Consider the following 57179-nt stretch of genomic DNA (forward strand, 5'->3'; position numbering starts at 1 on the left):
ATGAACAACTACCCGTATCTCATTAAAGCTAAGGCAAAAGCAAACGAAGCGAAAAGTCTCTTCTGCTGGTTCTCTGCTAAATCCGATTCTCGCGCCGAGCGCAAAATCCTGGACATCCTGGAAGACGCTGAAATTAACGTTGGCCGCGGCGCCAGCCATCAGCTGCCGATCCGCACCAACTGGCTCATCGTTGATGACTTACCGGAAGAAGGTGTACTGGATGACACCTGGTGCGATCGCTACGAGCTTGGTGGTGAAGACGGGCTGACATGGCAAAAAATCGTTGCGCCGGCGGCTGCTGAACCACAGCCCCCCAGTAAAACAGAAAACGATATCTCTCCTGCAAATAGCGATGAAGAAGACTATTCGAACAATGAAGAAGCACTCTTCAACCTGGCGGAAATGTCATTCCGCACGCAGCTGCTTGCCCAGTATATGGCCGACGAACGTCACGTGTATCACATTAGCATTCCTCATCGTAACCGCCTTTCAGCGATGGAAATGGATACGGATAATCACGGTGTGCAGAATCTGCTGCTGACGGCAGAAAATATTCCGGAACTTAAAAAATATGATATGCCTGGCCTGTGGAAATTTACCAGTGCATTTAAGAGCGTATTTCCTGTGGGGAAACGCCATGAGCTCGGCAAGCAAATTCAGTTCGCCAAATTGTGGCTTGAAACGTCGCACATTGACCGCGGGATCCTTACAAAGGAATGGGCTGCTGGAAACTATATCACCTCAATAAACAAAACCGATACCGGCGCCAATGCTGGTGGCGGTAACAAAACTGACCGCAATCCGGATTATCAGCATTCGCTGGATACTCTGGATATAGAGATCGCCCTTGCGACGATGCCTATGGATTTTGATATCTATAATTTTCCGGCATCAGTCCACCGCCGCGCGAAGGAAATAGTACAGAAGAAAGAAAGTCCATTTAAAGAATGGTCTGCAGCATTACGGAGCACACCAGGCATCCTTGATTATTCCCGTGCAGCGATTTTTGCACTGATCAGGGAAGCATCCAGTGGAATAACTCCTTTTCCAGATCGGTTGCGTGGCTACATCAACGCGAATCTGACTGAACATAAGCATGATACCCCAAGCGCTGAAATGCTTGCCAAGGCGGGACATATTCCATCTGCTGCAGTCACTCTGGATGCAATAAACCAAGCAATCGCCGGAGAGGATAGCAGCGCAAAACTGGAAACACTCTCCTCTGACTTTAAAGCAGTTGGCACCGAACTCGTAAAAGAAGCTCAAAAGCAGCGTCCGAACGCTAATCAGGTTCTGGCCGCCGAGCGCGGCGAATATGTCGAAGGGATTAGCGACCCTACTGATCCGAAGTGGGTAACCGAAGACCTTCCCAAATCAAGGCAACCTGAGGTTTCAAAAATTGGGGACGGAGAATTTTCCATTGACGGTCTTGTTGACGTTACTGGCAAGGTTAACCAAAAAGAAAAAACAGATGAAGTTGTTCATCAAACGGATGCTGTAGATATTGAATCCGGTCCTCATAATAAGGAGGAAGATCAGCCTATTGATTATGTTCACGTTATGGTTGATCTGGAAACCATGGGTAAAAAACATAACGCCCCTATCGTCGCTATTGGTGCGGTTGTTTTTGACCCGGCAACCGGCTCTATTGGAGAAAGTTTCTATAAAGTCGTATGCCTTGAATCCTCTGTGAATTGGGGCGCCGTAATCGATCCATCTACTGTTATCTGGTGGCTTAAGCAGTCCTCCGAAGCACGCTCTGCGATCGTAAATGATGATGCTATCCCGTTGCTGGATGCATTACTCCAGTTCAGAGAATTTGTCTCTGATAATGTTGCTGGCGGGAGCAAAAAGGCACAGGTATGGGGTAACGGTGCGTCATTCGATAACTCCATTCTGCGTTCTTCTTACGATTGCATTGCTGAAGATTATCCGTGGGAATACTGGAACGATCGGGACGTACGAACAATGGTAGAGCTCGGCCAGGCCATTGGCTTCGACCCCAAAACAACGATCCCGTTTGAAGGTGATCGTCACAATGCCCTCGCTGATGCTATTCATCAGGCCCGCTATGTATCAGCAATCTGGCAGCGAATAATTTCCGGCAATCAGGTGCTGCAAAAATTGATGCAAAACTGATTTTTTATTTTCAGATACTGGCCCAGCAATGGGCCATAATGAGGTAAAACATATGCTCCAGATGTTAACCCTTGAAGAGTGGGCAAACGAGAAATACAGAAGCAATCCTCCAAGTGTTTCCACTCTCAGGAATTATGCTAAACAGAATATGTTTTCTCCCCCAGCCAAAAAAGAAGGTCGATTCTGGCGCGTCAGGGAGGATGCTGAGTTGGTCGGTACATTGACCACTCCTGTAGTAAAGAAAAGCGACCCTGTTCTTTTGCAGAGGATTTTGAACGATGGCTGCCAGACCACGTAAAAATAATATATCTATTCCAAATTTATACCCGCTCTACAGTAGAAAGGTTAATAAAGTATACTGGCGTTATAAGCACCCGATAACTGGTAAGTTTCATAGTCTAGGTACAGATGAAGCAGAGGCCACGGCAATAGCTATTGAAGCAAATAAAAGACTGGCGGAACAACAAACCCGCCAGATAATGGCAATCACTGACAGAATATCCACCAACTCAGGAAAATCAATATCAACTAACACCTGGCTTGAACGTTACTGGAAGATTCAGCAGGAAAGATTAAAGTCCGGAGATATTAAAGAAAACACTATCAAACAAAAAGCAAAACCAGTATCTCTGCTTAAGGAACGTGTAGGAATGAAATTAATATCCGCTGTCAATGTTCGAGATGTTGCGCAAATTCTTGATGAATATTTAGCGGAGGGACAACCCAGAATGGCTCAGGTCATTCGCTCTGTCCTAATAGATGTTTTTAAAGAAGCTCAGCATGCGGGAGAAGTACCTCCTGGTTATAACCCTGCACTAGCAACTAAACAACCTCGTAGAAAGATCACTCGCCAACGCCTCACTCTGGAGGAATGGCAAAAGATTTTTGATATAGCCGATGAAAATCACAAATACATGGGGAACGCCATGCTTTTAGCCATAGTAACAGGACAGCGACTAGGTGATATATCCCGTATGAAATTCTCGGACATCTGGGACGATCATCTACACGTTGAGCAAGAGAAAACCGGAAGCAAAATCGCTATACCATTAGCTCTGCGTTGCAACGCAATCAACTGGAGCCTCCGAGATGTAATCAGTCGTTGCCGGGATTATGCAGTAAGCCCTTATTTGGTTCATTTCTTTAGAACCACCTCACAGGCTGAGCGAGGAGCGCAGGTGAAACCCAGAACACTGACCATGAATTTCAGCAAGGCAAGAGACAGTGCAGATATTGACTGGGGACAAGGTACACCGGCAACTTTCCATGAACAAAGATCGCTTTCCGAGCGGTTATATAAAGCCCAGGGTATAAACACGAAAGATTTACTTGGACATAAAACTCAACAACAAACGGATAGATACCATGATGATCGAGGTAAGGGGTGGACAACGGTGGCCTTATGAGGTTTTTCGGGAGGGGTTTTGATAACTTATTTTGATAAAATTTTGATAACCGTTCGAAAGCTAATAATAAAAACGGGAACCACCAGGTTCCCGTTCTGACATAATCTGAGGGCCAGATTACATGTTCGCGATAATCGCGTCGCCAAACTCTGAACATTTCAGCAGCTTAGCGCCTTCCATCAGACGTTCGAAGTCATAGGTCACGGTCTTGGCGGCGATAGCGCCTTCCATGCCTTTGACGATCAGGTCTGCGGCTTCGAACCACTGCATGTGGCGCAGCATCATCTCTGCGGACAGGATGATGGAGCCCGGGTTCACTTTGTCCTGGCCGGCATACTTCGGCGCAGTACCGTGAGTCGCTTCGAACAGCGCGCACTCGTCACCGATGTTGGCGCCCGGGGCGATACCGATACCGCCAACCTGCGCCGCCAGGGCGTCAGAGATATAGTCGCCGTTCAGGTTCATACAGGCGATAACGTCGTATTCCGCCGGACGCAGCAGGATCTGCTGCAGGAACGCATCGGCGATCACGTCTTTCACCACGATCTCTTTGCCGGTGTTCGGGTTCTTGATTTTCACCCACGGACCGCCGTCGATCAGCTCGCCGCCGAACTCTTCGCGAGCCAGCTGGTAGCCCCAGTCTTTGAACGCGCCTTCGGTGAACTTCATGATGTTGCCTTTGTGCACCAGAGTGACGGAATCACGATCGTTGGTGATCGCGTATTCAATCGCGGCGCGCACCAGGCGTTTGGTGCCTTCTTCAGAGCACGGCTTGATGCCGATGCCGCAATGTTCCGGGAAGCGAATTTTCTTCACGCCCATCTCATCGCGCAGGAATTTGATCACTTTGTCTGCTTCCGCAGAGTCGGCTTTCCACTCGATACCCGCATAGATATCTTCTGAGTTTTCACGGAAGATAACCATGTCGGTCAGTTCCGGGTGTTTAACCGGGCTCGGGGTGCCCTGGTAGTAACGTACCGGACGCAGGCAGACGTAAAGATCCAGCTCCTGGCGCAGCGCCACGTTCAGAGAACGAATGCCGCCGCCGACTGGGGTGGTCAGAGGACCTTTGATAGCAACGCGGTAGTCACGAATCAGATCGAGGGTTTCAGCTGGCAGCCAGACGTCCTGGCCATAGACGTGGGTTGATTTCTCACCGGTGTAAACTTCCATCCAGGAAATTTTACGCTCGCCCTTATAGGCTTTCTCAACGGCGGCATCAACCACTTTCAGCATCGCTGGGGTAACGTCAACGCCGATACCGTCACCTTCAATGAACGGGATAATCGGATTGTGAGGGACGTTCAGTTTGCCGTTTTGCAGGGTGATTTTTTGACCTTCCGCCGGAACTACTACTTTGCTTTCCATTAACCTCTCCTTCGAGCGCTTCTGGTTCTGCTCTTCCCTCTTCACGCGAGCCTGGTGTTGGCTGAGTCGGCCAGCTTCGGCGTACCGGGTCTTCCCGCTAACCGGAGCTATCGCGTCCGTGTCGCCTTCCTGCCTGTAGTGCGAATCGGTTTGAGCAATTTTTTGTTAATAATTTGTAATGAGCATGTCAATACTACCTGAATGTTTGCGTCCATGAAAGGCATTCGTAATTAGGCTATAATGCGGCAATTGATAAAGCCTGAAAATACCATGCAGAAAACTTCATTTAGAAAACATCGCGTTGAGCGATTCAGCACACAACAAGTCACCAGACAACGTAAAGAACGCCAGCCAAAAACTGTGATCTTGTTCAATAAACCCTATGATGTGTTGCCGCAATTTACCGATGAAGCCGGGCGCAGCACGCTAAAAGATTTTATTCCGGTGGCGGGCGTCTACGCCGCAGGTCGGCTCGATCGCGACAGCGAAGGCCTGCTGGTGCTGACCAACGACGGCGCGCTGCAGGCGAAGCTGACCCAGCCGGGTAAGCGCACCGGCAAGATCTACTATGTTCAGGTGGAAGGCGAACCCACGCCCGAGGCGCTGACCGCCTTGCGCGACGGCGTCACCCTTAACGACGGCCCCACCCTGCCTGCCGGCGTAGAACTTGTCGAGGAACCCGTCTGGCTGTGGCCGCGCAACCCGCCGATTCGTGAGCGCAAATCGATTCCCACCCGCTGGTTGAAAATCACGCTCTACGAGGGACGCAACCGCCAGGTGCGCCGGATGACCGCCCACGTCGGCTTCCCCACCCTGCGGCTGATCCGCTACGCCATGGGCGGCTATACCCTCGACGGACTGGCCAACGGCGACTGGCGCAAAGCCGAATAACTGAAAAGGAAAAGCGATGTTTAAACCTCATGTCACCGTTGCCTGCGTGGTTCACGCCCAGGATAAATTTCTCATCGTCGAAGAAACCATTAACGGCAAAGCGCTGTGGAACCAGCCGGCGGGCCATCTCGAGGCCAATGAAACGCTGCTGCAGGCCGCCGAACGTGAACTGTGGGAAGAGACCGGCATTCGCGCCACGCCGCAGCACTTCATCCGCATGCATCAGTGGCTGGCTCCCGATAACACGCCGTTTCTGCGCTTCCTGTTCGCCATCGAACTTAGCGATCTGTGCGCCACTGAACCACACGACAGCGATATCGATCGCTGCCTGTGGCTCAGTGCTGAGGAAATTCTTAACGCGCCGAACCTGCGCTCGCCGCTGGTTGCCGAAAGCATTCGCTGCTACCTGCAGGACCCGCGGCAGCCGCTGTCGCTGATTGGCGCATTTAACTGGCCGTTCACAGGGGGTGAATGAACGGTGAGCGCGTGCTAGAATACGCCGCCTCGAAGTTCAATGTAGCGAGTATTTCCATGTCAGAAAGCCAGAAAAAAGTGATCGTCGGCATGTCCGGCGGCGTCGACTCCTCGGTCTCCGCGTACCTGCTGCTGCAGCAAGGGTATAAGGTGGAAGGCCTGTTCATGAAGAACTGGGAGGAAGACGACGGCGAGGAATACTGCACCGCCGCCGCCGACCTTGCCGATGCGCAAGCGGTCTGCGATAAGCTGGGCATTGAACTGCACACCGTTAACTTTGCCGCCGAATATTGGGATAACGTCTTTGAGCTCTTCCTGGAAGAGTACAAAGCCGGCCGCACGCCGAACCCGGATATTCTGTGCAATAAAGAGATCAAATTTAAAGCCTTCCTCGAGTTTGCTGCCGAAGACCTCGGCGCCGACTACATCGCCACCGGGCACTATGTGCGCCGCGCCGATGTCGACGGTAAAAGCCAGCTGCTGCGCGGCCTCGACGGCAACAAAGATCAGAGCTACTTCCTCTACACCCTTAGCCACGAGCAGATTGCCCAGAGCCTGTTCCCGGTGGGTGAGCTGGAAAAACCGCAGGTGCGTAAGATCGCCGAAGAGCTGGATCTGATCACCGCGAAGAAAAAAGATTCCACCGGCATCTGCTTTATCGGCGAGCGTAAATTCCGCGATTTCCTTGGCCGCTATCTGCCGGCGCAGCCGGGCAAAATCCTCACCGTCGACGGCGAGGAGATCGGTACTCATCAGGGGCTGATGTACCACACCCTGGGCCAGCGTAAAGGGCTGGGTATCGGCGGCACCAAAGAGGGTAGCGAAGATCCATGGTACGTGGTCGATAAAGACGTTGAGAATAATATTCTTATCGTCGCCCAGGGCCATGACCACCCGCGCCTGATGTCCGTCGGTCTGATTGCCCAACAGCTGCACTGGGTAAACCGTGAACCGCTGCAGGGCACCCTGCGCTGCACGGTGAAAACCCGCTATCGCCAGACCGATATCCCCTGCACCGTTACCGCGCTGGATGAAGACCGTATCGAAGTCCGCTTCGATGAGCCGGTCGCGGCGGTGACCCCGGGCCAGTCCGCAGTGTTCTATTTAGGGGAAGTGTGCCTCGGCGGCGGAATTATTGAACAACGACTGCCTCTGCAGTCCTGAACGCGCGTTATTTCCGCCGGGACGAACCGCCCTGGCGGCTGACAAGGAGTATGTGTGGCGAAGAATTACTATGACATCACCCTGGCGCTGGCTGGCGTTTGCCAGGCGGCGCGACTGGTTCAGCAACTGGCGCATCAGGGACATTGCGACAGCGATGCCCTGCATGTGTCGCTGAACAGCATCATCGACCTCGATCCTGAGTCGACGCTGGCGGTGTTCGGTGGCAGTGAAGCCAATCTTCGCCTCGGTCTTGAAACGCTGCTAGGGGTGCTCAATACCAGCAGCCGTCAGGGCCTCAATGCTGAACTGACGCGCTATACCCTGAGCCTGATGGTGCTGGAGCGCAAGCTCGCCGCCAGTAAAGGGGCGATGGACACGCTCGGCAACCGCATCGCCGGCCTGCACCGTCAGCTGGAACACTTTGACCTGCAGTCCGAAACGCTGCTCAGCGCCATGGCGGGCATCTATGTCGATGTGATAAGCCCGCTGGGGCCGCGTATTCAGGTGACCGGCTCCCCTGCCGTGCTGCAAAGCCCGCAGGTGCAGGCGAAAGTTCGCTCAGCGCTGCTGGCGGGTATTCGCGCCGCGGTGCTCTGGCATCAGGTGGGCGGCGGACGTCTGCAGCTTATGTTTTCCCGTAATCGTCTGGTTAACCAGGCAAAGCAAATTCTTGCTCATTTAACCCCGGAGTTGTGATCTATGGAATTATCCTCACTGACCGCCGTTTCCCCTGTAGACGGCCGCTACGGCGATAAAGTCAGCGCGCTGCGCGGTATCTTCAGCGAATTCGGTTTGCTGAAATTCCGCGTTCAGGTGGAAGTACGTTGGCTGCAAAAACTGGCCGCCCACGCAGCGATCAAGGAAGTTCCTGCTTTTGCTGCCGACGCAAACGGTTTCCTTGATAAAATCGTCGCCGATTTCAGCGTTGAAGACGCGGAGCGCATCAAAACCATCGAGCGCACCACTAACCACGACGTGAAAGCGGTAGAGTATTTCCTGAAAGAAAAAGTCGCTGACATCGCCGAGCTGCACGCGGTATCAGAGTTTATTCACTTCGCCTGTACGTCTGAAGACATTAATAACCTCTCCCACGCGCTGATGCTGAAAACCGCCCGCGACGAAGTGGTTCTGCCTTACTGGCGCAAGCTGATTGACGCGGTAAAAGATCTGGCGACCCAGTACCGCGATGTGCCGCTGCTCTCCCGTACCCACGGCCAGCCGGCAACGCCGTCCACCATGGGTAAAGAGATGGCGAACGTCGCCTACCGTATGGAGCGGCAGTATCGTCAGCTGAACCAGGTGGAAATCCTCGGTAAAATCAACGGCGCGGTGGGTAACTACAACGCCCACATCGCCGCCTACCCGGAAGTCGACTGGCATCAGTTCAGCGAAGAGTTCGTTACCTCGCTGGGTATTCAGTGGAACCCGTACACCACGCAGATCGAGCCGCATGACTATATCGCTGAGCTGTTTGACTGCATCGCGCGCTTCAACACCATTCTGATCGACTTCGATCGCGACGTGTGGGGCTACATCGCGCTCAACCACTTCAAACAGAAGACCATCGCCGGGGAAATCGGCTCCTCCACCATGCCGCACAAGGTGAACCCGATTGACTTCGAAAACTCCGAAGGCAATCTCGGCCTGGCCAATGCGGTCATGCAGCACCTGGCCAGCAAACTGCCGGTTTCCCGCTGGCAGCGCGACCTGACCGACTCCACCGTTCTGCGTAACCTCGGCGTGGGCATCGGCTATGCGCTGATCGCCTATCAGTCCACCCTCAAAGGGATCAGCAAGCTGGAGCTGAACCAGGATCGCCTGCTGGACGAACTGGATCACAACTGGGAAGTACTGGCTGAGCCGATCCAGACCGTGATGCGTCGTTACGGTATCGAAAAACCGTACGAGAAGCTGAAAGAGCTGACCCGCGGCAAACGCGTGGACGCGGAAGGGATGAAGCAGTTTATTGACAGCCTCGCCCTGCCGGAAGAGGAAAAAGTGCGTCTCAAAGCGATGACCCCGGCCAACTATATCGGTCGGGCAACCACCATGGTTGACGAGCTGAAGTAATCGCCCTGCCCCTCTTTCCGCCGGAAAGAGGGGCGTTTTATCGCCGGAAAGGGATCAGATCCAAACGTCGTTCACCGCCGTCCGCTCGCCGCCCTCGTGGCCGGTATTCAACACCCCGCGCGGCTCAATCAGCATCAGCTTCGCTTCCGTCTCCGCCGAGGTCTTATGTTCCACCCCGCGCGGCACGACGATCATCTCCCCGGCCTTCACCAGCACATGCCCGTCGCGGAAGTCCACGCGCAATACCCCCTCCACCACCATCAATGTCTCATCGGTTTCCAGGTGGCTGTGCCAGATAAAGTCGCCGGCGATGCGCACGACCTTGAACTGATAGTCGTTCATTTCAGCCACCACTTTGGGCTGCCATTGTTCGCTGAACAGGGAAAATTTCTGAGCAAGATTAACGAGTTGATACATGGGCTGTCTCCTTGTGATAAAGGCAGTCAGCATAGTTCGCCTCGCCGCGGTCACGCTTGAACGATTGTGCAACCTGAACCGCGCTAGCCGCGGATCGCCCGCAGCCAGCGGCCCGGAGAGAGACCAAAGCGGCTGATAAACTGGCGCGTCATGTGGCTCTGATCGGCAAAGCCCGCGTCGGCGGCAATATCCACCAGACGTTCCCCGGCGCGCATCCGCTGGCGGCAAAAATCGAGCCGGCGCATCATGACGTAGCGCCACGGGCTGGTGCCGTACAGCGTTCTGAAATCCCGGCTCAGGCTCCAGCGGTCCCGGCCGCTGACCTGCGACAGGGTGTCGAGGGTCATATCCTGCATAAAACAGGCATGGATATACTCCCGGGCCCTCTCCGCCGCCTGATAATCAAACGCCTGGCGACGGGAACGTTGGCCGCCGACAACGGCCAGGGTCTGCGCCAGGTCGTACAGGGCGTCCTCTTCCTCCAGCGGCTCAAAGGTGTCCGTGACCGCTTTTAATAACGGCAGCGCGGCGCACCGCAGGCGCGGATCCGCCGACAGGCCGCCGGGAATAAACGGTAGTGGCCTGCCGCCGAGTATCTTCTGGATCAGCGCCGGTTCGATATAAACCATACGGTAGTGAAACCCCGCCTCGGTGCCCGCCTCGCCATCGTGTATTTCGTCCGGATGAAGCACCATCGTTCCGCCGGGCAGGCTGTGCTGGAGTCCGCCGCGATAGTGAAAGCTCTGCACGCCGGCGATCGTCTGGCCGATGGCGTAGGTATCATGCCGGTGCGGTTCGTAGCCGTGGCCGCCGAAGAAGGCTTCGATGCGTTCCGTCCGGCTGGGCGATTGCGCCAGCCTGACCCAGTCCGCGCTCTGCTGCTGAGACATAATGGATAACCTGCGACGTTCTTGAGGGGTTATTCCAGTACTATTACACAAAAAATTAACATCACCAACCCGCTCGCCGTTCGCATCCTGCCGCTGGGCGTTTACTGAAATTACGCATAGAATGAAGGAGTTCCATGCAGTATGCGCAAAGGGCGCCGCCGAATGCTGGCCAGCCCGGGGGCACCAGGGGCCCTTTTTATAAAAAGCTTTATTTAACAGCCGTTTATATTTTGCGTATATAATGAGCGTCAGACTACTATCGAAAATGCTAGGGAGAACAGCCATGCGCGTACTCGTGGTTGAGGATAATGCCCTGCTGCGTCACCACCTCAAAGTTCAGCTGCAGGAGCTGGGCCATCAGGTCGATGCGGCGGAAGATGCCAGGGAAGCGGACTACTATCTGGGCGAACATCTCCCGGATATCGCCATCGTCGATCTCGGCCTGCCGGATGAAGACGGTTTATCACTGATCCGCCGCTGGCGCAGCCACGACGTGTCGCTGCCGGTGCTGGTGCTGACCGCCCGCGAAGGATGGCAGGATAAAGTGGAAGTGCTGAGCGCCGGGGCGGATGATTACGTCACCAAGCCTTTCCATATTGAAGAGGTTGCCGCCCGCATGCAGGCGCTGCTGCGCCGTAACAGCGGTCTGGCCTCGCAGGTGATCTCCCTGCCGCCGTTCCAGGTCGACCTCTCCCGGCGCGAGCTGTCGGTGAATGACCAGCCGATCAAGCTGACCGCCTTTGAATACACCATTATGGAAACCCTGATCCGTAACCGCGGCAAAGTGGTCAGCAAAGATTCGCTGATGCTCCAGCTTTACCCGGATGCCGAACTGCGAGAAAGCCACACCATCGACGTGCTGATGGGTCGGCTGCGCAAGAAAATTCAGGCTGAATACCCACAGGACGTCATCACCACGGTGCGCGGCCAGGGCTATCTGTTCGAATTGCGCTGATGAAGGGACTGTTGCGGCATATCTTCCCGCTGTCATTACGGGTTCGCTTCCTGCTGGCGACCGCCGGGGTGGTGCTGGTGCTCTCCCTGGCCTACGGCATGGTGGCCCTGGTGGGCTATAGCGTTAGCTTCGATAAAACCACCTTTCGCCTGCTGCGCGGCGAGAGCAATCTCTTTTATATGCTGGCGAGATGGGAAAACGGCGCTATTGACGTCGACATCCCGGAAAACCTGAATATGGAAAGCCCGACGGTGACCCTTATCTACGATGAGCAGGGCAAACTGCTGTGGGCGCAGCGTGATGTTCCATGGCTGGCGAAACGCATTCAACCGGAATGGCTGAAACGCAATGGCTTCCATGAGATTGAAGCCGATGTCGACAGCAGCAGTATGCTGTTGCGCAATAACCATGAGATTCAGGAACAGCTGGACGCTATCCGCGAACAGGGCGACGACTCTGAGATGACCCACTCGGTGGCGATCAACCTCTACCCGGCCACCAGCAAAATGCCTCAGCTCAGCATTGTGGTGGTCGACACCATTCCGGTGGAGCTCAAGCGCAGCTATATGGTGTGGAGCTGGTTTGTCTATGTGCTGGCCGCCAACCTGCTGCTGGTGATCCCCCTGCTGTGGGTCGCCGCCTGGTGGAGCCTGCGGCCCATTGAGTCGCTGGCCAAAGAGGTGCGCGAACTGGAGGAACATCACCGCGAAAAGCTCAATCCCAACACCACTCGCGAGCTGACCCGGCTGGTCAGCAACCTCAACCGCCTGGTTCGCAGCGAGCGCGAACGCTATGACAAATACCGCACTACCCTCACCGATCTCACTCACAGTCTGAAAACGCCGCTGGCGGTGATGCAGAGTACACTGCGCTCGCTGCGCGGCGAGAAGATCAGCGTCGACGAGGCGGAGCCGGTGATGCTGGAGCAGATAAGCCGCATCTCGCAGCAGATTGGTTATTACCTGCATCGCGCCAGCATGCGCAGCGGCGGCACCCTCTTGAGCCGGGAATTACACCCGATCGCCCCCCTGCTTGACAGCCTGACTTCCGCTCTCAACAAGGTCTATCAGCGCAAAGGGGTCAATATCTCGCTCGACATCTCGCCGGAGATCACTTTTGTCGGCGAGCAGAACGATTTTATGGAAGTGATGGGTAACGTTCTTGATAACGCCTGTAAGTATTGCCTGGAGTTCGTGGAAGTTTCCGTGCGCCAGACCACCGACAGCCATCTGCACATCCTGGTGGAAGACGATGGGCCGGGGATCCCGCAGAGCCAGCGCCGGGCCGTTTTCGACCGCGGCCAGCGGGCTGATACCCTGCGTCCCGGCCAGGGGGTAGGGCTCTCCGTTGCGCGTGAAATTGTCGAACAATATGATGGAGAGATCATCGCCGGGGAAAGCCTGCTCGGCGGCGCCTGCATGGAGGTGGTGTTTGGCCGCCAGCAGATGGAAGATAAACAGAGTTAATCGTTGAGATTTTTCACGGCGCCTGCATCGCCAGGGCGCCGCATCCGTTATAATCCCTGTCAGACACCTGCAGTGGAATATCAATATGGATTATCAATTAACGCTTAACTGGCCCGACTTTATCGAACGCTACTGGCAAAAACGGCCGGTGGTATTGAAGCGCGGCTTCGCCAATTTTATCGACCCCCTAAGCCCGGACGAACTGGCAGGACTGGCCATGGAGAGCGAGGTCGATAGCCGCCTTGTCAGCCATCAGGATGGAAAATGGCAGGTCAGTCACGGTCCTTTCGAAAGCTACGATCACCTGAGCGAAAACAACTGGTCCCTGCTGGTGCAGGCGGTTAACCACTGGCATGAACCGTCCGCAGCGCTGATGCATCCGTTCCGTGCCCTGCCGGACTGGCGTATCGACGACCTGATGATCTCCTTCTCGGTGCCGGGAGGCGGCGTCGGCCCGCATCTGGATCAGTATGATGTGTTTATCATTCAGGGCACCGGCCGTCGGCGCTGGCGCGTTGGGGAAAAGGTGCCGATGAAACAGCACTGCCCGCATCCGGACCTGCTGCAGGTTGACCCCTTCGAGGCGATCATCGATGAAGAGATGGAGCCGGGCGATATTCTCTATATTCCGCCGGGATTCCCGCATGAGGGTTATTCGCTGGAAAACTCGCTTAACTATTCGGTCGGCTATCGCGCGCCGAATGCCCGCGAGCTGTTTAGCGGCTTTGCCGACTATGTCCTCCAGCGCGAACTGGGCAGCCAGCGCTACGCCGATCCGGACGTGCCGTCCCGCGACCATCCGGCGGATATTTTACCGACCGAACTCGACCGCCTGCGCGAGATGATGCTGGGTCTGATTAACCAACCGGAGCACTTTAAGCAGTGGTTCGGCGAGTTTATCACCCAGTCGCGTCATGAGCTCGACGTCGCGCCGCCGGAGCCGCCGTATCAGCCAGATGAGATTTACGATGCCCTGCAGCAGGGCGATACCCTGGAACGCCTGGGCGGCCTGCGGGTGCTGCGCATTGACGGCGAGGTATTCGTTAACGGCGAGAAGATCGACTCCCCGCACCGTCCGGCGCTGGACGCCTTAGCCACCCATCTGACGCTGCGCGCCGACCATTTTGGCGATGCGCTGGAAGATCCTTCTTTCCTCGCCATGCTGGCAGCGCTGGTCAACAGCGGCTATTGGTTCTTTGGCGACTGAGCCATCATCCTGCCCGGCGGCGCCGCGCTTGCCGGGCCTACGGGTTCCGCGCTCACCGGCTGGACCGTAGGCCGGATAAGGCGAAGCCGCCATCCGGCATCTTGTCCGACACGCGGCCTTACCGGGCCGCCTGAGAAGATTAATGCCCTTTGCGTGCCGCCGTCAGCTCGGCGATACGCACGATCACCTGCACCGCTTTCTCCATTCCTTCCAGGGTGACAAACTCATGTTTGCCGTGATAGTTGTAGCCACCGGTAAACAGGTTTGGGCACGGCAGTCCCATAAATGAGAGCTGCGCGCCGTCGGTGCCGCCGCGGATCGGCTTCATCTGCGGTTCAATATCGCAGTCCACCATCGCCTGGCGGGCAATATCGACCACGTGCGGATGGGCGATCACCTGCTCATGCATGTTGTAATAACTGTCCTCGATCACCAGCTCAATATAACAGTCCGGGTGCAGTCCCTTGCCGACCTTTTTGGCGATCTCCATCATCTTGCGCTTGCGCGCCTCGAAGTGCTTACGGTCAAAATCGCGGATGATGTAATGCATCTCGGCCCGATCGACGCTGCCTTTCATGCTGGTGAGGTGATAAAAACCTTCATAGCCTTCAGTGGTCTCCGGCGCTTCATCGGCCGGTACTTCGGCATGAATGCGCGCGGCCAGCGACAGCGCGTTGACCATCACCCCTTTCGCGGTGCCGGGGTGCACGTTATTACCGACAATTTTTATCGTCACCGAGGCGGCGTTGAAGTTTTCAAACTCCAGTTCGCCGACCCCGCCGCCGTCGACGGTATAGGCCCAGCGGGCGTCAAAGGCCTCGACGTCGAAATGCTTCGCCCCTTTACCCACCTCTTCATCAGGGGTGAAGGCCACGCGGATATCGCCATGAGGAATATTTTTCGCCTGCAGGGTCGCCAGCGCGGTCATAATTTCGGCAATGCCGGCTTTGTCGTCCGCCCCGAGCAGCGTTTTCCCGTCGGTGGTGATCAGCGTCTGTCCCAAAAGCTGATGCAGAACCGGGAACATCACCGGGGAGAGCACCTCATCGCCGATACCCAGCGCGATATCGCCGCCGCGATAGTTTTCAACAATCTGCGGATTAACGTTTTTACCACTGAAATCCGGGGAGGTGTCGACGTGGGAGATAAAACCGATGGCCGGGATATCGCCCTCAACGTTAGCGGGCAAAGTTCCCATTACCGTCCCTTTTTCACTCAGCGTTACCTTGACCAGTCCCATTTCTTCCAGCTGCGCCTGCAACAGGCGTAACAGCTTCCACTGCCCTTCCGTGCTGGGGACCTGACGAACGCCAGGCTTTGACTGCGTGTCCAAAGAAACGTACTGCAAAAAACGCTCAAGCAATTTATCCATGTAGCCACCCTCTTCTTTTGTGACAACATTATTCATAAGCCAGAAAAGACAAATATTGCGTCAGGTCATTTTTAGCCCGTAAAGCGAAATTTAATAACGGAACCGACGTTATGGTGTAAAGGTAGACTATGCGGGTGTATCAAGGATTGGCGATTACCCTCGTTTGCCGTAGAATGCTGGCCCTTATTAAAAACGTGCAACCCCAAAGGTGGTTAATCACAAACCCCGCAGCGGCCGGAAATTTGCCGTTGCGTCTACATGGGACAGAGTCAAAAATTGAATATACAACCGCGTTCGCGTTCGCCGCTGGTGCATCTGGCGGGAATTCGCAAGAGCTTTGATGGTAAAACGGTCATCGACAACCTTAACCTGACCATCAACAATGGTGAGTTTCTCACTCTGCTTGGCCCCTCTGGCTGCGGTAAAACCACCGTTCTGCGCCTTATTGCCGGCCTGGAAAACGTCGACAGCGGACGGATCCATCTCGAAGATCACGATATCACTCATGTTCCGGCGGAAAACCGCCACGTCAATACCGTATTCCAAAGCTACGCCCTGTTTCCGCATATGACGGTGTTCGAGAACGTCGCCTTTGGCCTGCGGATGCAGAAAACCCCGGCGGCGGAAATCACCCCACGGGTGATGGATGCCTTAAAGATGGTGCAGCTGGAGGCGTTTGCCCAGCGCAAACCACACCAGCTCTCCGGCGGCCAGCAGCAGCGCGTGGCCATCGCCCGCGCGGTGGTCAACAAACCGCGTCTGCTGCTGCTCGATGAGTCTCTTTCGGCACTGGATTACAAGCTGCGCAAGCAGATGCAGAACGAATTGAAAGCGCTGCAGCGTAAGCTCGGGATCACCTTCGTCTTCGTCACCCACGATCAGGAAGAGGCTCTGACCATGTCCGATCGCATCGTGGTGATGCGTGATGGCAAAATCGAACAGGACGGCACCCCGCGAGAGATCTACGAAGAGCCGAAGAACCTGTTTGTCGCCAGCTTTATCGGCGAGATCAATATCTTTGACGCCACGGTAATTGAACGTCTCGACGAACAGCGCGTGCGCGCCAGCGTTGAAGGACGGGAATGCAACATCACCGTCAATTTTGCCGTGGAGGCCGGCCAGCGTCTGCATGTCCTGCTGCGCCCGGAAGATCTGCGCGTCGACGAGATCCACCATAACAGCGACGCCGATGGCCTGATCGGCTATGTCCGCGAGCGCAACTATAAAGGCATGACTCTGGAGTCGGTGGTGGAACTGGAGAACGGCAAAATGGTGATGGTCAGCGAGTTCTTTAACGAAGACGACCCGGATTTCGACCACTCTCTTGACCAGAAAATGTCTATCAATTGGGTGGAAAGCTGGGAGGTGGTGCTGGCCGATGAAGAACACCAGTAAATTCCAGAATGTGGTGATCGCCACTATCGTCGGTTGGCTGGTGCTGTTTGTCTTCCTGCCCAACCTGATGATCATCGCCACCAGCTTTTTGACCCGCGACGATGCCAACTTCGTCAAACTGGTCTTCACGCTGGATAACTATTCGCGGCTACTGGATCCGCTCTATTATGACGTTCTGCTGCATTCGCTAAACATGGCGCTACTGGCGACCCTCGCCTGCCTGGCGCTGGGCTATCCGTTTGCGTGGTTCCTCGCCCGGCTGCCGCAGAAGGTACGGCCCCTGCTGCTGTTCCTGCTGATCGTCCCTTTTTGGACCAACTCGTTGATCCGCATCTACGGGCTGAAGATTTTCCTCAGCACTAAAGGTTACCTGAACGAGTTTCTGCTGTGGCTGGGGGTGATCGACACCCCGATACGCATTATGTTCACCCCCTCGGCGGTGATCATCGGCCTGGTGTACATCCTGCTGCCGTTTATGGTGATGCCGCTCTACTCCAGCATTGAGAAACTGGATCGCCCGCTGCTGGAAGCGGCGAAAGATCTCGGCGCCAGCAAGCTGCAGACCTTTATTCGCATTATCATCCCGCTGACTATGCCGGGGATCATCGCCGGCTGTCTGCTGGTGATGCTGCCGGCGATGGGGTTGTTCTACGTTTCCGACCTGATGGGCGGCGCCAAGAACCTGCTGATCGGCAACGTGATCAAAAGCCAGTTCCTCAATATCCGCGACTGGCCGTTCGGCGCGGCAACCAGCATTACCTTAACCCTGGTGATGGGCCTGATGCTGTTGATTTACTGGCGCGCGGCGCGCCTGCTGAATAAAAAGGTGGAGCTGGAATGATCGGTCGACTGCTGCGCGGCGGCTTTATGACCGCCATCTACGCGTATCTCTACATCCCTATTATTATTCTGATCGTTAACTCGTTTAACCGGTCGCGCTTCGGCATCAACTGGCAGGGGTTCACCACCGACTGGTATAGCCTGCTGATGAACAACGATAGCCTGCTGCAGGCCGCCCAGCACTCGCTGACCATGGCGGTGCTGTCGGCGACCTTCGCCACCCTTATCGGCTCGCTGACCGCCGTGGCGCTGTACCGTTACCGCTTTCGCGGCAAACCGTTTGTCAGCGGCATGCTGTTTGTGGTGATGATGTCGCCAGATATTGTGATGGCCATCTCTCTGCTGGTGCTGTTTATGCTGATCGGCGTCCAGCTTGGTTTCTGGTCGCTGCTGTTTTCGCATATCACCTTCTGCCTGCCGTTTGTGGTGGTCACCGTTTACTCCCGCCTGAAAGGCTTTGACGTGCGGATGCTGGAGGCGGCGAAAGATCTGGGCGCCAGCGAGATGACCATCCTGCGCAAAATTATCCTGCCGCTGGCCCTGCCGGCGGTAGCCGCTGGGTGGTTGCTGAGCTTCACCCTGTCGATGGATGACGTGGTAGTCTCCTCGTTCGTGACCGGTCCGGGGTATGAAATCCTGCCACTGAAGATCTATTCGATGGTCAAGGTTGGCGTTTCGCCAGAGGTGAACGCCCTGGCCACGATTTTGTTGGTTCTGTCGCTGGTGATGGTCATCGCCAGTCAGTTAATTGCACGTGATAAAACTCAGGGGACGTTAAAATGAAAAAATGGTCACGCCACCTGCTCGCGGCGAGCGCTCTGGCAATCGGCATGGGCGCTGCGCACGCGGACGATAGCAAAACGCTCTATTTCTATAACTGGACCGAGTATGTGCCGCCGGGCCTGCTGGAGCAGTTCACCAAAGAGACCGGCATCAAGGTTATCTATTCGACCTACGAGTCGAACGAAACCATGTACGCCAAGCTCAAAACCTATAAAGACGGCGCGTACGACCTGGTCGTCCCGTCGACCTACTTTGTCGACAAGATGCGCAAAGAAGGCATGCTGCAGAAGATCGATAAGAGCAAGCTGACTAACTTCAGCAACCTCGATCCGCAGATGCTGAATAAACCGTTCGATCCGAATAACGACTACTCCATCCCCTATATCTGGGGGGCGACGGCCATCGGCGTCAACAGCGAGGCGATTGACCCGAAAACTATCACCAGCTGGGCCGACCTGTGGAAGCCGGAATACAAAAGCAGCCTGCTGCTGACCGACGACGCGCGCGAAGTGTTCCAGATGGCGCTGCGTAAGCTGGGCTATTCCGGCAACACCACCGACCCGAAAGAGATTGAAGCCGCCTATAACGAGCTGAAAAAGCTGATGCCCAACGTCGCAGCGTTTAACTCTGATAACCCGGCGAACCCGTATATGGAAGGCGAAGTGAACCTCGGGATGGTATGGAACGGCTCGGCTTACGTCGCCCGCCAGGCAGGTACTCCGCTGGAAGTGATCTGGCCGAAAGAGGGCGGCATCTTCTGGATGGACAGCCTGTCGATCCCGGCGAACGCCAAAAACGTCGACGGCGCGCTGAAGCTGATTAACTTCCTGCTGCGCCCGGATGTCGCCAAACAGGTCGCTGAAACCATCGGTTATCCGACGCCGAACCTTGCGGCGCGCAAGATGCTCAGCCCGGCAGTGGCCAACGATAAATCGCTCTATCCGGACGCCGCAACCATTGAGAAAGGCGAATGGCAGAATGACGTCGGCAGCGCCAGCGCCATTTATGAAGAGTATTACCAGAAGCTGAAAGCGGGCCGTTAATCCCGCAGGGCGGAACCGCGGTTCCGCCTTTTTTTTGCTCTCACCTTAGCCCCGCAGCGCGCGCCAGAGGAGCGCCGGCAATTTGCGCCAGCGCGGCCGATGGTAAAAATCCACCAGCCGCTGCGCCACCGCTTCCTGCCCCCGGTGGGTGATGAACCAGGGCGGCAGGGGCATCAGCGTCAGTTCGCCATGCCAAAGACTACGCGGAAACGGCCGAAACGGCGCCTCAATCACCGTGCGCTCGGTTTTCTCCAGCATAAAGCTGTTATGCACCTTGCCCCGCCCGCTCTGAATATCGTCGAGCGTGTGGCCGGGAAACGCCCCCCACGGGCAAGGGGCTAACAGGAAGGCCACCCCGCTCCAGCAGTTGATCGCCACCGTGCCGTAGCGCAGCTCGGCAATCAGCGCATTAAAACGCTTACGTCCAATCGCTTTGCGGGTGCGCGGGTGGATCACAATATTGGCCCCCAGCGTGCCCTGCAGCCGCTGATTCGCATAGCCGATCGCCTGGCGCAGAAAGCTTTCCGCACTATCGGCCTCAAGACGGGTGACCGACAGCCCCGGGCCAAAGACCTCCTGCTGGCAGAACCCGGGATGATCGTCGGTATTCGCCACAATCAACGGTAGCGCGTCACCGCGGGCTATCTCCAGCGGCTGACGGGCGCGCAGGCGAAAGTCGGTCAGCCGGTTTTCAGCGCCGGGGTAGTAGTCCGGGCGGGTATTCGCGGCGATCAGTCGGTACAGCTGATTCAGCAAGGCCGTCGCAGGCTCCCAGCCTTGCTGCAGGATCAGCACCTGGCTGGCCACGCAGTTAAACCCGCCGTTGTTCATCTTCTGCGTCGCCAGCTGCTGCGCCTGAAAAGCGATGTCCGCCTCGCTCCACGGCCCGGGTACGATAATGGTGGGGCTGACGCCGCCCAGCTCCGAGGTCACCCGACGCGGGTTCAGCGGCGTCCCGGCGGCCCGACGCTGGCGAGCCGTCTCACCCTCGCCCCAGACGATGACGTCATGGGTCTCGCGGGAGCCAGTGATATGGATCTCATCGACAGCGGGATGGGTAGTCAGCCACGCTCCCGCCCGGGCGTCGCCGGTGACGATGCGGAGCGCATCCATGGCAATCACCGGCGCCAGGGCCTGGGCCAGCAGATCGTGCAGATAATCATTCACCGGATTGAGCTTCAGCAGGCAGACCTGATTCTCAATAAACAGCTTGTGTAGCACATCCAGTGGCGCAATCGAGGCCACATTGCCGGCGCCAAGCACCAGCGCCAGCTTGCCCTGCCGCGCGGCAGGCGGGATGTCGTATGCCCGCGCCGCATAGCGGTCGAGATGGGCCCGGGTGACGCCTGGCTGCATCCATATCTCAGCGCGAACACCAGACAGAAGCAGCCGATCCCAGAGCGTGCCGGGCACCACCCGCAGCGCCAGGCGGCCGTCCGCCAGCGTCCGCAGTGGGATCCGCCGCAGAAAGGTCTTCTCCTCCAGTTGCTCCAGGGTGGCGATAAGCCCGTTGCAGCCGACCATTTGCGCGCAGGGGCCCGCCAGCCACTCCTCCCCCGCCAGCGGATCGCCCGCCGGCAACCCTTTGGCCGCCGCTGCCGCGGCCACCCACGCCGGGGCAATGCCGGCCAGGGCATCCTTGATCTGGCGCAGGAGCGCCAGACGACGGTTCACTGAGGTTTCCGCCCAGCGCTGGCGCGCCGCCGACAAGGCGTGCAGGGCCGCATCATACTGAGAACAGGTCGTCAGACCGGGTCGCGCATGGCTCATTTTCCCTCACTCATTAAAATCTCTCCGTAGGCCTGGCGCAGCTGATTTTTGAGCACCTTACCCGTGGCGCTGACCGGCAGCGCATCGACAAATATCACCCGGTCCGGGATCTGCCATTTAGGCACCCGCTTCTCAAACCAGCTCAGCAGATCGGTCTCCTCCACTTCGCCCCCTTCCGCACGGACGCACAGCAGCACCGGCCGCTCGTCCCAGCGCGGATGGCGGGCGGCGATGGCCGCTGCGCTGCGCACCCCCGGATGCGCGATGGCGATATTCTCCAGCTCAACGGTGGAGATCCACTCGCCACCGGACTTGATAATATCCTTTGCCCGATCGCTGATCACCAGATAACCATTGGCGTCGAGCGTACCGATATCACCGGTATCAAACCAGCCTGCCGCGGTCAGGGCGCTCGCGTCCTGACCATAGTATTGCTCTACCACCCAGTGCCCTCTGACCTGCAGATACCCCTGGCTTTGACCATCCCGGGGCAACGGTTCGCCATCCACGTCCACCACCTGCAGTTCGATGCCGAAAATGGGCCGCCCCTGACCGGCGCACTGCTTTTGCTGCTCCTGTGCCGGGAGCGCGTCATGTTTGCTCAACGGTGTGTTGATGGTGCCGATGGGCGATGTTTCGGTCATTCCCCAGGCGTGGGTCAGTGCAATGCCGTAATCACGCTGAAAGGCCTCGGCCATCGACGGCGGCAGCGCGGAGCCGCCGACCAGCGCACGTTTAAATTCAGGCAGCCGGACCTCTGTCCGGCGCATCGCCGCCAGCAAGCCGGCCCAGATCACCGGCACGCCAAACCCCACCGTCACCTTCTCGGCGGCCAGCAGCTGCAGCAGGCTGTCGCCATCGAGGTGCGGCCCCGGCAGCACCAGCCGCGCGCCGACCATGGCGGCGATAAACGGCGTCCCCCACGCGTTGACATGGAACATCGGCACCACCGGCAACAGGCTGTCCTTCGCCGATATGCCGGCGGCGTCCGGCTGGTTGCCGCTCAGGGCGTGCAGGACCAGCGAACGATGGGTGTTCAATACCCCTTTCGGCCGGCCGGTGGTTCCCGAGGTGTAACAGAGCGAAGCCGGAGTCAGTTCATTGAGCTGCGGCCAGCGATAGTCTGCCATCCCCTGCTGCAACAGATCGTCATAAAACAGCAATGAGGGCAGCTGGCTGAGCGCCGCTTCGCTGCGGGACTCCATCAGCACGACGTGTTTCACCGTCGGCAGCTGCGGCAGCAGCTGCGCTACCAGCGGCAAAAAGGTCTGGTCAAAAAACAGCACTTCATCGGCAGCGTCGTTGAGGATATACCGCAGATGGTCAACCGACAGCCGCGGATTGACGGTGTGCGTCACCCAGCCGCCGGAGGAGACGGCAAAATAGATCTCCAGATGGCGGCGGTTGTTCCATGCCAGCGTGGCGCAGCGGGCGCCCGGCGGCAGCCCCAGCGACGCCAGCGCCGATGCCAGCCGCTGAGCACGGCTGGCCACCTCCCCCCAGCAGCTGCGCTCCTTCTCACCGCCAGTACTCACCGAGACAATCTCGGTCTCGCTGTGATACTGCGCCGCATGGCCGAGCAGCGCGGCAGTGGTGAGATCCTGATAAATCATCGGTGACGGCATGGCGGGGTCTCCTTTACAGACGTCCGGCGGAATCGAGGGGCGCGGCGCGATCGTGCGGGCGCCTATTGAATCTGGTCTACATTTGCCGGTCTGCACAAAAAAACGTACAGAAATCAGCGGTCACGCACAAAATAGAGTGGGAAATGGTTCAGAAAGGAAAAGACAAACTCATGACCGGAAGATCATTACTCAGAGAGCGTATCGCCCGACTCCGGGCCGGGCGATAGCGTGCGTGGCGCAGCGGAAAACGATCAGCGTTGACCGCCGTCGTGCTGGCCTTTGCCCTTCCCTTTTTCGGCTCGCCGCTGCACAAAATCTTCAATGATGCCGACAACCCAGTTGAGAGGTTTCCACAGCACCACCAGCAGCAGCAACGGACCGTATATTCGCACACCGCCCGTCGCGACCTGACCGGTCAACAGCAGAGCTAAGATATCCAGCAGCAGGCACAACGCGCTGCCAGTGCCGAGGAACAGACATAGCAGGAAGAGGATCGGTCGGCTATCGGCGTGTAGCGGTAAAGCGCGCTGGCTCCAGACGCCAACGATAATGGCCGCGATCAACATGATCGCTTCGATAACCAGCGGATTATGCATGGTCTGACTCCTGTCATGACGTGACATCCTTGTCAGCAGCGCTGCCGGCGGCCGTGGGCTGCGCCCTGGCTACCGGCAGGCGGCTTCAGTTTACAGCGCGTTTTCCTGTAGCAGCTTATCGATAAAGGCGGGTACCACTTCGCTTGCCAGCCCGTAGTGCTTCTCGGCAAACTCGCTGCCCACCTGGCTGGGCTCCAGGTTCAGTTCAACGGTATGGGCGCCGTGCAGTCGCGCCTCGTGCACAAAGCCAGCCGCCGGATAGACATGGCCGGAGGTGCCGATGGCGATAAAAATATCTGCGTCGGCCAGCGCGCTGTAGATCTCATCCATCCCCAGCGGCATTTCGCCAAACCAGACCACGTGCGGGCGCAGCGCCGCCGGGAACTGGCAGCAGTGGCACTTGTCCTCGGCGGTGACGTCGCCGGTCCACTCCAGCACCTGGCCGCTCCACGAACAGCGCACCTTTAGCAGCTCGCCGTGCATATGGATCACCCGGCGGTTGCCGGCGCGCTCGTGCAGATTATCAATATTCTGGGTGACCAGCAGAAAATGGTCGCCCAGCAGATCCTCCAGACGCGCCAGCGCCAGATGCGCCGCGTTCGGCGCGATTTCCGGACTCTGCAGCTGACGACGACGGGCGTTGTAGAACGCCTGCACCAGCGCCGGATCGCGGGCGAAGCCTTCCGGCGTCGCCACATCTTCCACCCGATGCTCTTCCCACAGGCCATCGGCCGCGCGGAAGGTTTTGATCCCCGACTCTGCCGAGATGCCCGCGCCGGTTAACACCACCACTCTCGGTTTTGCCATCGCTTCAGGCTTCATCCTGTCCTCCCTAAAGAAAATCCGCTGACGCAGACGGTCACGCAACCGACGTTTATTGCGACGAAAACGGCTCAATCGATGTAAACGGCGCGACTGCATAGCTACCTCTGTGATTAATGGGTCAGGTGAAGGAAGGCCGCACCGCGCATTCCCCCGGCATCGCCGTGGCGCGCGCGCTCAATGCGCGGAACCCTGGCGACCGGCAGAAGATGGCGCGGCAATCGTTGCGCCAGCCCTTCGCTAAGGGCCGTAAAGTTAGATAATCCACCGCCGAGCACCAGCAAATCCGGGTCGACAATGGTCAGTATATTCCCCAGACACACCGCCAGCAGATCGAGATAGCGCTCAACGTGCGCCTGCGCGCGCGGATCGTGCTGCTGCCACTGCGCCACAATCTCCGGCGAGGAGAGCGGTTGCTGATAAAAATGTTCGTACAGCCAGGCGAAACCGCGACCGGAGAGATAATTTTCAATACAGCCCAGCTGGCCGCAGCCGCAGCGCAGCAGCGGAAAATCGCGCCCAACCACCTCCAGGGCATCCACCGGCAGGCGAATATGACCGAACTCGCCGGTGATATAGCTATGTCCGGTAATCGATTTACCGTTCAACACCAGGCCGCCGCCCACGCCGGTGCCGAGGATCAATCCCATCACCAGCGGGTATTGCGTAAACTCATCGTCCCACGCTTCCGACAGCGCGAAACAGTTGGCGTCATTATCGAGACGCACCTCGCGCCCCAGCCGCGCGCTGAGGTCAGCGCGCAGCGGCCGGCCGCTGGCGGCTGGCACGTTAGCGGCATACAGCGTGCCGTCCGCCGTTTCCGGCATTCCCGGAATACCGATCCCGACCGAACCCTGCTGGTCGAAGCGATCATCGGCCTCGCGGACCAGCGCCTCTACCGCCTGGAGAAAATCCTCATAACTACTTTTCGGCGTGGCGACGCGTTTTTCCCACTGCAGTCGCCGCTCCTGATTAAATACGCCCAGCGCTATCTTGCTGCCGCCAATGTCAAATCCATAATACATTTCAGCAATTCCTCTTTTGTCGTCAGCCAGGCCGACGATGACGATAAATTACTGGCCACTCAGCACCCTCGCCGGGTCGATGCGGCTGGCGCGGCGGGCGGGATACCAGCTGGCCAGCAAACTCAGCAACAGTGCTGTCACCAGCACATAAAAGACGTCCAGCCAGTGCAATTCTGACGGCAGGAAGTCAATAAAATAGATGTCGCCGGAGAGGAATTTATGCCCAATCAGGTATTCGATGCCGTTGATGATCGACGTCAGGTTCAACGCGCAGATCACGCCGATCACCACCCCAAACAGGCTGCCTACCGATCCGGCTAATAAACCATACCACACGAAAATCGCGCGAATTAAGCCGTCTTTTGCGCCAAGCGTGCGCAGCACCGCAATATCGCCGCTTTTGTCTTTGACCGCCATCACCAGCGTCGAGACGATGTTAAAGCAGGCCACGCCGATCACCAGCACCATCGCCAGGTACATAATGGCGCGGATCATCTGGATGTCGCGATACATATAGCCATAGGTGCCGATCCAGCTCTTGATGTAGACGTAGCTATTGGTCACCTCGCCGGCGTCGCGTACCAGCTTGTTAGCATGGAAAACGTCGGTGACCTTGATGGCGATGCCGGTCACGCTGCTGCCCATCTCCAGATACTGCTGCGCATCCTGCATCGGGATCATGGCAAAACTATGATCGAGCTGGCCGCTCAGCTGTAAAATTCCGGTCACATGCAGCCTGACGCGTTTTGGCTGCAGCAGCTGATGGTCGGCGTCGGCATTAGGGATCATGATCGACACCCAGTCCCCCTGCTTCACGTGCAGGGCATCGGCGACTCCTTTACCCAGAATCACCTGCTGTTCGCCAGCCTTGAATCCGGCCCACGCGTTATTCTGCACAAAGGTAGGCAGCGCGCTGAGCTGGCTCTCCTGCTGCGGGTCGACGCCTTTCACCTGGATGGCGCGCATATTGCTGCCGCTCTCCACCAGACCGGTGAAGTTAATATAGGGCGCTGCCGCGACAATCCCCTTCACCTTCTGCACCTTCGCCAGCGCTTCCTGCCAGTTATTCCACGGCTGATTCACGGGTTCGATCTCGCCATGCGGTACCACCGCCAGCACGCGGTTATTCAGCTCGCGCTCAAAGCCGTTCATCGCGCTGAGGCCGACGATCAGCACCGCCACCCCCAGCGCAATGCCGATGGTGGAGATCACCGAGATCAGCGACACCATGCCGCCGCGCCGCCGGCCGCGGCTGAAACGCAATGCAATCAGTAACGATAACGGAGACGCCATTACTCGGCCCCCATCAGGGTCAGGTCGGCGGTCAGACGGCCATCGCGCATCTCCAGCTGGCGGCTCATGCGCTTCGCCAGCTGCAGGTCGTGGGTCACCACCAGAAACGCGGTGCGCTGCGCGACGTTCAGTTCGCCCAGCAGCTGGAAGATGCTGTCGGCGTTGCGAGCGTCGAGGTTACCGGTTGGCTCGTCCGCCAGCACCAGCCGCGGTTTATTCACCAGCGCGCGGGCAATCGCCACCCGCTGGCGCTCGCCGCCGGAGAGCTCCGACGGACGGTGATGGCTGCGGTGTTCAAGCCCGACCGCCTGCAGCATCGCTTTCGCCTGGCGTTCAATATCCGCCGGCTTCTTTTTGCCAATCAGCAGCGGCATCGCCACGTTTTCCAGTGCGCTAAAGTCCGGCAGCAGATGGTGGAACTGATAGATAAAGCCCAGCTCGCGGTTACGCAGGTCGGCGCGCGCGGCGGTGGATAGCTTGCTCATCGGCTGACCGGAGAAAATCACGTCGCCAGAGGTGGGCGTATCCAGGCCGCCGAGCAGATGCAGCAGCGTACTTTTGCCAGAGCCGGAGGTGCCGACGATAGCCATCATCTCGCCTTCACCAATGCTGAAGCTGACATTGTGCAGGACATCGGTTTGCACATTGCCTTCCTGATAGCGTTTGCACAGGTTGTCGCATTGCAGCAGGATCTTATTCATAACGTAAAGCCTCAGCGGGTTGGGTGGCGGCAGCGCGCCAGGAAGGGTACAACGTAGACAACAGGGCCAGCACCATCGCCACCAGGGCGATAACAATGACCTGCAGCGGCTCAATCGCCACCGGCAGCGCCGCGCCGTCAAGGAAGGCGCCGATGATCGGCATTAAATTATTCAGCTGGCTGGCCAACAGGGCGCCAAGCACCGCTCCCAGCAGCGCGCCGACGATCCCGGCGCTGGCCCCCTGCACCATAAAGACGGCCATAATCTGCCGCGGCGTCAGCCCCTGGGTCTGGAGGATCGCCACTTCGCCCTGCTTCTCCATCACCATCATCCCCAGCGAGGTAATAATGTTGAAGGCCGCGACGGCGACGATCAGGCTCAGCAGCAGGCCCATCATATTTTTCTCCATGCGCACCGCCTGGAACAGTTCGCCCTTGCGCTCGCGCCAGTCCTGCCACTGAGTTCCCGGCGGCAGCGTCTGCTGACTCAGGGTGTCGACCTGCAGCGGTTGATCCAGCCACAGGCGCCAGCCGGTGATATTCCCCAGCGGATAGCGCATCAGACGGGAGGCGTCGTCGATGTTGGTCAGCATCTGATAGCCATCGACTTCGCTGTTGGCGGCGAAGGTGCCGATGACCGTGAACAGACGCTGGCTCGGCACGCGGCCCATCGGCGTAAACTGACTCGCGGAAGGAACCATCACGCGAATTTTATCGCCGCGATTAACCCCCAGCTGGCCCGCCAGCTGCTCGCCGAGAATAACGTTATATTTGCCCGCCTGCAGATCGCTCTGTTTGACGTTCACCAGGTATGGAGTCAGAGGATCGTTCTGCGCCGGATCAATGCCCAGCATAACCCCGACCGCCACGCTGCGCGCGCTCTGCAGCACCACGTCGCCGGTGGTGATCGGCGCTACGCGGGTTACCCCATTAAGTTTCGCTTCGCGCTCCGGCAGTTGCTGAGGGTTCACCGAACCCTGTTTGGCGCTAAGAATGGCCTGTGGCATCAGCCCCAGGATGTTGTTTTGCAGCTCGCGTTCAAAGCCGTTCATCACCGACAGGACCGTCACCAGCGCCATTACGCCAAGCGTAATACCGATAGTTGAGAGCCAGGAGACGAAACGACCGAAGCGGTCGGCTGCGCGCCCGCGCATATAGCGTAGGCCGATAAAGAGTGCGGCAGGTTGGTACATGTCATCCATCTGGTTGCTGATAGCCGATGCCCGAGTATATAAGCGATTAGGGGCAGCGTAAACGACTGATACATGACGACTTTATTAGCAATAAACCTAAAAACCAAGTAAATACAAACGGATAGATAAGTACTTACTTATTTATCTTTACGCTTATCGACAGCGCTGACCTTTCTTCACCCAACACGCGATGGCAATTCGGGTTGGCGAATCCAGACCAATCGCGGATAATCTCACTATTGAATATCAGCGAGTTGCCCTCCATATCGGCAGAGCGAATCCCTAAGAGATCATGAAACCGTCTATGCCTGAACAATATCGATACTCATTGCCGGTCAAAGCCGGCGATCAGCGCCAGCTTGGCGAGTTGACCGGCGCAGCCTGCGCCACTTTGGTGGCGGAGATGGCCGAACGCCACAACGGCCCGGTGGTGCTGGTGGCGCCTGACATGCAAAACGCGCTGCGTCTGAACGACGAGATCAGGCAGTTTACCGACAGCATGGTGATGGGGCTGGCGGACTGGGAAACGCTCCCTTACGACAGCTTCTCGCCGCATCAGGACATCATCTCCTCCCGTCTTGCCACCCTTTACCAGTTACCCACCATGCAGCGCGGCGTACTGATCGTCCCGGTCAGCACCCTGATGCAGCGCGTCTGTCCGCACAGCTTCCTTCACGGCCACGCGCTGGTGATGAAAAAGGGCCAGCGCCTGTCGCGCGATGCGCTGCGCGATCAGCTGGAGGGGGCCGGCTACCGCCATGTCGATCAGGTGATGGAGCACGGCGAATATACTACCCGCGGCGCGTTGCTCGACCTGTTCCCGATGGGTAGCGATCAGCCCTACCGCCTTGATTTCTTTGACGATGAAATCGACAGCCTGCGCCTGTTCGACGTTGACAGCCAGCGCACGCTGGAGGAAGTGGCGGCCATTAACCTGCTGCCGGCGCACGAGTTCCCCACCGACCAGACCGCTATTGAGCTGTTCCGCAGCCAGTGGCGCGACCGCTTTGAGGTGAAGCGCGATGCCGAGCACATCTATCAGCAGGTCAGTAAAGGGACGCTACCTGCCGGTATCGAATACTGGCAACCGCTGTTCTTCAGCGAGCCGCTGCCGCCGTTATTCAGCTATTTCCCGGCCAGCACGCTGATCGTCAACACCGGCGATCTCGAGGCCAGCGCGGAACGATTCCAGAATGAAGCCCGCGCCCGCTTTGAAAACCGCGGCGTCGACCCGATGCGCCCGCTCCTGCCGCCTGAGCTGCTGTGGCTGCGCAGCGATGAGCTATTCAGCGAACTGAAAAAATGGCCGCGCGTGCAGCTGAAAACCGAACGTCTGGCGGACAAAGCGGCGAATACTAATCTGGGCTACCAGACGCTGCCGGACCTCGCCGTCCAGGCGCAGAACAAAGCGCCGCTGGATAATCTGCGCCGCTTCCTCGAGTCCTTTACCGGTCCGGTGATCTTCTCGGTGGAAAGCGAAGGCCGCCGTGAAGCGCTGAGCGAAATGCTGGCGCGGATTAAAGTTGCGCCAAAACATGTGCTGCGTCTGGAGGAAGCCACCGGCAACGGCCGCTATCTGATGATTGGCGCCGCCGAGCACGGGTTTATCGACAGCCAGCGCGGCCTGGCGCTGATTTGCGAGAGCGACCTGCTCGGCGAGCGGGTGGCGCGCCGTCGTCAGGATTCGCGACGCACCATTAACCCTGACACTCTGATTCGCAACCTCGCCGAACTGCATATCGGCCAGCCGGTCGTTCACCTGGAACACGGCGTGGGCCGCTACGCGGGCATGACTACCCTGGAAGCCGGCGGCATCACCGGCGAATATCTGATGCTGACCTACGCCAACGATGCCAAGCTATACGTTCCGGTATCGTCCCTGCATCTTATCAGCCGCTACGCCGGCGGGGCGGAAGAAAACGCCCCCCTGCACAAGCTGGGCGGCGATGCCTGGACCCGGGCGCGACAAAAAGCGGCTGAGAAAGTACGCGACGTGGCGGCCGAGCTGCTGGATATCTATGCCCAGCGCGCGGCGAAGGCGGGTTTTGCCTTTAAACACGACCGCGAACAGTATCAGCTGTTCTGCGACGGCTTCCCATTTGAAACCACGCCGGATCAGGCGCAGGCGATCAACGCCGTCCTCAGCGATATGTGCCAGCCGCTGGCCATGGACCGCCTGGTATGCGGCGATGTGGGCTTCGGCAAGACCGAAGTGGCCATGCGCGCCGCCTTCCTCGCCGTGGAGAACCACAAGCAGGTGGCGGTGCTGGTGCCGACCACCCTGCTGGCTCAGCAGCACTATGACAATTTCCGCGATCGTTTCGCCAACTGGCCGGTACGCATCGAAATGCTCTCCCGCTTCCGCAGCGCTAAAGAGCAGGCGCAGATCCTCGAGCAGGCCGCGGAAGGCAAAATCGATATCTTGATCGGCACCCACAAGCTGCTGCAGAGCGAGGTGAAGCTGCGCGATCTCGGGCTGCTGATCGTCGACGAAGAGCACCGGTTTGGCGTGCGGCATAAAGAGCGCATCAAAGCGATGCGCGCCGATGTCGATATTCTGACCCTCACCGCCACGCCGATCCCGCGGACGCTGAACATGGCGATGAGCGGGATGCGCGATCTGTCGATCATCGCCACGCCGCCGGCGCGCCGCCTGGCGGTGAAGACCTTCGTTCGCGAATATGACGCCCTGGTGGTGCGCGAGGCGATCCTGCGCGAAACGCTGCGCGGCGGCCAGGTCTACTATCTGTTTAATGACGTTGAGAACATCCAGAAAGCCGCCGACAAGCTGGCGGAGCTGGTGCCGGAGGCGCGGATCGCCATCGGTCACGGTCAGATGAGGGAGCGCGAACTGGAGCGGGTGATGAATGACTTCCATCACCAACGCTTCAATGTGCTGGTGTGCACCACCATCATCGAAACCGGGATCGACATTCCCACCGCCAACACCATCATCATCGAACGCGCCGACCATTTTGGCCTCGCCCAGCTGCACCAACTGCGCGGCCGCGTTGGCCGTTCGCATCACCAGGCCTATGCCTGGCTGCTGACGCCGCATCCGAAAGCGATGACCACCGATGCGCAAAAGCGCCTCGAGGCCATTGCGTCGCTGGAGGATCTCGGCGCCGGCTTTGCGCTGGCAACCCACGATCTGGAGATTCGCGGGGCCGGGGAACTGCTTGGGGAAGATCAGAGCGGTCAGATGGAAACCATCGGTTTCTCCCTGTATATGGAGCTGCTGGAGAACGCAGTCGATGCGCTGAAAGCCGGGCGTGAACCCTCGCTGGAAGATCTCACCAGTCAGCAGACGGAGGTTGAACTGCGCATGCCTTCCCTGCTGCCTGATGATTTCATCCCTGACGTCAATACGCGCCTGTCATTCTATAAGCGCATTGCCAGCGCCAAAAACGAACAGGATCTGGAGGAGATCAAAGTCGAGCTGATCGATCGTTTTGGCCGCCTGCCCGATGCCGTCCGCAACCTGCTGGATATCGCCCGTCTGCGTCAGCAGGCGCAAAAGTTAGGGATCCGCAAGCTGGAAAGCAACGAAAAAGGCGGCGTGATCGAATTTAACGAGAAAAACAACGTCAATCCGGTGTGGCTGATCGGCCTGCTGCAGAAGCAGCCCCAGCACTTCCGCCTGGACGGTCCCACGCGCCTGAAGTTCATGCAGGACCTGGAGGAGCGTAAAACGCGGATGGACTGGGTTCGCCAGTTTATGCGCCAGCTGGAAGAGAACGCCGTCGCCTGACTGGCAGGAGATACGGCCCCACTGCCGTATCTCCCTTCCCACATACCTCGCAATCTTTACAAACATTTTGCAATCCGCCTGGATTTCCCCACACAGACTCACGCCATAATCTCATCTGCTTTTCGTATAAAAATAACCACTTACATATTTTGGAGTTATGGTAATGAGAAACCGTTTCCCCGTGACGCTTTGGCTGACGCTAGTCGCGTTAGTCGCCGCGCTGGCCCTCCCCGCGCGCGCTAACACCTGGCCCCTTCCCCCGCCGGGCAGCCGGCTGGTGGGTCAGAATCAGTTTCATGTGGTACAGGATGACGGCGGTTCGCTGGAAGCGATTGCCAAGAAGTACAATGTCGGCTTCCTGGCCCTGCTGCAGGCCAATCCCGGGGTTGACCCCTATGTTCCGCGCGCCGGCAGCGTGCTGACCATCCCCCTGCAGACGCTGCTGCCCGATGCGCCGCGCGAAGGGCTGGTGATAAACCTCGCCGAACTGCGCCTCTACTATTACCCGCCGGGCAAAAATGAAGTGACCGTCTACCCAATCGGCATCGGCCAGCTGGGCGGAACCACCATCACACCGACGATGGTCACAACCGTGTCCGACAAACGGGCCAATCCGACCTGGACACCTACCGCCAACATTCGCGCGCGCTACAAGGCTATGGGGATTGAGCTGCCGGCGGTAGTGCCTGCTGGTCCTGACAATCCGATGGGCCATCACGCCATCCGCCTCGCCGCCTATGGCGGAGTCTATCTCCTGCACGGCACCAATGCCGATTTCGGCATCGGTATGCGCGTCAGTTCCGGCTGCATTCGTCTGCGCGATAACGATATCAAGGCGCTGTACAACACTATCTCGCCGGGCACGAAGGTGAACATTATCAACACGCCGATCAAGGCGTCGGTTGAGCCGGATGGCCGCCGTCTGGTTGAGGTCCATCAGCCGCTGTCTGAGCATATCGATGACGACCCGCAGACCCTGCCCATTACGCTTAATGCGGCCATGACTGCGTTCAAACAGGCGCCGCAGACCGACGGGACGGTGATGGAGCGCGCGATGAATTATCGCTCGGGCATGCCGATTGACGTCACCCGTCATGCTGAGCCTGGACCGCAGTCGCTGTAGTCTTACGCTGCATAAAACAAAAAACCCGCCTGATGGCGGGTTTTTTGTTGGCAAGGGTCAAACAGGGGTACAACAGGGTCTTACTCATCGCCGTCCGGTGAAGGGGGCCGGGCAGCGACGCATCGGGCTTACTTGTAGATAACGGCGGTACCGTGAAGGGTATTCGGACCGGTTACCGAAGTAATACGGTATGAAGTGGCGCCCATCTCATCCGCTTTCTGCGCCAGCTGGTCTTCCAGCGAGCCCAGGTTAGTCCCGGCAGAAGCAGAGATGGTGCCTACTTTATGCTGTCCTGCAGGGGTGGACTGCACCTCTACAGCGGCAAAGCTGGCGAAAGAAAGGGAACTTAAAACGGCGGCAATAGCCAGAGTATTAACGGTTTTCATGATTATTATACCTGTGCAGATGAATTTTATAGTAGGGTCGCAAGCATTAACTTAACGATCGATAGGTAAATAATAATGTGATCTATATCACACGTCAATGCATTTTTATAACGATCGTTTAACTATTTATAAAATGCTTAAATTTCATACATATATGAATTATTTATTTTTAAACCGACAGCGCTGGCCCCGGCGATCGTTTATTTTTATAATGGCCTTTCACCAAACCAACATAGGTACAACGGCACCATGACAACTGACGTTCAAAGTTGCGCCAAAAAAAGCCGTGGCCGACCGAAGGTGTTCGACAGGGATGCGGCGCTGGACAAAGCCATGACACTCTTCTGGCAGCACGGCTATGAGGCGACCTCGCTCGCCGATCTGGTCGAGGCGACAGGAGCAAAAGCCCCCACCCTGTATGCGGAATTTGTGAATAAAGAAGGCCTATTCCGCGCAGTGTTGGATCGTTACATTTCGCGCTTTGCCGCGAAGCACGAAGCCGTGCTGTTTGCCGAGGGAAAATCCGTCGATCGCGCGTTGCGTGACTACTTCACGGCGGTCGCCACCTGCTTTACCAGCAAAGAGACGCCGGCCGGCTGCTTTATCATCAATACCTCCCCCGCGTTGGCCGCCTCCTCGACGGATATCGCCAATACCATCAAATCCCGCCATGCGATGCAGGAGCAGGCGCTAACCCAGTTTCTGCAGCAGCGGCAGGCGCAGGGCGAACTGCCCGCGGGCCGCGATGTCGCGCAGCTGGCGCAATTTCTTAACTGCGTTCTGCAGGGGATGTCGATTAGCGCCCGGGAAGGCGCGGATTTCGACAAGCTGATGCAAATCACCGATACCACTCTCCGTCTCTGGCCGCAGGTCCTCGAGTCCTGATGCGCCCTGCTTCCGGCGGTATTCTGCCGCCGGATCCGCTCTCCTGTTGGCTTTATCCCCACAAAATAGATTGATTTTTATTATCTTTTCTCGCGCAAGATAAACGCAAATGATATTGATTGCGATATTCATTATGTGCAAAATCCTTTTTTGAGTTTTTCCAGATGTTTCGCATTGTAACGAATACCGGCCGACGCCGGCCCATAACAACGACAAAGCAACTTGCTCATAAAAGGAATGGATATGAAAAAGCGCCTCTGGGTGCTCCACCCTCTGCTGCTGGCCAGCACGCTGCCTGCGCTGGCGGCTCAGTCTGATGAAGACAGCATCATCGTTAGCGCAAACCGCACCCATCGCACCGTGGCCGAAATGGCCCAAACCACCTGGGTCATTGAGGGCCAGGAGATTGAGCAGCAGGTCCAGGGCGGGAAAGAGTTCAAAGACGTGCTGGCGCAGCTGATCCCCGGCATCGACGTCAGCAGCCAGGGGCGGACCAACTATGGGATGAACATGCGCGGGCGCGCGATCGTCGTGCTGATTGACGGCGTCCGACTCAACTCCTCACGCACCGACAGCCGCCAGCTCGACGCCATCGATCCATTCAACATCGAACATATCGAAGTGATCTCCGGAGCGACCTCGCTGTACGGCGGGGGCAGTACCGGCGGGCTTATCAACATCGTTACCAAAAAGGGGCAGCAGGATCGTCAGGTCGATCTTGAGGTGGGCAGCAAGAGCGGTTTTGCGAACAGCAACGATCATGATGAGCGCGTCGCGGCGGCCGTCAGCGGCGGAACAGACCACGCATCCGGCCGCTTGTCGGTAGCCTATCAGCGTTTCGGCGGCTGGTACGACGGCAATAACGATGCGCTGATCCTCGATAATACCCAAACGGGGCTCCAGCACTCTGACCGCCTCGACGTGATGGGGACGGGGACGATTGAGATCGATGATAACCGCCAGCTGCAGCTGGTCACCCAGTATTATAAAAGCCAGGGCGATGATGACTACGGTCTGTGGCTCGGGAAGAACATGTCCGCGGTCACCAGCGGCGGCAAAGCGTATACCACCGACGGGCTCAATTCCGACCGTATCCCCGGCACCGAACGCCATCTGATCAGCCTCCAGTACTCCGATGCCGACTTTTTCGGCCAGAATCTGGTGAGCCAGGTGTACTATCGCGATGAGTCCCTCACCTTCTATCCGTTCCCGACGCTCACGAAAGGTCAGGTCAGTAGCTTCTCCTCGTCGCAGCAGGATACCGATCAGTATGGGGCCAAGCTGACCCTCAACAGCCAACCGCTGGCGGGGTGGGATCTCACCTGGGGTCTCGACGCCGATCATGAGACCTTTAATGCCAACCAAATGTTCTTCGATCTGCCACAATCGATGGCCTCCGGCGGGTTGCACAACGAATCGATCTACACAACCGGCCGCTACCCGGGATACAGTATTTCCAATGTCGCGCCATTCCTGCAGTCCAGCTACGATCTGAACGATATCTTTACCGTCAGCGGCGGGGTACGCTACCAGTGGACCGAAAACCGGGTCGACGACTTTGTCGGCTACGCCCAGCAGCAGGATATCGCCAACGGCAAAGCGCGCTCCGCCGACGCCATCAAAGGCGGCAAAACCGATTATGACAATTTCCTGTTTAACGCCGGGATCGTGGCCCACCTGACCGAGCGTCAACAAACCTGGTTTAACTTCTCGCAGGGTGTCGAGCTACCGGACCCTGGTAAATACTATGGCATCGGTAAATATGGCGCTGCGGTGAATGGTCATCTGCCGCTGATCTCCAGCGTCAACGTCGATGACTCGCCGCTGCAGGGGATCAAAGTTAACTCGTACGAGCTGGGCTGGCGCTACACTGGCGATAACCTGCGCACCCAGCTGGCGGCGTACTACTCGACCTCGGATAAGACCATTGTCGTCAACCGCACCGACATGACCATCGACGTTCAGTCCGACAAACGGCGTATTTACGGCGTTGAGGGGGCGGTCGACTACTTTATTCCGGATAGCGACTGGAGCGTCGGCGGTAACTTCAACGTGCTGAAATCCCAGGTGCAGACCGACGGCCGCTGGCAAAAATGGGACGTCACCCTCGCCTCGCCGTCTAAAGCCACCGCCTGGGTGGGCTGGGCGCCGGATCCGTGGAGCCTGCGCGTGCAGAGTCAGCAGGTATTTGACCTCAGCGATGCCGCCGGTAACAAGCTGGAAGGCTATAACACCGTCGATTTTATCGGTAGTTACGCGCTGCCGGTGGGGAAACTGACCTTCAGTATCGAAAACCTGCTTAACGAAGACTATGTCACTATCTGGGGCCAGCGCGCGCCGCTGCTCTACAGCCCAACCTACGGCAGTTCATCGCTGTATGAGTACAAAGGTCGTGGCCGCACCTTTGGTCTGAACTATGCCTTAACCTTCTGATAAAAAAAGCCCCTCAGCCTGAGCGATTGAGGGGCTAATCACTACACAAATCTGTTTTTAGATTTTATTGTTCAGGACCAGCTGGCCGTTGTTGTCCAGCGGGATCTGGCTGCCGGGATCGTGATCCATGCGGATTTTCCCCTGCTGATCGCCTATCTTATAGGTCACATCGTAGCCGAGCATTTTATCGGATTTATCATACACCGTTTTGCAGCGCTGCTGGGTGGTGGTGTAGGTATCGTTGTCCTGCATCGCGCCCTGGATCTGGTTGCCTGCATAGCCGCCGCCCAGCGCACCTACAACCGTCGCCACGCTGCGTCCGTGACCGCCGCCAAACTGGTGGCCAATCACCCCGCCCGCCACCGCGCCCAGCACCGAACCGGCGATGCGGTTTTCATCCTGTACCGGACGACGATGAGTCACCGTGACATTGCGGCATTCCTGACGCGGCGTTTTCACGGTTTCTTTAATCGGTGTACTGGAGACCACTTGCGCATACTGCGGGCCGCGATCCAACACGTTGAGACCAGCGACAGCTGCAACGCCCAGCGCGGCAGCCACGCCTATCCCTATACCCGCCAACATAGATTTATTCACGGGAGTTCCTCCTTTGTTGCTGTTGATACAATTTTGCAACCGGAGCCGGGAGGGCGCAAATCAGATAGCGGATGAAAAGTGCGAGAATTCGCTGCAAATCAAAGGGATTCAGAGGATTCCGAGCGGGATCTCTGCGGTTCCAGCAGAAGAGCCCGGAGGCGCCCTCAGAGCGCGCCTCCGGGTCGCGACAGCGATTAGTGCAGCTTCAGGCGCGGGCGAATGATGCGGTTGATGCGCCCGACCAGCATCATCAGGCCGGTCTTGAAGTAACCATGCAGAGCAATCTGGTGCATACGGTACAGGGAGATGTACACGAAGCGCGCAATGCGCCCTTCCACCATCATCGAACCGCGCATCAGGTTACCCATCAGGCTGCCGACGGTGGAGTAATTTGACAGCGACACCAGCGAGCCATGGTCTTTATAGGTGTATGCCTTCAGCGGTTTGCCTTTCATCTGCGCCAGGATGTTGTTCAGCGCGCAGGTAGCCATCTGGTGCGCCGCCTGGGCCCGCGGAGGCACAAAGCCGCCTTCCGGACGGGCGCAGGAGGCGCAGTCGCCGATGGCGAAAATATCCGCATCGCGGGTAGTCTGCAGCGTCGGCTCGACCACCAGCTGATTGATACGGTTGGTTTCGAGGCCGCCGATCTCTTTCATGAAATCTGGCGCTTTGATCCCCGCCGCCCAGACCATTAGATCCGCCTCAATATATTCGCCATCTTTAGTGTGCAGGCCGCCCGCATCCGCGCTGGTGACCATGGTCTGCGTCAGAACCCGTACGCCCAGCTTAGTCAGCTCATTATGCGCTGCCCCGGAAATGCGCGGCGGCAGCGCAGGCAGAATGCGCTCGCCCGCCTCGACCAGCGTGACGTTCAGCGCTTCGTTGGTCAACCCTTTGTAGCCGTAGCTGTGCAGCTGTTTCACCGCATTGTGCAACTCAGCGGAGAGCTCCACGCCGGTGGCGCCGCCGCCGACGATGGCGATATTTACTTTACCGTTAGCGCCGAGGTTAGCAGAGTATTTAAGGAACAGGTTGAGCATTTCCTGATGGAAGCGACGCGCCTGGTGCGGGTTGTCGAGGAAAATGCAGTTCTCTTTTACGCCAGGGGTATTAAAGTCATTCGAGGTACTGCCCAACGCCATGACCAGCGTGTCGTACGGCAGTTTACGCTCAGCCACCAGCAGCTCGCCTTTTTCATTGCGCAGCTCGCCGAGGGTGATGGTTTTCCCTTCGCGGTTGATATCAACCACCGAGCCCAGCTGGAACTGGAAACCGTGGTTGCGGGCATGGGCCAGATAGCTCAGCGCATCAACGCCTTCATCCAGAGAACCGGTGGCCACTTCGTGCAGCAGCGGCTTCCACAGATGGCTGTGGTTACGGTCCACCAGGGTGATTTTCGCTTTCTTATGGCGCCCTAACTTTCTCCCCAGCTGAGTTGCCAGTTCCAGTCCGCCAGCGCCGCCACCCACAATTACGATTTTTTTCAATGGCGTAGTCATGTGTACCCCTAAAATTATTAACCAATTGTTAAATAAAAGTTATTGAAATAGCCTTTATTTAACAACAAGTTACGTTAATGAAACCATTCAGCACTGTCGAGAATACCATGAACGGTGCATTGGTCATACCAAAATTGATGTGCATCAAGTTTTGTCGCGTATTTTTTCAGCGAAACCAATAAGTGTAGACATGAAAAAACCCGCGTGGTGAACCCGACGCGGGTTTGGGAACAAGGGAAAAGCAGTTAGCCGAGGGTTTTAAACGCTTTCAGCCGCTGCAGATGCGGCGAGATATTTTTAAACTTATGGGTCTGCTCTTCATCCCAGATAATTTCATAATAGTGGTGCAGGAGATCGGCGGAACGCTGGCTGTCCAACGCCTCGTCCTGGCGGGAAAGCACCACCAGGCAGCGATCGCGGTTCTTCTCGCGGAAGTTGGTCACGCACTTGGTGGCGATGTCGGCATACTCTTCCGGTCGGTCGATTTTGCCTTCCATGTTCTCATGCGGAAACAGGTTTGGATTGAACACCGCCTGGCGGATATCGCACAGAAAACCAATCCGCTCCGCCCAGTAGCCGCCAAGGCCGACGCCGCAGATCAGCGGCCGGTCATCGGCAGTGAGCTGCAGCATTTTATCGACCTCTTTCAGCAAATGCTGCATATCGTGCTTGGGATGCCGCGTGCTGTAGCTAATCAACCGCACGTCCGGGTCGATAAACTGCAGCTGCATCACCTTCTCATGGTTACCGGGGCTGTTCGAGTCAAAACCGTGTAAATAGATAATCATCGCATCCTCACCAGACAACAACGCCCCGTAGAGCGTTACGCGGACTTCGCCTCTTGCCAGTGCGCATGAAGCTGCTCCAGCTGGGCACTCACCGTTTTCCAACGGGCTGAATCCCTTAACTCCTGACGGGAAAAGGAACCTTTATGATACAATTTCGTAACACGCTCTGCTTTGATCGGCGACAGGTTATCCAGCACACTGACCGCGCCTTTACGATTATTGCAGACGAGGATCATATCGCAACCGGCGTCGAGCGATGCCTGACCGCGTTCGGCATAGCTGCCCATGATCGCCGCCCCTTCCATCGACAGATCGTCGGAGAAAATCACCCCGTCAAAGCCCAGTTCGCCGCGCAGCACCGTTTTCAGCCAGTACGCCGAGCCGCTGGCCGGACGCGGATCGAGCTCCGGGTAAATCACATGCGCCGGCATAATGGCGTCCAGACGCTGCTCGGCGATAAGGCTTTTGAACACCGCCATATCATGGTCGCGGATAACCGATGCCGCCCGCGGATCGAACGGCGTCTCTTTGTGCGAATCGGCAGTCACCGCCCCGTGTCCCGGGAAGTGTTTGCCGGTGGTTTTCATGCCCGCGGCGTGCATCCCGTCAATGAAGTGACGCGCCATCGTCAGCGCTTTCTGCGGATCTTCATGATAAGAACGTTCGCCGATTGCGGCGCTGATATGGCCGACGTCCAGCACTGGCGCAAAACTAATATCGATATCCATGGCGATCATTTCGCTGGCCATCAGCCAGCCGGCTTCGGCGGCCAGTTTGCCCCCCTCTTCCATCCCCAACAGCGCGGCGAAAGACTGGGCCGCCGGTAAACGGGTAAACCCTTCGCGGAAACGCTGAACCCGCCCCCCTTCCTGATCGACCGCCACCACCAGATGGTTCCGGGAGGCGTCGCGGATCTGGCGCACCAGCTCGCGCAGCTGCGCCGGATCGTGATAATTTCGGGTAAAGAGGATCAACCCTCCCACCAGCGGATGCGCCAGAATCTCTCGCTCTTCCGCATCCAGCTCATACCCTTCGACATCCAACATCACTGGGCCCACACTGACCTCTCTTATCCTTTACGTTCGTTGTCTAACTGACACCATATTTCATCTGCCAGCGTGATAAATTGCCGGTCCCCGCTCTGCCGCCAGCGCATTTCATACCAGCCCGCCATCAGCAGCAGTACCCACGGGCGCCAGAGTGCAACCTGCCGCCAAAGCAGCTGCGCGTCGATGGCCGCCCGCCGGGCATACGCTTCTACCAGCCGACGGCGCTCGCCAGGCGTGATCCACACCGCGGCCAGCTCCAGCGCGATATCGCCATCGCCGGCATATTCCCAGTCGATCAGCCTCAGGCCGGACTCATTATGAATAATATTGCCGGCATGGACGTCCATGTGCAGCGGCGCCAGCCGCAGGGGACGGGGCTCGCCCTGGCGGCGCAGCCGCTGATGCCAGCGCAGCCACCGCGGCTTGCGCCGCGCCGGATCGCACCTCTGCCAGTACTGGGCCAGCAGTGGTGTGAGGCTAACCCGCCAGCCAAACCGCGGTTGCTGATGCAAATCATACAATAAGCCTGACAGCTGCGGGGAGGCCGGTAACTCGCTTTTCACCTCCCCTGTGCAATACTCCACCACCATCCAGCAGGGTGAGTAAAACAGCGGGGTTGGCGCCAGCCTGGCAGGCAGTCGGCGGAGTGCGTGATACTGACGGCGAAAATGGTAAGTGGCGGCAGACGGATCGTGCGGCTGACGCAGCACGTGCCGCCGGTCGCCGTCGCTGATAATCACACTGCCGCCGCTGAGGCCACTCTGGCTCAGCGAGGCGACAGGATGATAATGGGGAAAGAAGCGCGACAAGAGCTCGTCGCGCGTTAGCTTATTGTTGCTGAACAGCACCTTTACCTGACCAGATTATCTCACCGGTTTGCACCAGCATGAGCTGCATTTTCAGCTCAGGCGCGTTGACGTTGCCGGTGGCATTGGAGTAAAGCACATACTGCGCGCCCACGTTGCGGGCGATGCCCATGGCTTTGCTGCGGCTGCCGAGGCTGTCCTGCGGCGACAGGCCCAGCTGCTGCTTGGCGACCGCCAGCTGCTGCGCCGATACCAGGGTAAATTTGCCGTTACCGGCCAGCGCACTACGTAGCGCAGTGGTGGCTTCTCCAGCATTCAGCGAACCGTTGGTGCGGTTGTTCACGCTGTCAACCAGCAGAATACTGCCGGCATTGACCCCACTCGCCTGCAGCATCTGCCCCACCAGCGGCTGAACCGCGCCGTTCCAGTCATAATGACGCACGCGCGGCGCCGGCTGACCCGACTGCTGATCCTGATGCTCAATCGGCCCAGGCTGCGCCGGGACAGAGGGCACCGCCGGTACGGTCGGCACCGTGGGCTGCGGCTGCGCAGGCTGCTGCGGCTGCGGTTTGGCCTCTTCTACCGGCGCGGGCTGCTCCCGCAACCCCGCACAGCCTGCGAGGAATATCGCCAGTGCTGTGATTAACGCATAGCGACACATTTTCATCATTATAATTACCCCTTACAGATAAAGATAAAGGCGGGCCTTATGCGCCCCCAGGATATTGGCGCTGCCATATAACGTGACCGAGGAGCGGGCCGGTACCACGATGGTGCGCGGCGCGTCCAGCGGATGCATCTCCAGCCCTCGGGCGTCATACCAGAAAAAACGATAGTGCACGGTAACCGGCTGCTGGCGCTCGTTATATAGCGTTGAGGAGGCGGTAGCCTGAATCTCTGTCGCCACGACGGCAGGCTCGCTGGCGCTGATCCCCGCCGCCAGCACGCTCGACTCCATCACCAGCGCCTGCTGGTCAGAAACCGGGATCTCCGGGTGTGAACTACACCCGGCGAGTAGCCCCGCCGCCAGACACGCGCCCAAAAGGGTCCTGAGCATGACGTTAGCCTTTGTGCGCCAGCATCGGGCCAAGCGGACGACCGCCCAGCAGATGCATATGGATATGGTACACTTCCTGGCCGCCGTGGCGGTTGCAGTTGACGATCAACCGATAGCCATCGTCGGCAAGACCTTCATCGCGGGCGATCTTCGCCGCGACGGTCATCATCCGGCCCAGCGCCAGCTCATGTTCAGCGGTGACGTCATTTACGGTAGGAATCAGAACATTCGGGACAATCAGAATATGGGTGGGCGCCTGCGGGGAGATGTCGCGAAAAGCGGTCACAAGCTCATCCTGATAGACAATATCCGACGGGATCTCCCGGCGAATGATTTTGCTGAAAATCGTTTCTTCTGCCATGACTGATTCCTTATAAGTTTTATCCCGTGCGCTGGCCTGCTTCTGCAGATAAACGCGGACGCACAGGTTCCGCTAAGAGTATGAGCGACATTCTCCCTCTCTTTCAACCTGAAAGCTCCTTTTCTTATTCAACTATAGACTTAGCTGCTGAGGGAATAAGCATATGGCGGACTGTTTTCAGGGTTATCGCTTGTGGGGCACCGACTTTAGCGCATAAAAAAGGCAGCCAGTTGGCTGCCTTAGTCTCCCCGATACTACGTCTTAACTGTTACGGATGTACTCATCCATTTCAGTTTTCAGGTTATCGGACTTGGTACCGAAGATGGCCTGTACGCCAGAACCTGCCACTACCACGCCAGCGGCGCCCAGTTTTTTCAGGCCAGCCTGGTCAACTTTCGCTACATCCGCCACGCTAACACGCAGACGAGTAATACATGCGTCGAGGTTGGTGATGTTCTCTTTACCGCCGAAAGCGGCGACCAGAGCCGGAGCCATCTCGCTGGTGGCGCCAGCTTTGCTCTCTTCGGTGGTGTCTTCACGACCCGGTGTTTTCAGATCCAGGGCTTTAATCAGCACACGGAAAATGACGTAGTACACGATCGCATAGCAGATACCAACAATCGGGAACAGCCACAGTTTGCTGCTGTTACCGGACAGCACGATAAAGTCGATCAGGCCGTGAGAGAACGAGGTACCGTCACGCATACCCAGCAGGATACAGATCGGGAACGCCAGGCCCGCCAGAATGGCATGGATAACGTACAGGATCGGCGCCACGAACATGAACGAGAACTCGATCGGCTCGGTGATACCGGTCAGGAACGAGGTCAGCGCGGCGGAGATCATGATACCGCCCACTTTGGCGCGGTTTTCCGGTTTAGCAGAGTGCCAAATCGCGATAGCCGCTGCCGGCAGACCATACATTTTGAACAGGAAGCCGCCAGACAGTTTGCCCGCCGTCGGGTCGCCTGCCATGTAGCGCGGGATATCGCCGTGGAACACCTGACCAGCCGCGTTGGTGTATTCGCCGATCTGCATCTGGAAAGGAACGTTCCAGATGTGATGCAGACCAAACGGCACCAGGCAACGTTCGATGAAACCGTAGATACCAAACGCCACCACTGGGTTCTGATAAGCAGCCCACTGGGAGAAGGTTTGGATCGCGGAGCCGATCGGCGGCCAAATGAAGGAGAGGATCACGCCGGTGAAGATAGCGGCCAGACCAGAGATAATCGGCACAAAACGCTTGCCCGCAAAGAAGCCGAGATATTCTGGCAGCTTGATGCGATAGAAGCGGTTGAACATGTAGGCGGCGATAGCACCGGAGATAATACCGCCAAGCACGCCGGTATCAGCAAGGTGTTTTGCCGCAATCTCGTCAGCAGGTAAATGCAGCACCAGCGGCGCAACAACCGCCATGGTTTTCACCATGATGCCGTAAGCCACGACTGCAGCCAGTGCGGATACACCGTCGTTATTGGTGAAGCCGAGGGCCACACCGATAGCGAAGATCAGCGGCATATTGGCGAAAACTGAACCGCCTGCTTCTGCCATAACGTGGGAGACCACGGCTGGCAGCCAGCTGAAGTTAGCGGAACCGACGCCCAGCAGGATACCTGCGATAGGCAGTACGGATACCGGCAGCATCAGCGATTTACCGACCTTCTGCAGGTTAGCAAATGCATTCTTAAACATAATTGAGAGTGCTCCTGAGTATTTGGTACTTTTTTACGCTTTCACGCATTGGCCCGGGGGGAGAACCGTGCCGTGGACAGGACATCTAAGCGCCCTTTATTTATTACACAGAGTAAAATAATTAACGGGATGATTGTTTGACGGCTATCACGTTTCAATCAGCCTTCCGGTAAAAATTTACATCAACTTACATAAATTGTATCCAGATGTTGCTAAAAAACCTTCACCGCCACTTTTGTGGCGGTGAACTTTACTCGCTTTGGCTATTAATTACGAGCCTTAAAATAATAAGCAGATCAAGCAGGTTGCAAACGGGCGGGGTCGATGTGGAACAGGGTGGCAAAATTGTCGGTGGTCTGCTGAGCCAGATGCTCAAGCGACACCCCCTTCAGTACCGCCATATACTCGGCAACGTCACGGACCAGCGCCGGCTGGTTCTCTTTGCCGCGGTGGGGGACCGGCGCCAGGTACGGCGAATCGGTTTCAACCAGCAGGCGATCCAGCGGCACGTAGCGCGCCGCATCACGCAGCTGCTCGGCGTTACGAAAAGTGACGATACCGGAAAACGAGATATAGAACCCCATATCGAGCAGCTTGCCCGCTGTCTCCCTGTCCTCAGTGAAACAGTGTAGTACGCCACCGCAATCCGTCACCTTTTCTTCGCGCAAAATAGCCAGAGTATCGGCACGCGCGTCACGGGTATGGACGATCACCGGCTTATTGAGCTCACGGCCGATACGAATGTGGTCGCGGAACGAGCTTTGCTGTTGGGCTTTAGTTTCCGGGGTATAAAAATAATCCAGACCGGTCTCCCCCATCGCCACGACGCCCTCTTCCGCTGCCAGCGCGCGCAGGGTCTCTACCTCCCAGGGCTCGTCCTGGTTTAATGGGTGTACGCCACAGGAGAAGACGACGTTGTCACGCGTCCCCACCAGTTCGCGCATACTGCGGTAGCCAGGCAGCGTCGTGGCGACGGCGAGGCAATATTTCACATCGCGTGCGGCCGCTTTTGCCAGCACGTCGTCGACGTTTTTGTGTAGAGTTTGATAATCCAGACCATCAAGATGGCAGTGGGAGTCGACTAAAAACATAATGTCTCACTCAGAGGTGGGAGACGGGTAAACCCGTCCCGGGTTGCAGGTAATGTTCCCAGCGCAGCAGGCGCTCGGTAAGCAGCAGTTCGCGGTTGACACCGACAACGTTGAGCAATTGCTCGCGGCAGGTACAGACGTCATGGGCAATCGCCTGCAGCCGGGCGGCGGGCAGGCTGTGCGCCAGCTGCTCCAGCAGCGGCCAGACGTCAGGGTTACTCACCAGGGTAATCCCCTGCTGTCGTTTTTGCGCATCGACCAGCAGCGACGCCAGCCAGTGCAGGCGAACTGCCGCCTGTTCATGATTGAGTATCGGCAGCAGCGCCAGCCAGTCACCGCTCGCCAGGGTAGCCGCCAGCGCCTGACACAACTGCTGCCGCGCCGTCCACAGCGGTTCCTGTAACAGTTCGAGCGCCGCAGCCGGCGCGCTGGCGCACAGGCGTAACGCGGTCAACAATGACTCCTGCGGCAGGCTCACCTCACGCTCCAGCCAGGCCAGAGCATAAGGCTCAGACGGCGGCGCCAGATGATGCAGGCGACAGCGGCTGCGCAGAGTGGTCAGCAGACGCGCCGGCTCCTCGCAGGCGAGGAAGAACCAGGTATTCTCCGGGGGCTCCTCCAGCGTTTTCAGCAACGCGTTGGCGGCGGCATCGGTCAGCAAGGCAGCATCGCTAATCCAGACCACTTTTGCCCCACCAAGGCGCGCATGTTCATAGAGCTTTTCATTGACATCGCGCACCGCGTCAATACCCAGCGCGCTCTTGCCCTTCTCGGGGCTGAGCGCATAGTAATCGGGGTGCGTGCCGGCCTGCATCAGCTGACAGCTATGGCAGTGGCCGCAGCTTTTATGTCCTTCGGGCTGGCGGCACATCAGGAAGCGGCACAGCGCGTAAATCAACGCCTCGCCGCCCATCCCGTTCAGGGACTGTAACAGTAAGGCGTGGTGGCCTCGTCCGGCCTGATAGCTACCGACCAGTTGCTCGAACGAGGGGCGCAGCCACGGATACCATTTCATGCCGCTTGCTCCGCCATCCACTGGGCGATCGTGGCGCGAATGTCGCGCGCCACGGCATCCAGCGGCTGAGTTGCGTCAACCGTGCGGATAGAAGGATCGGCGGCGGCCAGCTCAAGATAGCGCGCGCGGGTACGGTTGAAAAAGTTCATGGACTCCTGCTCAATGCGATCCAGCTCGCCGCGGGCCCGGGCGCGCTGCAGCCCCACTTCCGGCGTGACGTCGAGATACAGCGTCAGATTGGGGCGAAAATCACCGAGTACCGCGTCGCGCAGCGTCGCCAGCATCGTGCGGTCAATTCCCCGGCCGCCGCCCTGATAGGCCTGCGTCGACAGATCGTGACGATCGCCGATCACCCACTGGCCGCGGGCCAGCGCGGGCTTAATCACGGTCTCCACCAACTGGACGCGCGCCGCGTAAAACATCAGCACTTCCGCTTTATCGTTAATGACTTCATCGCCCGTGGACTGGATATCCAGCACCAGGCTACGCAGTTTTTCGGCAAGGATTGTGCCCCCCGGCTCGCGGGTAAACACCATATCGTGAATACCCGCCGACTGCAGCGTCTCCACCACCAGTTGACGTGCGGTGGTCTTCCCGGCGCCCTCCAGCCCCTCGATGACGATATAGTTACTGCGCATTTTTTTCCTTAAGTACTTTCAGATAATCCTGCACCGCACGGTTATGACTGACCAGGTTTGTGGTAAACGTATGGCCCCCCTTCCCGTCGGCGACGAAATAAAGATATGGCGTTTTCGCCGGATGGGCGGCCGCCTTCAGCGAGGCCTCGCCCGGCACCGCGATAGGGCCCGGCGGCAAACCGCTGATGGTATAAGTATTGTATGCGGTCGGCGTCTCGAGATCCTTACGCGTTAACTTACCAGTATATCCTGCGCCCATCCCGTAGATTACGGTCGGATCGGTCTGCAAGCGCATACCGATGCGCAGGCGGTTGATAAATACCGACGCGACGCGGTCGCGCTCTTCCGCCACCGCGGTCTCTTTTTCAATAATCGAGGCCATGGTCAACAGCTGGTTCTGATCGGCATAGGGCAGATTCTCCATCCGTCCTTCCCAGACCTTCGCCACTTCGGCGACCATTTTCTGATGCGCGCGCTTGAGGATGGCGATATCGCTGGTGTTGGCGGTGTACATCCAGGTATCCGGCCAGAACCAGCCCTCTACCCAGTCGGCATGCTCAAGACCTAATGCCTTAGCCACCGTCGCGTAGCTATCGTCTTCAAGCGTGTGCTTCACGTACGGGGCATCGCGCAGCTGGCGCAGGTAGTCGCTGACGCGCATGCCTTCGACAAAGCGCAGCGGAAACTGCGCCTCTTTGCCGCTGGCCAGCAGCTGCAACATCTCGCGCACCGTCATTTGCGGCGTGAAGCGATAGGTCCCGGCCTTGAAGTGAGACAGCTCAGGTTCCACCCGCAGCAGCCACTGGAAAACGCGCGGGCGATTGATCACCTTCTCGCGATAGAGATCCTGGCCCAGCGCCAGCCGGCCGGTGCCGGCTTCGAGGGTAAAGATGGTCTCTTCCTTAATCAGCAGCTTGCTGTCCGCCAGCTGGCGTACCTTCCACATGCCTGCCGCCGCGGCGATGCCCAACAGCACGACCAGCAACAGGATAAAACGTAACATTTTCTTCATACTAACCAGACAGCTCACACAAAGGGGCTAAAAAATGGTAAAGCTCACGCGAGGACCAGGTGGTCTCCTCCCAGCGGCGAACCGGCACCAGCGGCATCAGCGCATTGCAGATCAGCACTTCATCGGCCTCCCGCAACGTCTCGGGACGCGCTGTCACTTCGACAACGCGAAACGTCGATGGTGCCAGCTGCGCGATACAGCGCTGCCGCATAATGCCGTTAACCCCGGCATAATCGAGTCGCGGAGTAAATACATCACGTCCCTGACGCCAGAATAAATTCGCGGCACAGCATTCCGTAAGCCACCCGTCACTGTCAAGGACCAGCGCCTCATCGGCGTCCGTCTGCTCAAGATGAGAGCGGATCAGCACCTGCTCAAGGCGATTAAGGTGCTTCAGGCCGGCAAGCCAGGAGTTGCGCCCCAGGGGCACCGGACTCTGGGTCAGAGTAATGCCCTCCTCCCGCCAGCGCGCATAATGCGCCGGGAATGGAGAGAAGCTGAGAATGCGAGTGGGCGACACGCAGCCTGCCGTACTGTATCCCCTTCCCCCAACGCCGCGGGTGAGAGTCACCTTGAGCACGCCCTGCGCGTGCGGCCGAGCCAGACGCTGCATCTCTTCGCTCAGCGTCAGCCAGTCGTTAAATGGGATATGTAATTTTTCACAGGTTGTCTGTAAACGCTGCAGATGGGCGTCCAGTAGCGCAACCTGCCCTTGCTGGATGCGGGCGGTGGTAAAACAGCCGTCGCCAAACTGGGTGGCGCGATCGTTCGCTGCCAACGTGTCCTGTACAACGCCGTTTATCAAGAACATAAAGGACTCCTTTTCACTGGTCGGTCAGTGTGTCAGGACCCAGAGCAGAGAACAAGCGGAGAAAGCTGAATAAAAAAGGCCCGACGAACGGGCCTTTTGTTAAAGCAGTACCGGGGCAAGCCCTGTCACACTTTTTTGAAGATCAGCGAACCGTTAGTGCCGCCAAAGCCGAAGGAGTTGCACAGGGTGTACTCCATACCGGAAACCTGACGCGCTTCGTGTGGAACGAAGTCGAGGTCGCAGCCTTCATCCGGGTTGTCGAGGTTGATCGTCGGCGGAACCGCCTGATCGCGCAGCGCCAGGATAGAGTAAATCGACTCTACCGCCCCTGCCGCACCCAGCAGATGCCCGGTCATGGATTTGGTAGAGCTCACCAGTACGCGGCTCGCCGCATCACCGAAGACAGACTTAACCGCCTGCGCTTCCGCTTTATCGCCGGCCGGCGTCGAGGTGCCGTGGGCGTTGACGTAGCCGATCTGGCCCGGTTCGATGCCCGCATCGCGAATAGCATTCACCATTGCCAGCGCGGCGCCCGCGCCATCTTCCGGCGGTGACGTCATGTGGTAAGCATCGCTGCTCATGCCGAAGCCAACGATCTCGGCGTAGATTTTGGCGCCGCGTTTTTTGGCATGCTCGTACTCTTCCAGCACCACCATACCCGCGCCGTCGCCCAGCACGAAGCCGTCACGATCTTTATCCCACGGACGGCTCGCCGCCTGCGGGTTGTCATTGCGCGTGGAGAGCGCACGCGCCGCGCCGAAGCCGCCCACGCCAAGCGGGGTACTGGCTTTTTCCGCGCCGCCTGCCACCATCGCATCGGCATCGCCATAGGCGATGATGCGCGCGGCCTGGCCGATGTTGTGCACGCCTGAAGTACACGCGGTCGCGATAGAGATACTTGGCCCACGCAGACCAAACATGATGGTCAGATGTCCGGCCACCATGTTAACAATTGTGGAAGGAACGAAGAATGGGCTGATCTTGCGCGGTCCGCCGTTAACCAGCGAACTGTGGTTTTCTTCGATCAAGCCGAGACCGCCGATACCGGAGCCGATAGCGGCGCCAATACGGGTTGCATTCTCTTCCGTCACTTCAAGGCCAGAATCCTGCATGGCCTGAACGCCAGCGACAATTCCATATTGAATGAAGGCATCCATCTTGCGCTGTTCTTTGCGCGAGATAATGTCATCACAGTTAAAATCCTTTACTAAGCCAGCAAATTTCGTTGCATAGGCGCTAGTATCGAAATGGTCGATCAGGCTGATGCCACTCTGACCGGCAAGGAGAGCTTTCCAGGTAGACTCTACGGTATTGCCGACAGGAGACAACATGCCCAGTCCGGTCACAACTACACGACGCTTAGACACGTTTGTCCTCCAGGGAGGGAAAATAGATTCTTGTGGGACAAAAAAAAGATAAAACTCAGGCGGTCGAATGACCGCCTGGAGATGTTCACTTACGCCTGGTGGCCGTTGATGTAATCAATGGCAGCCTGAACGGTGGTGATTTTCTCAGCTTCTTCGTCCGGAATCTCAGTATCAAACTCTTCTTCCAGAGCCATTACCAGCTCAACGGTGTCAAGAGAATCAGCGCCCAGGTCTTCAACGAAGGAAGCATTGTTGGTAACTTCTTCCTGCTTAACGCCCAGCTGCTCGCCGATAATTTTCTTAACGCGTTCTTCGATAGTGCTCATACTCTTAAATTTCCTATCAAAACTCGCTTTCGCGATGGTTTTCGTAGTGTATAAAATGTTGAAAAATTTGCAACTAAATCCCGGCAGGTCTTACCACGATTTTGCGCTATTTTGAGGCCGTTTGCCCTAAGAACGCAAATCTTTTCGCACAAAACCGCACAGAGAACCGTGCGAAGTGCGCGGTTCCTGAACGTTTTGCACAAATCTCGGTCAGACCATGTACATTCCGCCGTTGACGTGCAGCGTTTCACCAGTGATGTAACTTGCTTCGTCAGAGGCTAAAAATGCAACCGCGCTGGCGATTTCATTTGGGGTGCCAAGGCGCCCCGCAGGAACTGCCGCCAGCGTACCCGCACGCTGCTCATCGGTCAGCGCACGCGTCATGTCCGTTTCAATAAAGCCCGGAGCAACAACGTTTACAGTAATACCGCGGGACGCAACTTCACGCGCCAGTGATTTACTGAAGCCGATCAGACCCGCTTTCGCCGCGGCGTAGTTGGCCTGACCCGCATTTCCCATGGTACCAACCACAGAACCGATAGTGATAATACGTCCATGACGCTTTTTCATCATAGCGCGCATTACCGCTTTTGACAGACGGAAAACCGATGACAGGTTGGTTTCGATAATATCGTTCCACTCGTCATCTTTCATGCGCATTAACAGATTGTCGCGAGTGATCCCGGCATTATTCACCAGGATATCCACTTCGCCAAACTCTGCGCGCACATTTTCCAGAACAGATTCAATAGATGCCGGGTCGGTCACATTCAACATCAGACCTTTACCATTGGCGCCTAAATAGTCGCTGATCGCCTGCGCGCCGCTTTCGCTGGTCGCAGTACCGATAACTTTCGCGCCACGGGCGACGAGCGTTTCAGCGATAGCACGGCCAATACCGCGGCTTGCACCGGTAACCAGCGCGATTTTTCCTTCAAAACTCATGGTTTTCCTCTTTTATTGCTCAAGCGCCGCAGACATCGCCGCCGGCTCGTTAAGCGCGGAAGCGGTCAGGGTGTCAACAATACGTTTGGTCAGGCCGGTGAGGACTTTACCCGGGCCAACCTCATACAGATGCGATACGCCCTCGGCAGCCATAAACTCAACGGTTTTGGTCCACTGCACCGGGCTGTACAGCTGGCGCACCAGCGCGTCGCGAATGGCGTCCGGCGCGGTTTCGCACTTCACGTCGACGTTATTCACCACCGGAATCGTCGGCGCGTTGAAGGTGATTTTCTGCAGCTCTACCGCCAGTTTTTCTGCGGCTGGCTTCATCAGCGCGCAGTGGGACGGCACGCTCACCGGCAGCGGCAGCGCGCGTTTGGCGCCGGCGGCTTTACAGGCGGCGCCAGCGCGTTCAACGGCCTCTTTGTGCCCGGCGATAACCACCTGGCCCGGAGAATTGTAGTTCACCGGAGAGACCACCTGCCCTTCGGCAGACTCTTCACAGGCTTTGGCGATAGCGGCGTCGTCCAGACCGATAATCGCGGACATGGCGCCGGTACCTTCCGGTACGGCTTCCTGCATGAATTTACCACGCAGCTCAACCAGGCGAACGGCATCAGCGAAACCGATAACGCCCGCGCATACCAGCGCGGAGTATTCGCCGAGGCTGTGACCCGCCAGCAGCGCTGGCGCTTTGCCGCCCTGCTGTTGCCAGACGCGGTACAGCGCCACGGAGGCGGCGAGCAGCGCCGGTTGAGTCTGCCAGGTCTTATTCAGTTCTTCTGCCGGGCCCTGTTGCGTCAGCGCCCACAGATCGTAACCCAACGCTGCGGAAGCTTCACCGAAGGTCTCTTCAATGACCGGCCAGGCGGCAGCCATTTCGGCCAGCATGCCTACGGCCTGAGAGCCCTGCCCCGGGAACACAAATGCGAATTGCGTCATGTTTAAATCCTTATACTAAAAACGAACCAGCGCGGAACCCCAGGTGAAACCGCCACCAAAGGCTTCCAGCAAAATCAGCTGACCGCGCTGAATACGGCCATCGCGGACGGCCTCATCCAGCGCGCAAGGGACTGACGCCGCGGAGGTGTTGCCATGGCGGTCGAGGGTCACAACGACGTTATCCATCGACATACCCAGTTTCTTCGCCGTCGCGCTGATAATACGCAGGTTAGCCTGATGCGGCACCAGCCAGTCCAGCGCTGAACGTTCAAGATTATTCGCTGCCAGCGTCTCATCAACGATGTGCGCCAGCTCGGTGACCGCCACTTTGAAGACTTCGTTGCCGGCCATCGTCAGATAGATCGGGTTTTCCGGATCGACGCGATCGGCGTTCGGCAGGGTCAGCAGTTCGCCATAGCTGCCGTCGGCATGCAGATGCGTCGAGATAATGCCCGGCTCTTCGGAGGCGCCCAGTACAACCGCGCCGGCGCCGTCGCCGAAAATAATAATCGTTCCGCGATCCGCCGGATCGCAGGTGCGCGCCAGCACATCGGCGCCAACAACCAGCGCATAATCTACCGCGCCGTTCTTCACATACTGATCGGCGACGCTTAGCGCATAGGTGAAACCGGCGCAGGCGGCGGCGACATCAAACGCCGGGCAACCCTTAACGCCCAGCATTGACTGGATCTGGCATGCAGAACTCGGAAACGCGTGCGTGCCGGAGGTGGTCGCAACGATAATCAGACCAATTTGCTCCGCGGACACGCCCGCCATCGCCAGCGCCTGCTTTGCGGCTTCAAAGCCCATCGTAGCAACTGTTTCATGCGCTGCGGCAATACGACGCTCACGGATACCTGTGCGGGTGACAATCCACTCGTCAGAGGTTTCTACCATTTTTTCCAGGTCGGCGTTTGTACGCACTTGCTCGGGCAGATAGCTGCCGGTACCAATAATCTTCGTATACATGTACGCTCAGTCACTCTTGGGTGATATACCCGCCTCGTTCAACCGCCGCGGCGTCAATCGTGGCCATTCGTCCCGCTTTGCTGTCGGGCGTTCACGTCACTGTCGCTTTCCGGCAGCTCGAAACCAGCTGGGTATAAAGATTCCAGGCGCGCGGCGATCCGCTGAGGGATCTGCCGCTGCACCGCCTGCACTGCCTGCTCTATCGCGACGCTAAAGGCGCGTTGATTGGCAGCACCATGACTCTTGATCACGGAACCGCGCAATCCTAACAGACAGGCGCCATTATACTGGTCGGGGTTGAGGTGACTGAATCGCCTCGCCAGGCTTTTTTGTAACCAACGTTTTAGTAACAGCAGCCACCACGACCGTTTTTTGCCCTCTCCCTGAGATTTCAGCAGTGAAAGGAACATTCTGACAACACCTTCCATGGTTTTTAATGTGACGTTGCCCGTGAATCCATCACAAACCAGCACATCGGTTTTTCCGGTCAACAGTTCATTGGCTTCAAGATAGCCGATGTAGTTGAGGGAAGGCAGCGTTTTGAGCACTGCGGCAGCATCGCGGATGCTGCCGAGGCCTTTCATCTCTTCTTCGCCGATGTTCAACAAAGCGACGCGGGGGTTGGCAATGCCGACCACTTCTTCCGCCAGCACCGCGCCCATTACCGCGAACTGCACCAGCATCGTGCTGTCGCAATCGACGTTGGCGCCGAGATCCAGCACCACGGTTTTGCCCTTCTGCTGGTGCGGTAAAACCGTCACCAGCGCCGGCCGCTCAATACCTTCGATCGGTTTGAGCAGCAGTTTCGCCAGACCCATCAGCGCGCCGGTGTTGCCAGCGCTGACGCAGGCTTGCGCCCGCCCTTCTTTCACAAGCTCCAGCGCCACGCGCATTGAGCTTCCGCGACTGCTGCGGATAGCCTGTGCGGGTCGCGCATCACTGGCAATAACTGACTGCGCAGGAATGATCTGCAGACGCGAACGTTGTTCGAAATCAGCTTTGGCGAGTAATGGCGTGATGGCGTCGGGATCGCCGACTAAAAGAAGTGTGAGTTGCGAATTAGAGTTCAGTGCCTGCAGTGCTGCAGGCACCGTCACGGATGGGCCGAAATCGCCCCCCATGACATCTAACGCCAGGGTTAGACGTGTCAAGGTATCGTCGCTGCCCGGTTCGGTGATTCCCCAGTTGCCCGGGGAGTCCTCACTAAGCTTCATCACGCTGGCACCCGCGAATATTCACGCTGCAGACGCAACAATCCGGGCATAAATGCCCCCAGCGACCGGGTTAACCGAGTTTCCAGGGACGCAAACGCCCGCCTTGGCCTGCAACGGGAAATCCTGCGAGTATCGCGTGATTACTTAGCGATAACCTTGCGACCGCGGTAGAAACCGTCGGCAGTGATGTGGTGACGCAGGTGTTTCTCACCAGAAGTTTTGTCTACAGACAGGCTGGTGACTGCGGTCAGCGCGTCATGGGAACGACGCATGCCACGTTTGGAACGGGTTGGTTTATTCTGTTGTACGGCCATGGACCTTACTCCTCAATTACTTACGCTTTAAGCTGGCTAATACGGCAAATGGGTTTGGTTTTTGTGCCTCTTCAGGCAGTTCGCCAAAGACCATGTCCGCGTCGGACACTTCACAGTGTTCAGAATCATGCACCGGAACTACGGGCAGGGAGAGGATAATTTCATCCTCGACCATTGCCTGCAGGTCGATTTCACCGAATTCGTTAACCTCAATCGGCTCATACGCTTCCGGTAGTGCTTCGGCCTGTTCGTCATTTCTGACGGGGCTAAAACAATACGTGGTGTGGACGTGATGGGAGAACGGTTTCCCGCAACGCTGGCATTCGAGAGTTACCGTTACCTTTGCATCGCCAGTAATAACGGCGAGACGCTGGTTATCGATAGCGAACGACATGCTGCATTCCACATCGCTGTCCACGCTGACTACAGAATCGGTTACACGTTCAACCTGATCGCGGGCATAGATGCCTTCGTAATCAAGGCGTTTTTGAGCCGTGCGTACCGGATCAAGAGTCAGGGGTAATTTTACCTTTTGCATAGGGCGCGCATATTAACTTTGTAATGTCATAGAGTCAAAGAAAAAGGCAGCCTCAGGTTGCCTTTTGCCATTTATTCGCACACATTGCGGCGCATAGTTTAAGATGATGCTCTGCGAAGCGCTATATGTGGATGAAAAAATATGTCTGATCTTATCCTCGCGTCAACCTCTCCCTGGCGGCGCATGCTGCTGGAAAAACTGGGTTTACCGTTTGAATGTGCCGCGCCTGACGTCGACGAAACGCCCCGGCCTGATGAATCCGCACGTCAGCTTGTCACCCGACTGGCGCAGGCCAAAGCGCAAAGTCTGGCCACACGCTTCCCTAATCACCTTATTATAGGCTCCGATCAGGTTTGCGTACTGGACGGTGAAATCACCGGCAAACCGCACACCGAGGAAAATGCCCGCAGGCAGTTAAGAAAGGCCAGCGGGTCAATCATTACCTTTTATACCGGACTGGCGCTGTACAACTCTGCCAGCGGCCATCTGCAAACCGAATGCGAACCCTTTGACGTTCACTTTCGCCATCTCAGTGATAAAGAGATAGAAGGCTATGTGCGCAAAGAGAACCCGCTGCAGTGCGCCGGGAGTTTCAAGAGCGAAGGATTAGGCATTACGCTGTTCGAACGGCTGGAAGGCCGCGACCCGAACACCCTGGTCGGT

At 57.6% G+C, this 57179-nt stretch carries 58 protein-coding genes (1 of these 58 running past the window's edge); 21 read left to right on the forward strand and 37 right to left on the reverse strand.

Annotation, left to right across the window (positions count from 1 at the left end):
- From KB892_RS15485 to KB892_RS15495, 3 genes are read left to right on the forward strand one after another with little or no spacing between them, the layout of a single operon-like run.
- On the forward strand, positions 1–2139 hold the full coding sequence (locus KB892_RS15485; RefSeq protein WP_062954978.1) for a 3'-5' exonuclease: 2139 nt from the start codon (positions 1–3) through the stop codon (positions 2137–2139).
- Positions 2140–2191: 52 nt separating this feature from the next.
- Positions 2192–2437 (forward strand): excisionase, encoded by a 246-nt coding sequence (locus KB892_RS15490; protein ID WP_012542206.1) that lies wholly within the window; start codon positions 2192–2194, stop codon positions 2435–2437.
- Positions 2418–3545: a site-specific integrase gene (locus tag KB892_RS15495; RefSeq protein ID WP_032418030.1), complete on the forward strand. Its 1128-nt coding sequence runs from the start codon at positions 2418–2420 to the stop codon at positions 3543–3545. Before KB892_RS15490 ends, KB892_RS15495 begins: the two co-directional genes overlap by 20 nt.
- 117 nt (positions 3546–3662) lie before the next feature.
- Here the strand turns inward: KB892_RS15495 and icd are convergent, their stop codons facing one another.
- A complete protein-coding gene (gene icd, locus KB892_RS15500) occupies positions 3663–4913 on the reverse strand; it encodes an NADP-dependent isocitrate dehydrogenase (protein ID WP_004150800.1) in 1251 nt (416 codons plus the stop codon).
- 240 nt (positions 4914–5153) lie between these two features.
- On the opposite strand from icd, the gene rluE reads away from it, so the two are divergent.
- The 5 genes from rluE to purB are packed head-to-tail and all read left to right on the forward strand — an operon-like array spanning position 5154 to position 9512.
- Complete coding sequence (gene rluE / locus KB892_RS15505; protein ID WP_004150801.1) at positions 5154–5804, forward strand: 23S rRNA pseudouridine(2457) synthase RluE; 651 nt, start codon at positions 5154–5156, stop codon at positions 5802–5804.
- Positions 5805–5820: 16 nt separating this feature from the next.
- Positions 5821–6279, forward strand: a complete 459-nt coding sequence (locus tag KB892_RS15510; protein WP_004150802.1) for an NUDIX hydrolase — start codon at positions 5821–5823, stop codon at positions 6277–6279.
- Positions 6280–6335: 56 nt separating this feature from the next.
- Positions 6336–7442 (forward strand): tRNA 2-thiouridine(34) synthase MnmA, encoded by a 1107-nt coding sequence (mnmA, locus tag KB892_RS15515; protein WP_004150803.1) that lies wholly within the window; start codon positions 6336–6338, stop codon positions 7440–7442.
- Positions 7443–7496: 54 nt separating this feature from the next.
- Entirely contained in the window at positions 7497–8138 is a 642-nt protein-coding gene (hflD, locus tag KB892_RS15520; RefSeq protein WP_004140557.1) for a high frequency lysogenization protein HflD, read from the forward strand.
- 3 nt (positions 8139–8141) lie between these two features.
- Positions 8142–9512, forward strand: coding sequence for an adenylosuccinate lyase (gene purB / locus KB892_RS15525; RefSeq protein WP_004150804.1), 1371 nt, complete (start codon positions 8142–8144; stop codon positions 9510–9512).
- A 54-nt stretch (positions 9513–9566) separates the two neighbouring features.
- On the opposite strand, the gene KB892_RS15530 is transcribed toward purB, so the two are convergent.
- Both KB892_RS15530 and KB892_RS15535 read right to left on the reverse strand, forming a co-directional pair.
- Positions 9567–9929, reverse strand: a complete 363-nt coding sequence (locus KB892_RS15530; protein ID WP_004150805.1) for a cupin domain-containing protein — start codon at positions 9927–9929, stop codon at positions 9567–9569.
- Positions 9930–10012: 83 nt separating this feature from the next.
- Positions 10013–10819, reverse strand: a complete 807-nt coding sequence (locus KB892_RS15535) for an AraC family transcriptional regulator (protein WP_004150806.1) — start codon at positions 10817–10819, stop codon at positions 10013–10015.
- Positions 10820–11102: 283 nt separating this feature from the next.
- Here KB892_RS15535 and phoP point away from each other — a divergent pair, with 283 nt between their 5' ends.
- From phoP to KB892_RS15550, 3 genes are all read left to right on the forward strand, one after another.
- Entirely contained in the window at positions 11103–11774 is a 672-nt protein-coding gene (gene phoP, locus KB892_RS15540; protein ID WP_004150807.1) for a two-component system response regulator PhoP, read from the forward strand.
- A complete protein-coding gene (gene phoQ, locus KB892_RS15545) occupies positions 11774–13240 on the forward strand; it encodes a two-component system sensor histidine kinase PhoQ (protein ID WP_004147969.1) in 1467 nt (488 codons plus the stop codon). The genes phoP and phoQ overlap by 1 nt, the downstream gene beginning before the upstream one ends.
- An 85-nt stretch (positions 13241–13325) precedes the next feature.
- A complete protein-coding gene (locus KB892_RS15550) occupies positions 13326–14447 on the forward strand; it encodes a ribosomal protein uL16 3-hydroxylase (protein WP_004150809.1) in 1122 nt (373 codons plus the stop codon).
- 139 nt (positions 14448–14586) lie between these two features.
- On the opposite strand, the gene pepT is transcribed toward KB892_RS15550, so the two are convergent.
- Positions 14587–15819, reverse strand: coding sequence for a peptidase T (pepT, locus tag KB892_RS15555; RefSeq protein ID WP_004150810.1), 1233 nt, complete (start codon positions 15817–15819; stop codon positions 14587–14589).
- Between the two features lie 258 nt (positions 15820–16077).
- On the opposite strand from pepT, the gene potA reads away from it, so the two are divergent.
- Genes potA through potD form a run of 4 tightly spaced genes read left to right on the forward strand, consistent with a single transcriptional unit; the run spans position 16078 to position 19880 of the window.
- Positions 16078–17214: a spermidine/putrescine ABC transporter ATP-binding protein PotA gene (potA, locus tag KB892_RS15560; RefSeq protein ID WP_004150811.1), complete on the forward strand. Its 1137-nt coding sequence runs from the start codon at positions 16078–16080 to the stop codon at positions 17212–17214.
- Positions 17198–18055: a spermidine/putrescine ABC transporter permease PotB gene (potB, locus tag KB892_RS15565; RefSeq protein ID WP_004150812.1), complete on the forward strand. Its 858-nt coding sequence runs from the start codon at positions 17198–17200 to the stop codon at positions 18053–18055. The genes potA and potB overlap by 17 nt, the downstream gene beginning before the upstream one ends.
- Entirely contained in the window at positions 18052–18837 is a 786-nt protein-coding gene (gene potC / locus KB892_RS15570) for a spermidine/putrescine ABC transporter permease PotC (protein WP_004150813.1), read from the forward strand. The genes potB and potC overlap by 4 nt, the downstream gene beginning before the upstream one ends.
- Complete coding sequence (potD, locus tag KB892_RS15575; protein WP_004140590.1) at positions 18834–19880, forward strand: spermidine/putrescine ABC transporter substrate-binding protein PotD; 1047 nt, start codon at positions 18834–18836, stop codon at positions 19878–19880. Before potC ends, potD begins: the two co-directional genes overlap by 4 nt.
- 45 nt (positions 19881–19925) lie before the next feature.
- On the opposite strand, the gene KB892_RS15580 is transcribed toward potD, so the two are convergent.
- The 9 genes from KB892_RS15580 to KB892_RS15620 all read right to left on the reverse strand — a co-directional run bounded on the left by KB892_RS15580 (position 19926) and on the right by KB892_RS15620 (position 29169).
- A complete protein-coding gene (locus tag KB892_RS15580; protein WP_004150814.1) occupies positions 19926–21650 on the reverse strand; it encodes an aldehyde dehydrogenase family protein in 1725 nt (574 codons plus the stop codon).
- A complete protein-coding gene (locus KB892_RS15585) occupies positions 21647–23275 on the reverse strand; it encodes a long-chain fatty acid--CoA ligase (RefSeq protein ID WP_004150815.1) in 1629 nt (542 codons plus the stop codon). The genes KB892_RS15580 and KB892_RS15585 overlap by 4 nt, the downstream gene beginning before the upstream one ends.
- A gap of 251 nt (positions 23276–23526) precedes the next feature.
- Positions 23527–23871 carry a hypothetical protein gene (locus KB892_RS15590; protein ID WP_002900906.1) on the reverse strand — a complete coding sequence of 115 codons (345 nt, stop codon included), beginning with the start codon at positions 23869–23871 and terminating at the stop codon, positions 23527–23529.
- 90 nt (positions 23872–23961) lie between these two features.
- Entirely contained in the window at positions 23962–24792 is an 831-nt protein-coding gene (gene cobB, locus KB892_RS15595) for a Sir2 family NAD+-dependent deacetylase (protein WP_004176563.1), read from the reverse strand.
- 14 nt (positions 24793–24806) lie between these two features.
- Positions 24807–25718 (reverse strand): N-acetylglucosamine kinase, encoded by a 912-nt coding sequence (gene nagK, locus KB892_RS15600; RefSeq protein WP_004150816.1) that lies wholly within the window; start codon positions 25716–25718, stop codon positions 24807–24809.
- Between the two features lie 48 nt (positions 25719–25766).
- Entirely contained in the window at positions 25767–27011 is a 1245-nt protein-coding gene (lolE, locus tag KB892_RS15605; protein ID WP_002900801.1) for a lipoprotein-releasing ABC transporter permease subunit LolE, read from the reverse strand.
- Entirely contained in the window at positions 27011–27712 is a 702-nt protein-coding gene (gene lolD, locus KB892_RS15610; RefSeq protein ID WP_002900798.1) for a lipoprotein-releasing ABC transporter ATP-binding protein LolD, read from the reverse strand. Before lolD ends, lolE begins: the two co-directional genes overlap by 1 nt.
- Complete coding sequence (lolC, locus tag KB892_RS15615; RefSeq protein WP_002900795.1) at positions 27705–28904, reverse strand: lipoprotein-releasing ABC transporter permease subunit LolC; 1200 nt, start codon at positions 28902–28904, stop codon at positions 27705–27707. The genes lolD and lolC overlap by 8 nt, the downstream gene beginning before the upstream one ends.
- Before the next feature lie 133 nt (positions 28905–29037).
- Positions 29038–29169 carry a hypothetical protein gene (locus KB892_RS15620; protein WP_004140630.1) on the reverse strand — a complete coding sequence of 44 codons (132 nt, stop codon included), beginning with the start codon at positions 29167–29169 and terminating at the stop codon, positions 29038–29040.
- Positions 29170–29208: 39 nt separating this feature from the next.
- Here KB892_RS15620 and mfd point away from each other — a divergent pair, with 39 nt between their 5' ends.
- Both mfd and ldtC read left to right on the forward strand, forming a co-directional pair.
- Positions 29209–32655: a transcription-repair coupling factor gene (gene mfd / locus KB892_RS15625; protein WP_002900792.1), complete on the forward strand. Its 3447-nt coding sequence runs from the start codon at positions 29209–29211 to the stop codon at positions 32653–32655.
- Between the two features lie 163 nt (positions 32656–32818).
- Positions 32819–33778 carry a L,D-transpeptidase LdtC gene (gene ldtC, locus KB892_RS15630; RefSeq protein ID WP_002900790.1) on the forward strand — a complete coding sequence of 320 codons (960 nt, stop codon included), beginning with the start codon at positions 32819–32821 and terminating at the stop codon, positions 33776–33778.
- Between the two features lie 128 nt (positions 33779–33906).
- On the opposite strand, the gene bhsA is transcribed toward ldtC, so the two are convergent.
- Positions 33907–34164, reverse strand: a complete 258-nt coding sequence (gene bhsA / locus KB892_RS15635) for a multiple stress resistance protein BhsA (RefSeq protein ID WP_002900788.1) — start codon at positions 34162–34164, stop codon at positions 33907–33909.
- Positions 34165–34261: 97 nt separating this feature from the next.
- Between bhsA and KB892_RS15640 the strand changes: the two genes are divergently transcribed.
- Positions 34262–34417, forward strand: coding sequence for a hypothetical protein (locus KB892_RS15640; RefSeq protein ID WP_004147941.1), 156 nt, complete (start codon positions 34262–34264; stop codon positions 34415–34417).
- Complete coding sequence (locus KB892_RS15645) at positions 34414–35049, forward strand: TetR/AcrR family transcriptional regulator (protein ID WP_002900785.1); 636 nt, start codon at positions 34414–34416, stop codon at positions 35047–35049. The genes KB892_RS15640 and KB892_RS15645 overlap by 4 nt, the downstream gene beginning before the upstream one ends.
- 52 nt (positions 35050–35101) lie before the next feature.
- On the opposite strand, the gene KB892_RS15650 is transcribed toward KB892_RS15645, so the two are convergent.
- Positions 35102–35224 (reverse strand): hypothetical protein, encoded by a 123-nt coding sequence (locus KB892_RS15650; protein WP_009484243.1) that lies wholly within the window; start codon positions 35222–35224, stop codon positions 35102–35104.
- 68 nt (positions 35225–35292) lie between these two features.
- On the opposite strand from KB892_RS15650, the gene KB892_RS15655 reads away from it, so the two are divergent.
- Positions 35293–37482, forward strand: a complete 2190-nt coding sequence (locus KB892_RS15655; RefSeq protein ID WP_004150817.1) for a TonB-dependent siderophore receptor — start codon at positions 35293–35295, stop codon at positions 37480–37482.
- Between the two features lie 57 nt (positions 37483–37539).
- Here KB892_RS15655 and KB892_RS15660 read toward each other — a convergent pair whose 3' ends face one another.
- The 22 genes from KB892_RS15660 to yceD form a co-directional block, all read right to left on the reverse strand.
- Positions 37540–38079, reverse strand: coding sequence for a glycine zipper 2TM domain-containing protein (locus KB892_RS15660; RefSeq protein WP_002900781.1), 540 nt, complete (start codon positions 38077–38079; stop codon positions 37540–37542).
- A 194-nt stretch (positions 38080–38273) separates the two neighbouring features.
- The gene (locus KB892_RS15665) at positions 38274–39578 is read right to left on the reverse strand and encodes an NAD(P)/FAD-dependent oxidoreductase (protein WP_002900778.1); all 1305 of its coding nucleotides are present in this window, start codon (positions 39576–39578) and stop codon (positions 38274–38276) included.
- A 245-nt stretch (positions 39579–39823) separates the two neighbouring features.
- Positions 39824–40366: an alpha/beta hydrolase YcfP gene (ycfP, locus tag KB892_RS15670; RefSeq protein WP_002900775.1), complete on the reverse strand. Its 543-nt coding sequence runs from the start codon at positions 40364–40366 to the stop codon at positions 39824–39826.
- A 35-nt stretch (positions 40367–40401) separates the two neighbouring features.
- Positions 40402–41412: a beta-N-acetylhexosaminidase gene (nagZ, locus tag KB892_RS15675; RefSeq protein ID WP_004228961.1), complete on the reverse strand. Its 1011-nt coding sequence runs from the start codon at positions 41410–41412 to the stop codon at positions 40402–40404.
- Positions 41413–41435: 23 nt separating this feature from the next.
- Positions 41436–42263, reverse strand: coding sequence for a thiamine kinase (gene thiK / locus KB892_RS15680; protein WP_004150819.1), 828 nt, complete (start codon positions 42261–42263; stop codon positions 41436–41438).
- A complete protein-coding gene (lpoB, locus tag KB892_RS15685; RefSeq protein WP_014342994.1) occupies positions 42244–42882 on the reverse strand; it encodes a penicillin-binding protein activator LpoB in 639 nt (212 codons plus the stop codon). The genes thiK and lpoB overlap by 20 nt, the downstream gene beginning before the upstream one ends.
- A 21-nt stretch (positions 42883–42903) precedes the next feature.
- Entirely contained in the window at positions 42904–43278 is a 375-nt protein-coding gene (locus KB892_RS15690) for a YcfL family putative periplasmic lipoprotein (protein ID WP_002900683.1), read from the reverse strand.
- A gap of 4 nt (positions 43279–43282) precedes the next feature.
- A complete protein-coding gene (gene hinT / locus KB892_RS15695) occupies positions 43283–43639 on the reverse strand; it encodes a purine nucleoside phosphoramidase (RefSeq protein WP_002900681.1) in 357 nt (118 codons plus the stop codon).
- A 261-nt stretch (positions 43640–43900) separates the two neighbouring features.
- Positions 43901–45334 carry a PTS glucose transporter subunit IIBC gene (gene ptsG / locus KB892_RS15700; protein WP_002900680.1) on the reverse strand — a complete coding sequence of 478 codons (1434 nt, stop codon included), beginning with the start codon at positions 45332–45334 and terminating at the stop codon, positions 43901–43903.
- A gap of 296 nt (positions 45335–45630) precedes the next feature.
- Complete coding sequence (locus KB892_RS15705; RefSeq protein WP_002900678.1) at positions 45631–46425, reverse strand: metal-dependent hydrolase; 795 nt, start codon at positions 46423–46425, stop codon at positions 45631–45633.
- Positions 46426–46435: 10 nt separating this feature from the next.
- Positions 46436–47440, reverse strand: a complete 1005-nt coding sequence (holB, locus tag KB892_RS15710; protein WP_002900676.1) for a DNA polymerase III subunit delta' — start codon at positions 47438–47440, stop codon at positions 46436–46438.
- The gene (tmk, locus tag KB892_RS15715) at positions 47437–48078 is read right to left on the reverse strand and encodes a dTMP kinase (protein ID WP_002900674.1); all 642 of its coding nucleotides are present in this window, start codon (positions 48076–48078) and stop codon (positions 47437–47439) included. Before tmk ends, holB begins: the two co-directional genes overlap by 4 nt.
- The gene (gene yceG, locus KB892_RS15720; protein WP_002900671.1) at positions 48068–49090 is read right to left on the reverse strand and encodes a cell division protein YceG; all 1023 of its coding nucleotides are present in this window, start codon (positions 49088–49090) and stop codon (positions 48068–48070) included. The genes tmk and yceG overlap by 11 nt, the downstream gene beginning before the upstream one ends.
- A 1-nt stretch (position 49091) precedes the next feature.
- Positions 49092–49901, reverse strand: coding sequence for an aminodeoxychorismate lyase (gene pabC, locus KB892_RS15725; protein ID WP_002900669.1), 810 nt, complete (start codon positions 49899–49901; stop codon positions 49092–49094).
- Between the two features lie 125 nt (positions 49902–50026).
- Positions 50027–51268 carry a beta-ketoacyl-ACP synthase II gene (gene fabF, locus KB892_RS15730; protein ID WP_002900666.1) on the reverse strand — a complete coding sequence of 414 codons (1242 nt, stop codon included), beginning with the start codon at positions 51266–51268 and terminating at the stop codon, positions 50027–50029.
- Between the two features lie 89 nt (positions 51269–51357).
- On the reverse strand, positions 51358–51594 hold the full coding sequence (gene acpP, locus KB892_RS15735; RefSeq protein ID WP_000103754.1) for an acyl carrier protein: 237 nt from the start codon (positions 51592–51594) through the stop codon (positions 51358–51360).
- 210 nt (positions 51595–51804) lie between these two features.
- A complete protein-coding gene (fabG, locus tag KB892_RS15740; RefSeq protein ID WP_002899294.1) occupies positions 51805–52539 on the reverse strand; it encodes a 3-oxoacyl-ACP reductase FabG in 735 nt (244 codons plus the stop codon).
- A 12-nt stretch (positions 52540–52551) separates the two neighbouring features.
- On the reverse strand, positions 52552–53481 hold the full coding sequence (gene fabD, locus KB892_RS15745; RefSeq protein ID WP_002899289.1) for an ACP S-malonyltransferase: 930 nt from the start codon (positions 53479–53481) through the stop codon (positions 52552–52554).
- Between the two features lie 15 nt (positions 53482–53496).
- Positions 53497–54450 carry a beta-ketoacyl-ACP synthase III gene (locus KB892_RS15750; RefSeq protein ID WP_002899288.1) on the reverse strand — a complete coding sequence of 318 codons (954 nt, stop codon included), beginning with the start codon at positions 54448–54450 and terminating at the stop codon, positions 53497–53499.
- Between the two features lie 53 nt (positions 54451–54503).
- Positions 54504–55601 carry a phosphate acyltransferase PlsX gene (gene plsX / locus KB892_RS15755; protein ID WP_004224085.1) on the reverse strand — a complete coding sequence of 366 codons (1098 nt, stop codon included), beginning with the start codon at positions 55599–55601 and terminating at the stop codon, positions 54504–54506.
- Positions 55602–55804: 203 nt separating this feature from the next.
- On the reverse strand, positions 55805–55978 hold the full coding sequence (gene rpmF / locus KB892_RS15760) for a 50S ribosomal protein L32 (RefSeq protein WP_000290724.1): 174 nt from the start codon (positions 55976–55978) through the stop codon (positions 55805–55807).
- 16 nt (positions 55979–55994) lie between these two features.
- Complete coding sequence (gene yceD / locus KB892_RS15765; protein WP_002899276.1) at positions 55995–56516, reverse strand: 23S rRNA accumulation protein YceD; 522 nt, start codon at positions 56514–56516, stop codon at positions 55995–55997.
- A gap of 141 nt (positions 56517–56657) precedes the next feature.
- On the opposite strand from yceD, the gene KB892_RS15770 reads away from it, so the two are divergent.
- Positions 56658–57179 carry the 5' portion of a Maf family protein gene (locus KB892_RS15770; RefSeq protein ID WP_002899273.1) on the forward strand. It continues 63 nt past the right edge of the window, so 522 of the gene's 585 nt are visible here — the first part of the coding sequence; the start codon lies at positions 56658–56660; its stop codon lies beyond the right edge, outside the window.

This window comes from Klebsiella sp. P1927 (genome assembly GCF_018204675.1).
Taxonomy (GTDB): domain Bacteria; phylum Pseudomonadota; class Gammaproteobacteria; order Enterobacterales; family Enterobacteriaceae; genus Klebsiella; species Klebsiella pneumoniae.

Bases quoted from the DNA above. Each gene is read 5' to 3' on its own strand.
- lpoB (WP_014342994.1), bottom strand. From the start codon at position 42,882: ATGTGTCGCTATGCGTTAATCACAGCACTGGCGATATTCCTCGCAGGC.
- ptsG (WP_002900680.1), bottom strand. From the start codon at position 45,334: ATGTTTAAGAATGCATTTGCTAACCTGCAGAAGGTCGGTAAATCGCTG.
- icd (WP_004150800.1), bottom strand. From the start codon at position 4,913: ATGGAAAGCAAAGTAGTAGTTCCGGCGGAAGGTCAAAAAATCACCCTG.
- mfd (WP_002900792.1), top strand. From the start codon at position 29,209: ATGCCTGAACAATATCGATACTCATTGCCGGTCAAAGCCGGCGATCAG.
- rluE (WP_004150801.1), top strand. From the start codon at position 5,154: ATGCGGCAATTGATAAAGCCTGAAAATACCATGCAGAAAACTTCATTT.
- yceG (WP_002900671.1), bottom strand. From the start codon at position 49,090: ATGAAGAAAATGTTACGTTTTATCCTGTTGCTGGTCGTGCTGTTGGGC.
- KB892_RS15650 (WP_009484243.1), bottom strand. From the start codon at position 35,224: ATGCGAAACATCTGGAAAAACTCAAAAAAGGATTTTGCACATAATGAA.
- lolC (WP_002900795.1), bottom strand. From the start codon at position 28,904: ATGTACCAACCTGCCGCACTCTTTATCGGCCTACGCTATATGCGCGGG.
- potA (WP_004150811.1), top strand. From the start codon at position 16,078: ATGGGACAGAGTCAAAAATTGAATATACAACCGCGTTCGCGTTCGCCG.
- KB892_RS15485 (WP_062954978.1), top strand. From the start codon at position 1: ATGAACAACTACCCGTATCTCATTAAAGCTAAGGCAAAAGCAAACGAA.
- potB (WP_004150812.1), top strand. From the start codon at position 17,198: ATGAAGAACACCAGTAAATTCCAGAATGTGGTGATCGCCACTATCGTC.
- yceD (WP_002899276.1), bottom strand. From the start codon at position 56,516: ATGCAAAAGGTAAAATTACCCCTGACTCTTGATCCGGTACGCACGGCT.
- fabG (WP_002899294.1), bottom strand. From the start codon at position 52,539: ATGAGTTTTGAAGGAAAAATCGCGCTGGTTACCGGTGCAAGCCGCGGT.
- KB892_RS15580 (WP_004150814.1), bottom strand. From the start codon at position 21,650: ATGAGCCATGCGCGACCCGGTCTGACGACCTGTTCTCAGTATGATGCG.
- rpmF (WP_000290724.1), bottom strand. From the start codon at position 55,978: ATGGCCGTACAACAGAATAAACCAACCCGTTCCAAACGTGGCATGCGT.
- phoP (WP_004150807.1), top strand. From the start codon at position 11,103: ATGCGCGTACTCGTGGTTGAGGATAATGCCCTGCTGCGTCACCACCTC.
- potC (WP_004150813.1), top strand. From the start codon at position 18,052: ATGATCGGTCGACTGCTGCGCGGCGGCTTTATGACCGCCATCTACGCG.
- phoQ (WP_004147969.1), top strand. From the start codon at position 11,774: ATGAAGGGACTGTTGCGGCATATCTTCCCGCTGTCATTACGGGTTCGC.
- KB892_RS15490 (WP_012542206.1), top strand. From the start codon at position 2,192: ATGCTCCAGATGTTAACCCTTGAAGAGTGGGCAAACGAGAAATACAGA.
- KB892_RS15705 (WP_002900678.1), bottom strand. From the start codon at position 46,425: ATGTTTTTAGTCGACTCCCACTGCCATCTTGATGGTCTGGATTATCAA.
- holB (WP_002900676.1), bottom strand. From the start codon at position 47,440: ATGAAATGGTATCCGTGGCTGCGCCCCTCGTTCGAGCAACTGGTCGGT.
- KB892_RS15530 (WP_004150805.1), bottom strand. From the start codon at position 9,929: ATGTATCAACTCGTTAATCTTGCTCAGAAATTTTCCCTGTTCAGCGAA.
- pabC (WP_002900669.1), bottom strand. From the start codon at position 49,901: ATGTTCTTGATAAACGGCGTTGTACAGGACACGTTGGCAGCGAACGAT.
- lolD (WP_002900798.1), bottom strand. From the start codon at position 27,712: ATGAATAAGATCCTGCTGCAATGCGACAACCTGTGCAAACGCTATCAG.
- KB892_RS15640 (WP_004147941.1), top strand. From the start codon at position 34,262: ATGCATTTTTATAACGATCGTTTAACTATTTATAAAATGCTTAAATTT.
- lolE (WP_002900801.1), bottom strand. From the start codon at position 27,011: ATGGCGTCTCCGTTATCGTTACTGATTGCATTGCGTTTCAGCCGCGGC.
- mnmA (WP_004150803.1), top strand. From the start codon at position 6,336: ATGTCAGAAAGCCAGAAAAAAGTGATCGTCGGCATGTCCGGCGGCGTC.
- pepT (WP_004150810.1), bottom strand. From the start codon at position 15,819: ATGGATAAATTGCTTGAGCGTTTTTTGCAGTACGTTTCTTTGGACACG.
- KB892_RS15550 (WP_004150809.1), top strand. From the start codon at position 13,326: ATGGATTATCAATTAACGCTTAACTGGCCCGACTTTATCGAACGCTAC.
- KB892_RS15655 (WP_004150817.1), top strand. From the start codon at position 35,293: ATGAAAAAGCGCCTCTGGGTGCTCCACCCTCTGCTGCTGGCCAGCACG.
- fabD (WP_002899289.1), bottom strand. From the start codon at position 53,481: ATGACGCAATTCGCATTTGTGTTCCCGGGGCAGGGCTCTCAGGCCGTA.
- ycfP (WP_002900775.1), bottom strand. From the start codon at position 40,366: ATGATTATCTATTTACACGGTTTTGACTCGAACAGCCCCGGTAACCAT.
- KB892_RS15495 (WP_032418030.1), top strand. From the start codon at position 2,418: ATGGCTGCCAGACCACGTAAAAATAATATATCTATTCCAAATTTATAC.
- KB892_RS15585 (WP_004150815.1), bottom strand. From the start codon at position 23,275: ATGCCGTCACCGATGATTTATCAGGATCTCACCACTGCCGCGCTGCTC.
- KB892_RS15510 (WP_004150802.1), top strand. From the start codon at position 5,821: ATGTTTAAACCTCATGTCACCGTTGCCTGCGTGGTTCACGCCCAGGAT.
- nagK (WP_004150816.1), bottom strand. From the start codon at position 25,718: ATGTATTATGGATTTGACATTGGCGGCAGCAAGATAGCGCTGGGCGTA.
- nagZ (WP_004228961.1), bottom strand. From the start codon at position 41,412: ATGTTGGATGTCGAAGGGTATGAGCTGGATGCGGAAGAGCGAGAGATT.
- tmk (WP_002900674.1), bottom strand. From the start codon at position 48,078: ATGCGCAGTAACTATATCGTCATCGAGGGGCTGGAGGGCGCCGGGAAG.
- ldtC (WP_002900790.1), top strand. From the start codon at position 32,819: ATGAGAAACCGTTTCCCCGTGACGCTTTGGCTGACGCTAGTCGCGTTA.
- KB892_RS15665 (WP_002900778.1), bottom strand. From the start codon at position 39,578: ATGACTACGCCATTGAAAAAAATCGTAATTGTGGGTGGCGGCGCTGGC.
- potD (WP_004140590.1), top strand. From the start codon at position 18,834: ATGAAAAAATGGTCACGCCACCTGCTCGCGGCGAGCGCTCTGGCAATC.
- purB (WP_004150804.1), top strand. From the start codon at position 8,142: ATGGAATTATCCTCACTGACCGCCGTTTCCCCTGTAGACGGCCGCTAC.
- KB892_RS15690 (WP_002900683.1), bottom strand. From the start codon at position 43,278: ATGCTCAGGACCCTTTTGGGCGCGTGTCTGGCGGCGGGGCTACTCGCC.
- cobB (WP_004176563.1), bottom strand. From the start codon at position 24,792: ATGCAGTCGCGCCGTTTACATCGATTGAGCCGTTTTCGTCGCAATAAA.
- KB892_RS15535 (WP_004150806.1), bottom strand. From the start codon at position 10,819: ATGTCTCAGCAGCAGAGCGCGGACTGGGTCAGGCTGGCGCAATCGCCC.
- hinT (WP_002900681.1), bottom strand. From the start codon at position 43,639: ATGGCAGAAGAAACGATTTTCAGCAAAATCATTCGCCGGGAGATCCCG.
- acpP (WP_000103754.1), bottom strand. From the start codon at position 51,594: ATGAGCACTATCGAAGAACGCGTTAAGAAAATTATCGGCGAGCAGCTG.
- KB892_RS15620 (WP_004140630.1), bottom strand. From the start codon at position 29,169: ATGGAGGGCAACTCGCTGATATTCAATAGTGAGATTATCCGCGATTGG.
- KB892_RS15750 (WP_002899288.1), bottom strand. From the start codon at position 54,450: ATGTATACGAAGATTATTGGTACCGGCAGCTATCTGCCCGAGCAAGTG.
- KB892_RS15645 (WP_002900785.1), top strand. From the start codon at position 34,414: ATGACAACTGACGTTCAAAGTTGCGCCAAAAAAAGCCGTGGCCGACCG.
- bhsA (WP_002900788.1), bottom strand. From the start codon at position 34,164: ATGAAAACCGTTAATACTCTGGCTATTGCCGCCGTTTTAAGTTCCCTT.
- KB892_RS15590 (WP_002900906.1), bottom strand. From the start codon at position 23,871: ATGCATAATCCGCTGGTTATCGAAGCGATCATGTTGATCGCGGCCATT.